Below are 49,556 nucleotides of genomic sequence, written 5' to 3'. Positions count from 1 at the left end.
GTCTACCGGAGACCTCGTCTATTTGATCCAAGACACGCCGCACCCACAACGCCAGCCAGAAGCTCCGCTGGTCAGCACATCGAAACAGGCTCTAGGGACGGCCGAGGAGGAGGCAGCGCGCTCGAGGCGGGAGCCGGCGGAGCCTCGGCGGGACGCGGATGAGCGATGCGGGCGCTGGAGCAGGTGGGTGCGCAGATGCCGGCCAGGGCGGAGCACGCGAAGAGAGATGCGGGCTGCGGCCCTGACCCCGATGCCGGGCATCGAGGTCGGGACCCGGCAAGAGGGCGCGCCTCAAGTATCCCCGCCACCTGCTTCCGCTGTAGGTTACGAGTACTGGCTGACCGTGCTTCCGCCCGACGAATCGGGGGTGCCCGCCTGGGGCCTGGGCGCACCGCGTCCCCGGATACATTGTGTCGACGGCGGCCCGAACGGAGAGCGGCTACGTCGTCAACGCTCGACGTTTTCTGCCGTGCATTGCCGGCGGTAATCGCTCGGCGAGAGACCGTAAGCGCCGCGGAAGATCTGGCTGAAATGCGTCGGGCTGCCGAACCCCCACCGACTGGCAACCGCACTGATCGGACGCGAGCTGAGCCGAGGCTCGGCGAGGTCCCGGCAGCACTGCTCGAGGCGACGGCGACGGATCCAGCCGACGACGGTGTGCCCGTCCTGGTGGAAGAGGTGGTGGAGGTAACGCACCGAGATGTGGTGTGCGGCGGCGATCGTGTCCGGAGTCAGGTACGCGTCGCCCAAGTTCGCCTGGATGAAGGCGTGGATGCCGGCCACCAGTGCTCGCCGCCGGGTTTGGGACGGCACGTTGCTCTCGGCATCCAGCGCGTGGGCCAGCGCTGCCATCAGTACATCGACTGTCAGGGTCGACAGCCGCGCGGCGTCAGCCGGGGTGAGCTCGTGCAAATGGTGTGCCAGGTGCAGCAGGAACTGGGAAGCCAGGGCGCCGACTCCTGCGGATCCCGGGATGCGGGCAGTGACCAGCTGCCGCAGATCTCTGGCCGGCAACGGAAGCAGCGAACGCGGGAAGCGCAGCAGCAGCAACTGGCTCTCCGGAACGTCCGGGGTGAACTCGCCGTCGAAGGGCCGTGAGGTGTCGTACAGCTTCAGATCCCCGACTCCGTACTTCGCACATCGGCCTTCCTGCCGGATCATGGCACCGCCGCGCACGAAGCAGCCCAGCTTGAACACGTCCGGATCCCCTTGACGGATGAGCTTGGACGTGCGGCGCACCGAGTGCGGCATCGTGGTCATCAGGGTCGCCTGCACCGAACCGAATTCGCTGACACTCACCTGTGCCTGGAACGCCCTTTCCCGTTGTGGATCACAGCGAAGGTCGTATGGTGCCCACAGCTTCGCATTCACCTCGTGCCAGTAGCTGAAGCGTTCACCCTCCGGCGCCTCCGCAGTACTGATCAGCTCCATTGTTTCCCCCGGGTTGGTCGTCGTCGTGCGGTCGCAGGAACGCATTATCGAACACCTGGGTGTTACGTGACAGCCAAAACCGCGAGGCAGCCGGAAACCGCACGCAGCGCGCGAAACTTCGGTGGTTTCCGCATCTCCGCGCTCGTACGGTGCACCCACGTCCGCGACAGTGCGTTCACGCGGAAGGACTCTGCACGGATACGTAAGGGCGGCTCCGGGCGCGGCTCGCACCATGGATGAGAACACCGCCACTGAACAGGGAGGGAACCTCGATGATGAAGACGAAAATCCTGGCACGCGGACTGGTGATGATGCTTCTGTCGGCCGTTGCCGCGATTTCGCCGGCGATTCCCGCGGGCGCCGCGTCGAGTTCGCCGACAGGGGGAGCCGACTTCCGCGCGCAGTCCCGTGCTGCCGGTCTGTCGGCCGCACAGGCTGCCTATCTCGACCGGGAAAGCGCCATCTACCTGGCTGCCTTGGGCGGGAAACGGGTGGGGCCGAACGTGATCGACTTGGACGGGGCAGGCACCGTGCGGATCGCGCTGCCTGGTGAGGCGGCCCCGCGCGACCTGCCCTTGGCAGGCGGTGCCCGCCTGGTCGCCGCCTGCACCACCGGCGGGGCGGCGTACCTGCACTTCTGCGCCTTCCACGACGAGTTCTTCCGCGGCACGACCATCGACATGTTCCACTGCCAGCGCTACAACGTTCCGTGGGCCTCAACGGGCTCGTGGGACAACAACCAGACGCAGGGCACAGTGCCGATCCAGTACTACACCGACGGCCGCAGCCGCTCGCTGCCGGCCGCGAAGTCAGCTTACACCAGCGGCGTGAACTGGCTGATCGTCAGCGCGATCAAGCCCTGCTGAACCCGCTCGGCCTGCCGGGCGCGCACCGAGCGCCCGGCAGGTTCCGCCTATCCGCCTTCGCTCTCACCACAGGGCAACCCTGGGTGTAGCTGATCCGCGCGACCGAGCACTACCCCGGAGGCAGCAGCGCCAGCGCCGCATCCGCATTGTGTTCGGCGATCGCGTGCATGGAAGCACGATCGGGGAAGTCCCCGTCGAGGAGACGCAGAGGACCGGCTACGAGCGACAGCCGCATCGCGAGCATGTAGAAGTCGAGCCGACGGTGATCGAGGCCGGGCCGGACCAGCGTGGTGTAGTGCGTGCCGAAGCGGAGCCGCAGGAAGACGTGCTCCCACTCGACGTCGAAGTACATCAGGCCCTCGATGTCGATCAGCACGGGGTGCCCGCCGGCTTCGATCAGGACGTGGTCGGGTCCGAGTTCTCCGTGGATCAGCCCGTACTCCGCGCGAGGACGGACCAGGCCGGCCAATTCCTGCAGCCGGTCGCGCAACGCGCGGCCGGCTGCCGCGATGCGCCCGTGGTGCTCCGCCGCCTCCTCGAGGTCCCGAAGCGCGCGCTCGAGAACCCGCCGCTGGCAGGGGACCTCGGGCACCGATCCGCTCCGGTTCAGCAGGTCGATCCTGCCGTAGTGCCGGCTCCGGTGCCGGTGCATCACTTCGAGCGTGCCGCCGGGGACGTCCTCGACCACCGCGACGTCCGCCGGACAGCGGCGCCGGCTGTCGTCCACCAGGTGGATCCGTGGAATTCGGACTCCGAGTTCGTCCAAGCTGCGCTGCGCGGCCAAGAACGGGACCAGGCCGGAGGCAGGCGCGAACGGGTCGGCCGGGTCGGTCGCTCGCTCTCCAGGCCAGAAATTTTCGGTTTCGGCCCAGTTGTAGACGATCACGCTGGTTGTGCGGGTTCCCTCGAGGTGGATCCGGTACGCCCCTTTCTTGCTCCCGCCGCGCGTCGACGTCAGCGAATTGAGGCATTCCCGAAATCTATCGAAGAGAACGCCAGCGCGGGCTGAGAATCTTCGCCGGCCTCCCGCCGCGAACGGAATGATCGTCCGCAACCCGGCTCGTCGGCATGAGAGCGCGATCAGCGGCGAAGAGCGCGTCACCAACGTTCCAGATCATCAACCAGCGCGCGGAAGCACCCGTTACGTTCGTAGAAATGTGTCCTTCAGAGTGAAGATCGGTCTGGTTTGCACGATCGACCGGCCGTGACAACCTTGTGCGTGGTATTCCAAGGCGACGACGGGTCCGGTTTCGTGGTCCTCGACGGTGAGAAGAGTCGCATGTTCGCGGAAGACATCGACGATGACATCCGACGCCCGCTTGTACCGGACGCGCACGCTCCGGTCGGTCAGGTCCCAGGTGATGTGGAGTTCCTCGGTCTCGGATACCGGGATTCGAACCTCCCGCACCTCGTCGTCGCCCGTCGCCTCCTCGACCTGCGGAAGAACGCCGAACGCGGACAGCCACACTTCGTCCTCGGCGACCGCGAACTCCATGCGGGCACCCTACCCACCTACCCGGCAACCACGCTGATCGCGGCATGAGAGCGCGTCCACGGTCGGACGCAGCCGCATACAGTCGGAGGTATGGCGCGGCCGTGCTGCTCGGCCGCGCACGGGGCGGTTGCCATATCCTCGCATCGTGGTCGCCAAGTCGAATTCGGTCGTGACGGTGCTGCGTGCGGAGATCATCGCCGGCACGATCCCTGCCGGGACGCGCCTGAAGGAAGAGGCCATCGCCACCCGCTTCGGGGTCTCCCGGGTGCCCATCCGGGAGGCCCTGCTGCAGCTGGAGAGCGAAGGCTTCGTCACCACAGAGAAGTACAAGGGCGCGACCGTCTCCGCCCGCTCGCAGCACGACGTCGTCGAGCTGATGCAGATCCGGCGCGGCCTGGAGGTCCTCGCCGCCTCGCTCGCGGCCGAGGCGCACGGGGGTGATCAGGGTGACGCTCTGCGGGCGGTCGTGGCCCGCGGTCGCCGGGCCGGCGAAGACGGCGCCGTGGCCGACCTGCCGCCGCTGATCATGGAGTTCCACGAGGTGGTCGCCCGCGCGTCGGGGAACACCGAGCTCGCCCGCATGCTCGACGAGCTGCTGCGCCGGATCTCGTGGGGTTTCGAGCTCGAGATCGAGGACCGCATCGACACCTCGTGGGCCGACCACGCCGCGATCGCCACCGCGATCCTCGGCGGCTCCCCGGTGCAGGCGGGCTACCTGATGGGCGAGCACATCCTGAAGGACGAGCTCATCTACCGGCGGCAGTCTGCCTCAGCACTCTGATTCGTATACAAAAGATCCACATCGGCCAGCGTGTTCACGCGTTTGGCATGCGCTGTAACGTCGAAGCAACACTTCTCGTATACAAAACAGGGGTTCGTTGCTTGGTCGTCTCTCCCGATGGGAGCCCAGCCCATGACCTCGGCCCACACCCCGGAGCGCACCGCCTCCGGCACCCTCGCCCGCCACCTCGACCGCATCGGCTTCACCCGCGCCCAGTTCTGGGTGCTCATGCTCATCCTCGCCGGGATGTTCTTCGACACCCTCGAGCAGAACTCCGTCGGCGCGATGGGCGCGAACCTCAAGGCCGCGCTGGCGATCACCGACACCCAGCTGACCGCGATCAACACCGCCACCGTGCTCGGCGGGCTCGTGGGCAGGCTCGCCGGCGGGTGGCTCGCCGACCGGTACGGCCGCCGCACATCGCTGTCGCTGAACCTGCTGCTCTACACGCTCGGTGGGCTGCTCAGTGCCCTCGCCGTGAACTACGACATGCTGCTGGCCAGCCGCTTCGTCGTCGGCATCGGGCTGGGCGGTGAGTTCACCATCGGCATCGCGATGCTCGCCGAGATGGTCGCCACCCGCCACCGCGGCGCACTGGTCGCGACGCTCAACATCGGCTCCGGCGGCGTCGGCAACTTCCTGTCCTACGGGCTGTTCTTCCTGCTCCTCGGCCCGCTCGCCCCGGCACTCGGCGGTGACCACCTCGTGTGGCGCTGGACGTTCCTGTTCCTCGCGCTCCCGGCGCTGCTGGTCATCCTCTACCGGCGCCGCCTCCCGGAAACCCCTCGCTTCCTGCTCTCCCAGGGCCGCGTCGAGGACGCCAACCGGTCGCTCGCCATTCTGGCGTCGGGCTCCCTCAAACCCTCGTCGACGACGGCGGCCGGCGGGCCGCTGACCGCGGCGGACATCCCCGCGCGTCAGCTCAAGTCCTCCCCGGCGGCCGTGTTCGCCCGCGCTGTCCTGCCCCGCACGCTCTCGATCGGCGCCGCGTCCTGGATGGCCTTCGGCGCGCAGGTCACGCTCAACTTCCTGATGCCGACCCTGCTCGTGGAGCGTGGTTACTCCATTTCGGACAGTCTGCTGTTCACCATGATCATGAACGTCGGCTCGCTGCTCGGCGCCTGCGCCGCGGCGTGGCTGGCCGGCCGGGTCGGCAGGCGCGGCGTGGTGGGTGGCGCGGGCGCGCTCGGGTGTGCCACCGCGGCCGCGTTCGCGGCCTTCGGGGACTCGACGGCCCCGATCCTCGTCCTCGGCGCTCTCTTCCAGTTCTTCACGATGATCACCAACACGACGCTCGCCGTCTGGTCGCCGGAGCTGTACCCGACGTCGATCCGCGCGACCGGCACCTCGATCGTCAACGGCATCGGCAACATCGCCGGCGCGGTCATGCCGTTCCTCGCCGTCGCCCTCTTCGGCGCGTTCGGCCTCGCCGGAGTGTTCGGCATGGCCGCGGCCATGTACGCCCTGCTCGTCCTGGCCTCACGGTTCGCTCCCGAGACCCGCGCCCGGACGCTGGAACAGATCAACGAAGACGCCTGACCACGAAACGGAGGACCCCTTGGACACCCTGCGCATCTCCGCGACCGCCAACGGTCTCAACTACCTGCCCGAGTACCTCGCCGACACGACCGGCCTCTTCCGCGACGCGGGCCTGTCGGTGACCTCCCGCGCCTGCGACCCGTGGACCGGAGTCCTGGACGACCTCGCCGCCGGCGACGCCGACCTCGCGCTCGGCGGACTCTGGGTGCCCGGCATGTACGCCGGCAGCACCCGCGCGTTGACCGTGGTCTGCCAGCTCAACCACCAGGCGCCGAAAGCGATCGTGCACCGCGGCGCCCTGGACACCTTCACCCTGGGCGACCTCGCGGGAAAGGTCGTCCTCGCGCCCGGCATCGGGGGCAGCGCCCCCTACGCGGTCACCGCCGGGCTGATCCGGGAGGCGGGCGCCGACCCCGGCGACGTCACCTTCGTCCGGGACCTCTCGACACCGATGCTGGTCGAGCTGTTCGGCGCCGGACTCGGCGACGCGATCATCCTGGACCTCGTCTCGGCGCTCGAGCTCGAAGCCACCGGTCAAGGGCGGATCGTGTTCCGCAACCTCGACGAGGGCGGGATCATGCCCAACAGCGTCTACTACTGCCGCACCGACCGCGTCGAGGAGCTGCGCGACCGGTTCACCCGCTTCGTCGGCTGCATCGACGCGGCGATGACGCGCCTTCCCGCGACCCCGGCGGCGACGATCGACGGGATCCTCGAGGCGCGCTGGCCGGGCAAGGACCTCGGGATCCTGCGCGAGGCCACCCGCCAGATGACCGCGAGCGCGGTCTGGGAGACCGTCGCGATCGACCCGGCGGGCAGCGACCGGTGGATGCGGATGCTCGCCGAAAGCGCCATGCTCACGAGGATCCCCGCCTACGACGAACTGGCCGACGACAGCTTCATGAAGGCCTACCGGTGAGCGTCGTGCTCCGCGACGACGCCCTGGCCGAACTCGTCGACCTCGGCGACCTGATCGACGCCGTCCGGACCGCGCACATCGACCTCGCCCTCGGACGGGCCGACCAGCCGGTCCCGGCGATCACCCCCACGGCGGGCGCCACCATCGTGCTGCCGATGGTGGCGACCTCCCACCGCCTCGGGCTGACCGTCGTCAAGGTCCTCACCGACGCGCCCGGCAACTCCGGCGGCCCGGCCCAGCAGTCCACCTTGCTCGTGCTGGACTCCCGGACCGGCACCCGGCTGGCCGTCCTGAACGGCGGGACGTGCACCCGGATGCGGACGGCCGCCGCCAGCGCCGTCGCCACGGACGCGTTGGCCCGCACCGACTCCCGGGTCCTCGGCCTCGTCGGCGCCGGACCGCTCGCCGTCGAGCACGTCGCCGCGATCCGCGCGGTCCGGGCGATCGGGGAAGTCGTCGTCTGGTCTCGTTCGGCCGCCCGCGTCGCCGAGTTCCGCCGCGCACTGCGGCGCCGGGAACACGCCGACGGCGTCCCGGCCCTCGACGTGACCACCGCCCCGCACCCACTCCGGGTGGTCGAAGCGGCCGACGTGCTCTGCACCCTGACACCGTCACGCGTCCCCATCGTCGAGGGCGCGTGGTTCCGGCCGGGGCTGCACGTCAACGCGGTCGGCGCGCCACCCCGGCCCGACCACCGCGAGATCGACTCCGCCGGAATGGCCCGCGCGACCGTCTTCGCCGACAGCGCCGCCGTCCAGCTGCAGAAGTCGGGTGAAGCCGTGTTGTCGGTGCAGGACGGCACGACCACCGAAGACGATTTCCGGCACGAGCTCGGCGCGGTGCTGGCCGGGCTGACGCCGGGCCGGACCGAAAGCGAGCAGATCACGTTGTTCAACTCGGTCGGCATCGCCCTGCAGGACCTCGCCTTCGCCGCGCTGGCCCTGCGGGCCGGCCCCGACGGAACCCGGCGTCAAGATTTGTCACAACCGCTGGACGCGCAGCACGCCCGTCAACATCGGGAGGGGGAACTTGCCGCTGGTGGTTTCCGGTCTGCTCGCTAGGAAAGCACGGATTCGGCCGAGGGTGGCTTCTCGTTCCTGGTCCGGCATGACCAGCACGCCCGCCCGCGTCGCGATTGTCGCGACCAAGTTGTCGGCGGTGCGAATCTGCCCGTGCGGGAACTCGGCCTGTTCGGCTGAGCCGAATCGAGCGGCCAGGCCGACGCCGGGAAGGTGCAAGCCGGCGGTCGCGGCGCGCCAGTTGCCGAAGGTGTCGCGCGGGCCGATGGCCGCGCTGCCGCTGATCCGCTCGAGTCCGGCGACCCAAGCCACCCGGTCGTCCAAGACGTTCCACAGGCCGGCCAGGACGCCGCCAGGGCTGAGAACTCGTGCCATCTCCGGCCCCGCCACGGCCATGTCGAACCAATGCAAAGCGTTTCCGGCCAGGACGGCATCGACCGACGCGTCCGGTAAGGGGATCGCCTCGGCACTGCCGGGCAAGGCGTCGACACCCGGCAGCGCGCGGCGCAGCTCGGCCAGCATCGCCGGGTCGGGTTCGACGGCGGTGACGTCGGCGCCCAGGGCGATCAGCGTGCTGGTCAGTTTGCCGGTACCGGCCCCGAGATCCAGGACACGCGGGCCGGTCGCGGCTTCCAGCGCCCAGCGGACCGCGTCCGAGGCGTAGTCCGGGCGGTGCTCGGCGTAGGCGGTCGCCGCCGCGCCGAAGGACGAGGCGTACCGGCGCCGCGTTTCCGAGTGCACCGAACCAGCCTATCGTCCGGTCATCGGCATGAGCGGACGTTCGTGCGGGGTCGGGAAGCTGTGTGCGGGCGGACGCTCGGCGAAACCGCCTACCATGCCCTGTGAGTTCGCCGCGGCAGGCGGAGCGGTTTCGTCTTCGAGGGGGTGGCTGTGGGCATCCGTGCGCCGAGCCGTCGCCGTGGCTGACGTCCTTGGGCCAGGTGGTGCCGCTGGTGGCCTTGCCCGTGAAGGGATTGCTTCCGGTGGCGGCCTGCGGGGTCCACGTGCCGCCCAGGCTGGTGGCGGTGAACGAGCGGAAGTCCTCGCCGGAGGTGCCGGCCGCGCTCGCGAACCGGTCTCGGTCACCCGAGTTCCTCGATGCGGTGGAGCCGAGGGTGTTTGGCTGTGCGCTGGTCCCCGGAGGACTGGCCGCGCAGGCGCCTGGCGAGCCACGGTCGGAGAAAGGTGGCTGCCCACCGCAGTTCCGCGGTGGCGCGCCCTTGCGTTGACGCTGGGATGGGCAACGGTGGCGGGGGTTCGTTCCAGGAATCGTTGCTGCCCGGCAGCTGCAGGGCGTGCGCGACGGCGTCGGCGATCAGCTGATGTCCCAGGGGGCTGCAGTGCAACCGGTCCTCGCTCCAGAAGCGGCGGTCGGCGACGGAGGGGTGGAGAGCGATTTCGGCGACGGCGACGCCGTGCCGGGCGGCCGCGGCGCGGATCCGGTCGTTGAGGTCGAGGATGCGGGAGCGGACCGGTCGGGCGAGGGGGATGATCCTGGTGATGTCGGGAAAGGTCAGCGTCGCCACGCGGGCTCCGGTGCCGGTGAGCGCGGCGAACATCGCTTCCAGGTGCTCGGCCACCGTGGCGGTCTCGACCCGGAGCCGGAGCAGGTCGTTGACTCCGGCGACGACGGTGGCCAGGTCGGGACGCAGTGCCAGCGCCGGTTTCAGTTGCTCTGACCGGACTTCGCCCGCGCGGCGGCCACGGACGGCGAGGTTGGCGTACTGGAGATCGGGGTTGTCGATGGAGAGGTGCTCGGCGAGCCGGTCGGCCCATCCCCGGAGGCCCACGATGTCGTCACCGTCACCGACGCCTTCGGTTTGGCTGTCACCCAAGGCGACGTAGCGCAGGTACTTGCCGCTGACTGTCACGCCGTCCTCCTAGTCATAATGTTGACTAATCATAACCATGGTTATGATGGGGCTTGCCCCGGTGTCGACGACGAGGAGATGCGCCGGTGAGTCTGCGGCATGCTGTGCTCGCGGCGCTGCTGTCCGGCGAGTACAGCGGCTACGAACTGGCCAAGGCGTTCGACGTGGGCGTCGCCAACTTCTGGTACGCCCGGCCGCAACAGCTCTACCTGGAGCTGTCCAAGCTCGAGAACGACGGATTGATCACTGGCCGGGAGGTGGTCCAGCAGACGCGTCCCACCAAGCGGCTGTTCACGGTCACCGACGCCGGCCTCGCCGAGCTGGCGGACTTCGCCGCCGCCGCGAGCAAGCCGTCGTTCATCCGCGACGACCTGCTGGTCAAGGTCCAAGCCGTCGACCACGTCGACGCGGCACCGGTGATCGCGCACCTGGAGCAACGAGCCGCGGCAGCCGCGGCCAAGGTGGAGATCCTCGACAAGATCCTGCGGCGGTTCCGCGGCGATCTCGACGAGGAGACCTACCTGCGCCACGGATCTCCGGTCGGGCCCTACCTGACGTGCTTGCGCGGCCGGCGGTTCGAGCAGGAACACCACGACTGGTCCGTGCGGGCCGCCGCGCTCCTGCGAGACCGGGCGACGCGGAACGATCACCCGGCGCCTTCTTCGGTTCAATCCCGGTAGCGGCATCCGTTCCGGGCTGCCCACCAGCAGTGCTTCCGCGGTCGCCAGGCTTGCCGACCTGGTCCGGCCGGCCCTCCCCGTGGAGGGCCGGCCGGCTGGATCGGTCGCACGCTCGCGCGAAATCCAGGCTGGTCAGCCGGGCAGTACTCGCCATCCGGTGTACACCGTGGGTGCGACGGTCGTGCCCTGCGCAGAACTTGTGCGGTAGCAGTTCTCGCCCGGGGTGGAGCTCCAGGATTCGTAGGTGTTCACGTTGTAGTTCACGTTGTACGCCTCGACGCCGTACTGGCCGATCACCCGGCCGTGCGCGGGCACGGCTGCGCTGGCCGAGACACCGGTCGTGGTCGTCGTGCTCGTCGTGATGTTCGCGCTGACTGTGGTGGTCAGCTTCTGCAACAAGGCGTAGCTGACGCCGACGGTCACGGAGAGGCTGTAGGTCTTGGACACCGAGGAGGTGAAGGTGGCCGTGGCCACGGTGTCCGTGCCATTGACGACCGAGCGCTCCTCGGCGACCAGGAACGTGGGCTGTGACGAGTTCACCACGTACTCATCCGCCGCCCAGTAGCTCAGATTCCATTCGGGCCAGCTGTACTGGACCCAGTTCAGTCCGGGCGGGCAGCCCGTGTCGGCGGCCTGGGCCGCCGACGTGCCCGCGGTGAGTGCCGAGACCAGGACGGCCAGTACCGCCCCGGCCGCGGCCCGGGATCTCCAGCGCATCAAGCGATGCGTGCCGGTCCTGGGCCCCGCATGGTGATCGGTCATCGTGTCTCCTCGTCGAAGAACAGAACTTTCTTGAGGGCGTAGGTGATGCGTCGGCGGTGTGCCCGTGCGGGACGGGGGAGAGGGAACGCGCCGATCATCGGAGAGGCAACGGCCGGGAAGCGCCGGGACCGGACAGCGGCGGGCGGGGCACGGGTCTCGGCCGGCCACGGGTCCGGTGGTGTCCGGCAGGCCGGACACCACCGGACAGCCGGACGTCCGCGGGGGTGGCAGGTCGCGGCTTTCCGCAGGGACGAATGAGGGATGTGGCGTTCTCGATTCCGTTATCCTCGGCACGTTCCGGCGCATGCTCTGTGTGATTGCTCTGTGCGATGCCCGGGCGCGGGCGGCGTCCGCGCCACAGGAGAGCAAGAGGGGGAAGGCGCGTGGCGGAGGCGGACATGTCCGGCGTACTCCTCAAGGAGTTGTGCCGTGATCTGCGCTTGCTGTGGACCCAGGCGGGCGGGCCGAGCCTGCGCGTCCTCGGCCCGCAGGTGGGGCTGGGCAAGACCCAGGTGGGCGCCATCCTCAGCGGCGACGTCCGGCGGCTGCCGGACTGGGACGTGGTGCGGGGACTGCTCGACGGCTTCCAGCGCTACGCGCACGCCCACGGACGGACGGCGGAGCTGTCTCTGCACACGGGTCTGGACCAGTACTGGCGGCCTCGCTACACCGTCGTGGAACACGCATTCCGGCAACGCGGGCGGCGTCCCGCCGAACTGCGGGCGGACGGGGCCCCGGCCGCTACGCGCCGAATCCCCGGTCCGGCCAGCGTCCCGTCCGTCCCCGCCGAGCTGCCGCACGCCGTCACCGCCTTCAGCGGCCGAACGGCCGAACTCGCCGCCCTGGACGCCCTCGTGCCGCCGGAGGGTCGTGGACAGCCCGCCCCGGCCGTGGTGATCTCCGCGATCGGCGGCAGCGCCGGCGTCGGCAAGACCGCCCTGGCCGTGCACTGGGCTCACCGGGTGCGCGAGCGCTTCCCGGACGGCCAGTTGTTCGTGGATCTGCGTGGCTTCGACCACCACCGGGCACCGATGCTCCCGCAGACCGCGCTGGGCCACCTGCTGCGCGGTCTCGGCGTTGCACCCACGGAGATCCCCGCGGACCTGGACGGGCTGACGCGCGCCTACCGTTCCCGCGTGGCCGATCAGCGGCTGCTGGTGGTGCTGGACAACGCGGTCTCCGCCGAGCAGGTCCGCCCCTTGCTGCCCGGCAGCCCGTCCTGTCACACCCTCGTCACCAGCCGGAACCGCCTGGGCGGCCTCGTCGCCCGCGACGGGGCGGTCCCCTTGACCGTGGACGTCCTCGATCCCGGTGAAGCCGATGCGCTGCTGACGGCGCTCCTCGGCCGGGAGCGGGTCGCCGCCGAACCCGACGCGGTCGCGGAACTGGTCCTCCTGTGCGGATGCCTGCCGTTGGCACTGAGGGTGGCCGCGGCCTGCGTCCTGCTCAGCCCCGGCCGCCGCATCGCCGACCTCGTGGCCGAGCTCGCGGCAGGGGACCGGCTGGCCGCCCTGGAGCTCGACGACGACCCCTCCTGCGCGCCGCGCTCCGCGTTCGCCCTGTCCTACCGGGCGCTGGACGATGGGGCGCGGCAGCTGTTCCGCCGGCTGAGCCTGATCCCCGGCCCGGACTTCACCTCCCCCGCCGCGGCCGCGCTGCTGGGGGTGGCGCCACCGCGGGCCAGGCTGCTGCTGGAAACCCTGGCCACCGCCCATCTGGTCGAGAACCATCTCCCCGGCCGCTACCGGTTCCACGACCTGCTGCACGAGTACGCCCGCGAACGGGCCAGGCACGAGGAGACGCCGGCCGAGCGCGCGGAAGCGTTCCACCGCCTGGCCGCGTGGTACCTGCGCACGGCCCGGGCCGCGGCAGGACCGTGGTTGTTCCCGGATCTGCCGCCGGAACTCGGCGACCCGGCCGAAGCGTCGTCCGAACCGGCCACGGACGGGCGAACGGCCGACGCCGCCGCGGTGGACGATCCCACGCCCCACGATCGGGAGGCGACCGGGCCGCACGGCCTGGAACGGCTGGAGGGCGAGCGCGCGAACCTGCTCGCCGCCATCGAATACGCCGCACGCCACGACTGCCGTGCGTTCTCCTGGCACCTCACCGACGCGATGTACCGGTACTTCTGGTTCTGCCTGCCCCGGTCCGTGTGGCAGGCCGCCGCGCGCACCGCCCTGGACGCCGCCGCCGCGGAAGGCGACCGACGCGGTCAGGCCGCCATGCACACGGCCCTCGGCATGGCGTCCTGGGACATGGCCCGGTACCAGGACGCGCGAGACCACTACGCCCGGTCGCTGGAGCTGAGCCGGGAGGCGGGCTGGCCCATCGGCGAGGGCTGGGCACACGGTGGCCTGGGCATGTGGAGCTGGAGCACCGGGCGGCTGGACGAGGCCCTGCGGCACTACACCGTCATGCTGCGCATCACCCGTACGCACCGTGACACTCCCGCCGAGTCGACCGTCCTGGCCGCCATCGGCAAGGTCTACCGGGACATGGGCAGGCTGGCCGAGGCAGCCGGCCTGCTGGAACTGGCGCTGCGGAAGAACCCGCGGTTCGAATGGCGCCGGGAACCCCCGACGCTGCCACGCCAGGCCCTCGGCGTGGTCCGTTGGGAGATGGGCCTGCTGCGGGAAGGCCTGGAAGTCCTCGAACGGGCACTGACGGCCGAGGCCCCGGCAGGATCACGGGTCGGCCACGCGATGACCCTGGCGACCATCGCGATGATCCAGCGCGACCTCGGGAACCACCACGTCGCACTGGAACTCGGGGAACGCGCCGACGAACTCATCGACGCCACCGGACGGCTCTCGGTCCGTGCCACCATCGTCAACGGACTCGCCGCAGCCCACCACGGGCTGGGGCAGGACGAGCGGGCGGCCGACCTCCAGCACCACGCGGTGCTGCTGGCCCGGCAGTCGGGCTACACCCGGGTCCAGGCCGACACTCTGCTCGGTCTCGCCGCCGTCCTGCGCGCACAGCACCGCCACACCGAGGCCCGCGCACCGGCCGCCCAAGCGCTCGACCTGGCCCGGCGCAGCGGATTCCGGGTCGTGGAAGGACAGGCCCTGACCGAACTCGCCGAGATCGCCGCCGCCGAGGGCGAACATTCGAGGGCGCTCACCCACGCCCGCGAGGCACTGACCAACCACGGCCACACCGGCCACCGCCTGGGCGAAGCCCGCGCCCTGGCCGTGTGCGGCCGAGCCCTGCACGCCCTCGGCGATCCCGCCGCCCGGCCGGTCCAGGACCGGGCCCTGGCCCTCTTCGCCGAAACCGGCGCCCCGGCACCCGATAACCTGCGCACCGCCATGGCCGAGCACACCGACCACCGGTAGAGCGACGCTGCGCTCGGCGTCGATGTCGGGTTGCCGAGCTGCGAGCTCGGTGTGAGAGGCGTGGCCGTTGGCGTCGTGCGGAGACGCCGTCCGGGGTGTGCGCGGTTCTCGGCGCCGAACGCGGCCGCACTGGCTTTCCGGTGGGCCGCCGGCGGCGTGCCGCGGCGGAAACCGGTCTACCCTGGCGTGGTGACCGGGGAGCACGCGTTCGGCAGGCCGGCTCGGCGTCGTCTGCCGCTTTCTCCGCCGCCCTCGCCGTGGGCCGGGCCCGCGGTCGAGGGGCGCGGCAGCGGGTTGCCCGCAGGCACTCCGGATCCGGATGCCGCCGCGCCGGGGCTGCGCCGGTTGCGGGCCGGTGGGCGGCGCTGGACGTTCGCGCTGCTGGCCGCCGCTGCCCTGATCGGAGGGTGCTTCGCGGTGCAGAACGAGCTGGACCGCGCCGCCGAACTGTTGCTGCGCACGGGCGTGCACGGTGACGGCACGGTTCTCGCGATCCGGCAGAAGCCGAAGGCGGGAACGTTCCTCGAGGTCGGTTACGTGTTCGGCGGCGCCCCGAAGCGGGTCTGGATCTACCAGACTTCCGATCGCCGGTACGCGGTCGGTGACCACGTCCTGGTCGCGACCGATCCCGTCCGGCCGGCCCGGGTCCGCACCTCCGAGGAACCCAACGAAGACCCGGCCACGGCCACCGCCGCCATCTGGATGCTCATCGCCGGTGCCGCGCTGTTCCCGGTCGCGGTGTTACGCCGGATCCGCTGGGCCCGGCGCGTGGCGGTGGCCCGCCGCACGGGCTGGTACCCGGCTGAGGTCACGATCGCTCCGCACCGGCGCCTGACGGCTGCCGACCACGGCCCGCCGGCCCTGCGGATCACCTACCGCGACGGAACCACCGTTGCTGCCCGTGGCGCGCACGCGTATGGCGTTGCCGAGCTGGCCGACCGGCCGCGCCGAGAGGTCCGGGTGGCGGGGACCGGGGAGAATCTGGCTGTGCTGTTTCCGGCTGGAGCCAAGGGGAAGCGGCCTTACCTGGTTCCCGCCGAGGCCGTGACCGACCGCTCCTGACCGGAACACGAACGCGCGCTCGGTGGCACGAGCAAATGCTCGGCCGGTTCAGAGCCGACCGTAGGTCAGCTGGACGACGCCGTTGCCGAAAGCCGTGGCGGTCTTCAAGGTGAGCGGGAAGTTCGGTCCCTCCGCGGGGAACAAGCGCTTGCCGGTGCCGACCACGACCGGGTACAGCAACAGCTTCAGCTCGTCGACCAGACCTTCGGACAGCAACCACCGGACGGTCGTCCCGCTGCCGCTGGTCATGATGTCGCCGCCGGACTCCGCCTTCAGCTCGCGGATGGCCGCCGCGGGATCATGGGGCAGCAGCGTCGAGTTGCTCCACGTGACCTCGGGAAGCGTCGTCGAGAGGACGTACTTGCGGACGCTGTTCATGAAGTCGGCGCCTTCGTCGTCCTCGACGGTGCGCTCGGGCCAGGCGGCCGCGAAACCCTCATAGGTAACGCGGCCGAGGAGCATGGTGTCGGCGGCGGCCATGCCGACGTCGACGGACGCGGCGATCTCGTCACTCCAGTAGAGGAGAGACCACTTGTCGGGCGCTTCGACGACGCCGTCGAGCGAGACGAACAAGTTCGACACCAGTTTGCGCATGTGATCGTCCTTTGCTTTCACGGTTTCGATTGCCGATGGGCGACGCCCGACCTCGGACACGGGTGGCCACCCGTGCTTTCGGGCATGGCCGGCGGCCTTCGCGGCGAGAGCGGCTCCGACGCCGTCCCCTCCGACGAGCAGCCGGGCCGGATCCGCGCCCAGCTCGGCGGCGTGGGCGGCCGACCACTCCAGGACTTCCCGCGCGGCCGGGAAGTCCCGCGGCCCGGCCGAGACCACGACGACCCCGGTCGCGGCCGGCGAACTGCCGCTGGTGAACCACACCAGCAGCGGCGGCGCGGGGGTGAGCCGAGCGGGCCAGTACACCCGGGCCACCCCACCGCGCAGGTGCAGCTCGGCGCACCGCCGACCAGTTCTTTCAGCCACGACCAACCCTGCCATGCCGGCCGCGGGCGAGGGAAAGGCCGATCTCGCATCACCGTCTTGCGTGGCCGGTATGACACGGACACCGCCGAAGGCAGATACTCGGCGGCATGCCTGCTTTGCGGCCGCTGCCCGCCACGGACGCGATCGAGCTCAAGCACCTGCGTGCGTTCGTCGCCGTCGCCACCGAGCTCAACTTCGGCCGGGCGGCGGCCCGCCTGTACGTGTCGCAACCGGCGCTCAGCCGGCAGATCCAGGCGCTGGAGCGGCTGATCGGTTGTCCGCTTCTGCTGCGTTCGACCCACCGCGTCGAGCTGACGCTGGCCGGCGAGGCGTTGCTGGGTACGGCCGTACCGCTGCTGGCCGATCTCGACGAGGCGGTCGCCCTGACCCGCTCGGCCGGCGGCGAGGTGGCAGCCCGGGTCGCGCAGCTGTGGGACGGGGTCGCCGAGGACGGCAAACCCGGGTTACCGCGGATGCGGGAGGCCTACGAGGCTCTCAACGCCCAGTTCCCGGTGCCGGAGGGTACGCGGGTCCGGCCGGTGCAGGCCGGCGGTGTGTCCGCGCTGGTCGTGTCGGCGGGCGTGGCCGGCCCGCCACGTCTGCTGCACCTGCACGGCGGTGGATTCATTTCCGGCTCCGCGTTCGGTTACCGGCCGCTGGCCGGCGCGCTGGCCGCGGCGACCGGCGCCACCGTGGTGCTGCCGGACTACCGGCTCGCGCCGGAGCACCCGTTCCCGGCCGCGCTGGACGACGCCCTCCTCGCCTACCGGTGGCTGCTCGATCAGGGCGCCGACCCGGGCGAACTGGTCATCAGCGGTGACTCGGCCGGCGGCGGGCTGGCCGTGTCGCTCATGGTGAAGCTCGCCCGCGAGGGACTGCCGCAGCCGGGGCGGGCGGTGCTGCTGTGCCCGTCGGTGAACGTCGTGGACCCGCCGGACGGGACACCGGTGGCGCGGTGGCTTTCGCTCTACGTCGGCGGACACCCGCACACCGATCCGTTGCTGAACGTCTTCGAGGCCGACCTGTCCGGCTTGCCGCCGCTGCTGGTGCAGTCCGGGACCGGTGACGTGGTGCTGCACGAGACCCGCCGTTTCGTCGACCACGCCGCCGAGCACGGCGTCGACGTCCGGTTCGACCTCTACCCGGTGGGCACGCACGTGTTCCACCTGTTCTGGTCGTTCCTGCCGGAGGCCGCCGCCGCGCTCGAGCAGGTCGGCGAGTTCGTGCGTTCACCGGCCACCGATATCGCGGCTGAAGCCGGCTGAGAGCTGTGCCGGCAGGAAAGCGTGCTCGGCCGTGTAGCCGGCGGCCAGGCCGCGGGGGAATGTTCGTTCAGGCGTATCGGGTCGGCCGGGGAAACGGGGCGGCCATCGAGGCGGCGAGCACCGCTTCGAAGCCGGGCGGCGGTGGACCCGCCGCCGGGATCGGCTCGCCGCGCACGGCTTGGCACAGGGAGTACTGCGCGAACGTGACGAAGGTGTGCGCTTCCGGGCCAGGATCGCGGAGGTGCCGCAACGCGGTGCGGTACCGCTCGGCGAGTTCCGTGTCCTTGACGAGGTGGAGCAGCGGGTCGTCGCCGGCGGGCAGCCTCGCCTCGCGCGTGAAGCTCGTCAGCCGGCGCAGCATGAACGCCGCGACGGTTTCGCCGGTGAGCTGGTCGGTGATCTCCTGAACGTCGTCCGGGTCGTAGACGTCGATCGCGTGGACGTTCCCGTTCATGGCGGCGGCCCGGGGCACGAAGACGTCACAGCGCACTCCGAGTTCGCCGGCGATCACGGGGACGGCGTCGGCGGGGGTTCCCCACACCGCGGCGACTTGCGTGCGCCGCCACCAGCGGTCGCGGGGCGGATCGACCCGGTCGACGATCTTCCGGCGGTCGACCGCGACGCCGGGCAGGGTGCTCAGCCACTCCGCCAGGGTCCGGGCGTCCACGTCGATCCGCTCGGCTCCCCGGACGATCTCGTCCGCCGTGCGGATCTCCAGCTCGACCCCGGCGGGCTCGGCGAGCTTCACGTGTTCGAGGACGGCGATCGACCGCAGCGCACCGGTTCGCGTCGCCCCGGACAGCCGTTTGACGAGCACCCGCGCCGGGTTCTCGCCCGGGTCCAGCTCGACCCACCGTGCGCTGGAACGCAGGCTCCAGGGCACGGCGACCGACAGCACCAGACCGAGGGCGGCGAGGATGCCGCCGAGCACCAGAGCGGTGTGCCCCATCGTGGTCCACCCGAAGAAGACGGCGACCACGGGCAGGACCACGAAGGCGAGCAGCGGGCCGGCCACCGCGAACGGGATGGCCAGGCTGCCGGCCCACGTCGTGGCCAGCAGGCGCGTGACGCGCGGTACGAACACCAGCCGCACGGTTCCGGACGACGTCGTCACCGCCGGGCGCAGCTCCTCGGGAACGGCTGAGGAAACGTCCACCGGCATCTCCCTCGATCGGGGCCCCGGCTTGTCAGGCTACCTCGCCACGGCGCTCGCGGGCGGTGGCCGGCTTTCTCTTGCCCAGGAAGGGCACAGCCGTAGGGGAGTGAGTGGCCGTGCGGTCGGGTGGCCAAGCCTCGCTCGCTTACGCTCGGCATCCCGCTTACGACCTTGAAAATCGACTTCGCAGGAGGCTCAAGCGCCGGGCACTGTGAGCGCTTTCGCGGTGATAGATTCCGGAAGTCCGCCGGTCGGATCGATCCGGGGAGTCAGAAGGCGTTGGCCCAGCCGCCCGCTCCGCTGCGTGCCCGGATCCGTCTGCGGATCCTGGGCCGGGTCCGCCTGTGGCGTGACGGCGCCGAGCTCGCCGTGGGGCCTCGCCAGCAGGCTGTTCTGCTGGCCGTGCTGCTCGCCCGGGTGGGACAGCCGGTCAGCCGGGCGGAGCTGATCGATCTGCTCTGGGGCCAGGAAGCCCCGGCCAGCGCGCTCAACGTGATCCACAAGTACGTCGGCTCGCTGCGCCGGCTCCTCGAACCGGGCCTCACCGTCCGGGACGCGGGGTCGTACCTCCAGCGGCGCGGCGACGGTTACCTGTTCGACCCCGGAACCGGTGAGCTGGACCTGGTCACGTTCCGCCGCCTCGTCGAGGCGGGACGCACCGCGGCTGCCGGCGGACAGCAGGAAGCGGCGCTCGACCGGTTCGCGGAAGCGCTTGCACTGTGGCGGGGACCGGCCGCCGACGGCTTCGACCGGGTGCCCGTCTTCGTCGCCCTCGACCGTGAGTTCTTCGACGCGTGCCTGGCGGCTTCGGACCTGGCGGTCCGCCGGGGCCGGCCGGAGCGCGTCCTGGCGGCGCTGCGCCTGGCCGCGTCGATGGCACCGCTGGACGAAGCGGTGCACGCGGCGCTCATCATGGGGCTGGCCGCGGGCGGGCACCGGGCGGAGGCTCTCGCCGTCTTCCGGACCATCCGGGCCCGGCTCGGCGAGGAGCTCGGCATCGATCCCGGAGCGGTGCTGCGCACGGCCCAACGGCGTGCGCTGACCCAGACCCTTCCCACGGCGGCCGCCGACGACGGCGGCCGAAGCGCCCGCGCCGGCCTGGTCGGGCGGACCGGAGAGCTGGCCGTGCTGAGGGAGTCCCTGACGGCGGCGCTCGCGGGCGGTACCGGAATCGTGGTGATCGAGGGCGAGCCCGGCGTGGGCAAGACGCGCCTGCTGCGAGAAGCGGCGGCCGAGTCGGAGCGCCGGGGCGCACTCGTGGTGTGGGGTTCGTGCCTGGAGGGTGCGGGAACGCCGTCGATGTGGCCGTGGCTGGAAGTGGTCCGGGTGCTCCTCGAGAGCCTCCCCGCTGCCACGCGCAAGCCCTGGCTCGACGGTGAGCTGGGCCGCCTGATCGAGTCGGGCGATGGCGGAACCGGTGGCCGGCCGCTGCCGGAGAGCGGCACCCAGTTCCGCCTTTTCGAGCAGGTGGTCGCCCTGGTCCGGGAGGTGGCGCTACGACATCCGGTGCAGATCGTCATCGATGACCTGCACTGGGCCGACGCCGCCTCGTTGCAGCTCCTCGGGCACGTGGTCGCCCGGCCGCCCGACCGTACGGTGATCGTCGTCGTTCTCCGCGATCGCGCCCCGGCACCCACCGCGGCGCTGTCGCGGACGCTGGGGGCGGTCAGCCGGCTGCCGGGGCACCGTCGCCTCCGGCTCCGGACGTTCACCGTCGACGAGGTGGCGGAACTGCTCCACCGCGAGTCCGGGCGGGATCCCGGTGGGGCGGCCGCCGAGATCCACGCCCGCACTTCGGGCAACGCCTACCTCGTGCTGGAGCTGTCGCGACGTCTCGACGGCGTCTCGTCCTCCGCCGGGACCGTCCCGGCCACGGTCCGCGACGTGGTCAGGACCCGGACGGCCGACCTGGGGGAGACGGCGCTCGATCTGCTGGAGATAGCGGCGCTCATCGGGCGGCAGTTCGGGCTGCGCCTGCTGGCCGCCGCGCTGGAGCTCGACGTCCAGGCCTGCCTCGACCTGCTCGAGCCCCTCGGCTCGCTGGGTCTGGTCGAGCCGGTCGCGAATGATCCGTACCCCTTCCGTTTCTCCCACGACCTCGTCCGGGAAGCCGTGGTGGCAGGCCTTCCGGTGGCGCGCACGGCCGCCCTGCACCTCCGGATCGCGGACGCGATCGAACGCGGTGGTGGCGCCGGCGAATGGGTGGCCGAGCAGCTCGCGTACCACCTCTGGGCAGCCGGCCCCCTCGCCGACCCGGTCCGCACGGCGACCGCGCTCGTGCGCGCCGGCCGGCACGCGGTGACCAAGTTCGCCTTCGAAGCCGCCGAGCGGCACCTGCAGGGGGCGGCCCGCCTCGCCCGCGAGGCCGGTCAGGCGGAACTCGAGCTGTCCGCGGTGTCGCTGCTGGCCACGGTGTTCTGGAGCCAGCACGACTTCGTCCGCTCGTACGTCGAGATCCTGGACCGCGCCGGGCACCTCGCCGAGGACCTCGGCCGGACGACCCAGGCCACCGAGTTCCTGCTGCTCCGCCTGGCTCTGGCCACCAGCGGCGTCCGGCCCGAGCGCGCTCGGCTCGCGCGCCGGCTGTTCGAGCAGGGCGAGGCGGCCACGGATCCGGCGCTGCGCTCGTTCGGAGCCGCGGCATGGGGGATCCACCAGTGGGAGCTCGGCGACATCACCCAGTCGTTGCGGTACCTGCGGGAAAGCAGCAGGGTGCCGCTCGACGCCGTTCCCGCTCCGGAGCGGGACCAGCTGCCCCGTGAGGTGGTGACGATCCGCCCGCTGGTGCAAGCCGTGGTGGAAACCATGCACGACGAGCCGGCCGCGGCCCGCGCGCTGCTCGACGAGCAGGAAGCCGGCGCGGGCGAGGATCCGCAGTCGATCGCTGTCTGGGCCCACTTCTCGGCCATGGCGGCGGCCATGGCCGGCGACCTCGACCGGGCGACGCGAGCCGCGCGGCGGTGGATCGCCGCGGACCCCGGGCACGTCTTCCTCTCCGTCGACTCGTACCTGAGAATCACGTGGTGCTGGGCGCGAGCCCTGACCGGCCACGCTCCGGCGGCAGCCGCGGCCGAGGCCGAGCAGGTCCTGGTCACGACGCTGCTCGACCCGCCGCGGTTCGGCATCGCGTTCCACTACGGGCTGATCGTCGAGATGTTCCTCGCCGCGGGAATGACCGAACAGGCGCGTGCGGCCCTCGAGCGGGCGGAGTGGTTCCTCGACGCGCACGGCCAGCGGTACGCGGAAGGGCTGCTTCTGTTGTTGCGGGCACGATTGCTCCGTGCCGCCGGCGAACCCGACGTGGTCGTCCGAGCGGCGGCCGAGAAGGCCATAGCCCTGTCGGCCGACCGCGGTGCCCACCTCTTCGCGCGCCGGACCGAAGAATTCCTGGCCGGGCCGGCGGCACGTTGTTGACGCGCAGTGGACGGCCAGTGGATCGCTCGCGGTGGTCGCTCACAAAGAATCGTGTCGGCTCTCGTTGGATGCGGGTGGACCGCAACAGAGAGGAACGACGGATGCCTTTCATCACCACCTCCGACGGCGTGGACATCTTCTACAAGGACTGGGGTACGGGCCGGCCGATCGTCTTCAGCCACGGGTGGCCGCTGTCGGCCGACGACTGGGACGCCCAGATGATCTACTTCCTGCACCGGGGCTACCGGGTGATCGCGCACGACCGGCGTGGCCACGCCCGGTCGTCACAGGTCGGCACCGGCAACGACATGGAGCACTGGGTCGCCGACCTGGCGGCGTTGACCGAGCACCTCGATCTGCGCGACGCCGTGCACATCGGGCACTCGACCGGCGGCGGCGAAGTCGCGCGATACGTCGCCCGGTACGAGGACCGCGTGGCAAAGGCGGTGCTGGTCGCCTCGCTGACGCCGAACCTCGTGCAGACCGAGGACAACCCGGCCGGGCAGCCGCCGGAGTGGTTCGACGCGGTGCAGGCGGGAATCGTGGGCAACCGGGCGGAATTCTACCGAGAGGTACCGGAAGGCCCGTTCTACGGCTACAACCGGCCGGGCGCGGTGCCCTCGGAGGCCGTCATCGCGAACTGGTGGCGGCAGGGCATGGCCGGCAGCATCCAAGCCTCCTACGAGACGGTGTTCTCGTGGAAGGAGGACTACACCGCGGACCTCGAGCGGATCACGGTACCGGTCCTGGTCATGCACGGTGAGGACGACCAGATCGTGCCGTTCGGCAGTTCCGTGCCGCGGGCGGTCGAGCACCTGAAGAACGGAACGCTCAAGACGTACGCGGGGTACCCGCACGGCATGCTGACCACGCACGCCGACGTCCTCAACCCGGACCTGCTCGCGTTCATCGAATCCTGACCCGAAGACAACGGAAACGGCCCGTGACCGCTTTTGGTCACGGGCCGCTCCACGCATCCGACGGGTCCGCTCGTCGATTCGGCGGTGGCGTGCCGTGTGGGTGTGTGGATCCAAGCGCATGCATCGACTTCTTTTAGTGCCACGGGAGACCGCCAGCGCGCTTTCCCTTTGAAAAACAACTTGAAACGCCACGACGGCTCCCCGTGCGTCCGGTCGGCAGGATTTCGCCGAGTCTACGTCGACATTCCGGCTCGGGGGAGTTTTGGACGGAAACCGTCCTGTCGGGGCGGACCTTCGCGCGGGTCACTTCGCGGGGCAAGTTGCCATTGTCGGGATTCGATGAACGGTACCGGCTGTCAATTCGAAGGTCGACCGCCTCGGTTGCGGCGACGTCGAATTCGACGGCTTCGCTGTAGCCGGTCAGCCGGTCACCGCAAGCCCGGAATGCCTCGTATGGTCACCGGAGTCGGAAATCGGGGAAGTGTCGCGTCGACCGGATTCGTGTTTTCGGGCCATCCTCGGTGCGTTCCGCCGCGCCAGGCCCGGTACGATTTCGCGGCTGGGCAGAAGCGCCGACTGGGGACGAAGAATCATGGACATCGCTTCCGGCGCGGACAGAGTCCGCGTTTACGAACCCGCGTCACACGTGCCGTCGGGGGCTGAGGCGCTCTTCGCCGGGTACATCCGCCGGCTGACCAGGACCACCGTCCTTCGCACGGGACTCAGCTGCGCGCTCGTCTGCTTCGGCCTGCTGCTCGCGGTGACCGAAAAGCGGGGGAGCGGGCTGCCGTACTTCTACTTGACGGTCTTCGGCGCCACCCTCGCGATGTGGTGCTATGTCCTGAACCTGTACCAGCGGGTCCGCCGGCTCTTCGGGGAGCCGTACCACCGGCTGGACGTCGCCCCGGACGGCTTGCTCGTGAAAGGGTCCCGGGTATCCGTGCGGCTGCCGGACGGCCGGTGGCTGCGGACCCGGCTCCACGACGGGCAGCGGGCGCAGCTGGCCGGCGAGCGCCGGTTGTGGGTGCTCGGCACCGGCCGGCGGGTGTTCGTCCGGCTGCCGGGCGCGATGTGGCTGCGGGCCGGACGGATCGGGGACAAGACGGTGGCCGGCGCGACGCCCGCGGAGCCGGTCTCGCGCCACCCGACGCCGCCGCGTCGTGACCCGGTGCTCGCCGCGCACCGGGCGTTCCAGATCCGGCGGACACTCGGGGCCGCGGTGACCTTCCTGGTGCTGGGTGCGGCCGGTTTCGTCTTCATGTCGACGGTGTCGTTCGATCCCGGCAGCCTCGCCGGCGCGCCCGCGATGGGCGGCGTCGCCGGTGGCAGCGCGGTGTTCGTGTTGCTGGGGCTTCTGTTGCTCGTCGGCGTGCTGCGGATCCGCCGCCCGAGCACCGAGGACACCTGGGTTGAGCTGCGGGTAGCGCTCGACACGCAGTTCGTGCCGGGCACCCGCGGGGCGACCCGGCTGACTGGCTGGGCGCTGCACCCCGATGGCCGGCAGACGCGGTTCCGGCTCGTGGCCGACGTTTCGCTGGCCACGAACGTCGCGACGACCGGGCAGCTGTGGCTGCAGGGCTACCCGCGGCCGGGCAAGCCGGCGAAAGCGGGCCTCCCGGGTTATCCCTGCGTAGGCGGGTTCCGTCTGATCTGAGCGCGGCTCGGTTCCACCGTGGGGTTCGCCAGGGCCTCACCGAACTCTGGACGGGACACAACGCCGAGGTGGCCGAATGAATCAGACGCTGAAGTTGGCGGTCGCGCAGAGCACGGTGCCCGGGGATCCGGCGGATCGGGACGCTCTTCGGGCCAGCGGAGCCGAGATCCGTGCTCTCATGCGGGAGGCGAGTGCCGCGGGCGCCCGGCTGGTGCAGTTCCCGGAGGGCGCGATCACCTATCCCAGTAAGCACGCGGTGTCCAGTGGCGGCGTGGGGGAGCCTGCCGAGGCGGATTGGTCGCGTCCCGCATGGGATGTCATGCGGGAAGAGGCCGAGGCCGTCGCGAATCTCGCGGGTGAGCTCGGCGTCTGGACGGTGTTCGGCTCGATCCACCGGTTGTCCGGGGCGAACCGTCCGCACAACAGCCTGTACGTGGTTTCCGATCGAGGTGAGCTGGTCGGCCGCTATGACAAGCGGTACCCGTCGCACACCGAGATCAGCTACCTGTACACGCCGGGGGTGGCGCCGCTGGTGTTCGAGGTCGACGGCTTCCGGTTCGGCTGCGTGCTCTGCATCGAGGTCAACTTCCCGGAACTGTTCGCCGAGTACGAACGTCTGGACGTCGACTGCGTGCTGGCGTCGGTGATGGTCGACGACGCGCCGAGTTCGGTCCCGGCCCAGTTCAGCGCGACGGCTCCGGCCGGCATCGTCGGGCCCGGCGGTCGGTGGATCGGACGTTGTCACGGGGACGGGCGGCCTGGCCTCGCCGTCGCGGAACTCGATCGCGGCGCGCCGGAGGCCGACATCGACGTGGCCATCCGGCTCGCGCGGCCCTGGCGCCGGACGGTGGGAGCAAGTCTCTACGAACACCGCGTGGTGCGCGGTGACCCACGAAGCGACACCCGCACCGCGTTCTGAGGTGTTGCTTCGACCGACGACGCCTGAGGGGCCACCCGGAAAGGCGGGTTTTCTGTAGGGATTTCCCGGACGTTCCGCGTCGCCCGCGGTCCTAGCGTCGACGAGGTCGTCAACCTCGGGACAGGGAGTGGGAAATGACCGCGAGCACGATCCGGACCCGGCCGGAAAACGGACGCCGGCAGCACCACGACTACGTGGTCGCCCGCATGGACACCTTCGGCAACTCGCAGCGGCCGATCCCGGCGCGGGTCACCATGGTCGAGGGCGCGGGCGAAGCCCAGCTCTTCGTGGACCAGCTGCCCATCCCGCGCGACGCCTGGAGCTACGACGAGCACGACCGCGTCCTGCTCTGGCAGGGCGCTTACGGGGGCGGCCACCTGCGGCTGAGCCACGACGGCTCGGGCGCGCACGGCACCATCGGTCCCGAAGCCGACCTCTGCTCGGTGACCGCCGGTGCGCACGCCCGCTTCACCTGCGACGTCGCGCTCGACTGCGGGGCCACCTACGAGACGTCCGGCGGTGCGGCCATCGGCCTGCTCTGGGACCCGAAGTCGCCGGCCTGGACCTCCGCCCGCTGGGTCGGCAACCGGCTCTCGCTGACCTACACCGTCACCCCCGGCGGCCCGCTCGCTCCGCCGTCGTTCACCTTCCGGTTCGAGGACACCGAAACCGGTGCGCTCCCGTGGGAGCCGGACGCCTTCGCCGCCGGCATCCAGCTGGGGCAGCGCGACGGCGCCGCTGTGTGGCAGCTGAGCTTCAAGTCCTCGGTCGCCCCGATCCAGGACAAGGGCTCCCGCCGGCCCACGGGGCCGGACAGCGTGTACCCCTGGTGGCTGCAAGCGGTGGAGGACTCGGCGGCGCTGGGCATCACCGGTGTCCTGGAAATCGACGGCGCGGCCCCCAAGGGCACGCTCGTGGGCTTCCGCGGTGTGCGCGCCGCGCCGGTGCTCACCGGGTACTACCGGACGAGCGCCGAGGCGGCCCCGTTCGGCGTCTTCGACGGCCGGCTGGTCATCGGCGGGGAGGCCGTTCCCGGTTCCGCCGTGGTCGGCGACCGGGTGGTGTGGCAGGACCTCGACCCGGCGCACCAGCGCCGAACCGGCCTGCCCGCCGCCGGAAGCCTCGGCGTCGACGACGCGGTCCGGTTGAACACCGAGGACGCGCTGGCCGCGATCTCCCGGCACCGGGACACGCACCCCGAACTGCACCGCAAGTCCGTCGAGCTGGCCGGCGCGCTCGCCGCCGGTTCCGTCGACATCTACGGCCTGCTCGCCATGACGCCGTTCGGCAAGGACGAGAACGGTGGCTGGGGCGACGTGGTGCAGGCCGCGGTGACCGAGGACCTGGGCACCATCATGAACAGCACCATCCCCGGCGACCTCTGGGGCCGGCTGTTCCCCGGCGTCCCCCAGCCGGCCCTCACCGGGTCGCTCGCCGAGGTCGCCGGAAGCGCGGTCAGCGGCGTTCCCGAACCGGCGAAGTGGTACGAGTCGCTCGCGACGGCCGTGCTGACCCACGGCCTGGCGCAAGGCTCGGAAGACCACTGCCGGTACCTGAACGGCCCGCGGGCCGAGACCTGGCTGAAGACCCAGGTGGCCACGTCGCCGGTCTACCACGCCCACGGGCAGCGGCTGTTCGGCCTCGCGTGGCAGAAGCACTGCCCGACGACCGCCGACTACCTGGCCGACCAGATCTCGAACGCCAAGTCCCACGAGGCCACGATCGATGCCGCCGTGCAGGCCGACATCGCCGACATCGAGGCCAACGTCGTGACCGACCCCGCCGCCACCGAAGACCTCAAGGCCAAGCTCGTCGCCGACGTCCGCGACGCCGCGCAGTACGCGAAGACCAACAACCTGTACTGGGCGTTCGCCTTCTACACCTACAACGTGGCGCCCGGGATCCTCGCCAACATCTCCCTGCAGATGTCGGTGAACACCGGGTCGGCCGACGGCACCGGCCTGTCCCGGCTGTTCCAGCAGAACGTGGCCGTGCTGACCGCGCTGGACCCGTCGGGGTTCTTCGCCCAGCGCTACGTCGGGACGATCAACACCTTCCTGGCCACGAACATCCTGCCGGGTATGTTCGGCTTCCTCGCCGAGGCCACGAGCTTCGACCTCGTCAAGGAGTACCTGCAGGCGTTCGTGGACGGCAACCTGGCCAACGAGGACGCCGACATCGCCGAAGCCGCCAAGTCGATCGGCGCCATCCTGCAGCAGGAGAACGCCGACCGGATGCTGCACGACTCGATCGACGCGCTGCTGGCGATCTCCGGCACGGTGCAGGACACCCTGGCGCTGCCCTTCATCGCCAACGAGTGGCTCACGTGGTTCACCGGAAAGTTCCCGAAGCTGGCCAAGGTGGGGAGCGTGTTCGGGTCGCTCCTGATCGGCGGGATCAGCATGCTGGCCGTGTTCAACCTCTTGAGCGCGTTCAAGAGCTGGGACGAGCTGAGCAAGCTCCAGCGCGCGACCCTCGTCATCAACACCGTTCAGGTCGGACTGCAGATCGTCTCGGCGGTGCTCAAGCGCGGTGTCCGCATCTACGCGATCTTCAACGTGAACGGGATGACGGCAGCCCAGCGGATCGCGGCCGTGCAGAACATCGTCGTGGAGGGCCGGACCGCGCAGCTGGACCAAGGGCTGCTCAAGATCGGGAACTCGACCGCGCGCTGGATCGGGGACCTCGAGGGCACCGTCGGCAAGCTGGCCACCAGCGGAGACGCCAGCGTCGCCGCGGTCATCGTCACCGAGGCGACGGCGACGGCCGAAGAAGCTTCCTTGGTGTCGAAAGTGTTCGGCGCGAACCTCGACGAGTTCGTCGCGACCCGGATCGGGCCGGTCTTCATCCTGGCCGGGATCGCCGTGAGCATCGCGCACCTGGCGGAAGGGGAGACGGGACTCGCCCTCGTCTCGGACGTTCTGAACATCGTCAGCGGCTCGTTGATGCTGTTCGCCATGGTGGGCGAGTGGCTGGTCGCCGGGGGAGTGATCGCGGCCGGCGGAGTCCTGGCGACGATCTTCGCGATCGCCGGCCCGCTGGCGATCCTCGCCGCGGCCGCCGGTGTCGGCCTGATGCTCTACGAGCTGTTCAAGAAGGTGCCCGACGAGATCGAGAACTTCGTCAACGACTACGCCGCGCGCGCCGGATTCCGGGTCGAGGACGAGAAGCTGAGCCTGGATTACGCCGTCCCGTACCGGAACCCGGACCGGAAATCGCTGCTGATGGTCGGGAGCACCCTCACCGTGGACGGCTACGTGATGCAGGCGAACCCCGACGGCTCGGTCGGCTTCGGCAGCGGCACCGCCCTGCCGGACTGCGTGTGGCAGGTGACCACCGACGCCTTCGGGCTGAGCACGGTCTTCACCGTGCTGCGGCCGGATCCGGCGAAGCCGCCGGTCCTGCGCTACCTGAGCCTCATGACCGACCGGACGGTCTCGTTCCGGCCGAAGCAGCCCGGCAAGCCCGGCGGCTCGTCCGTGGTCACCCAGACCTGGCTCGGCCTGCCCCGGGGGCGTGCCCAGCTGACCGGCGACCGGAAGTTCCTCGTCTCGTTCGACCTGAAGTTCGCCGCGGTGGTGTCCGACGGCGACGGGCACTACCACCCCGTCTACGACCAGGGGCCCCTGTACCTCGCGCGCACCGAGAAGGGGCTCGTGGCGTCCGACCAGCCCATGCCGCCGATCATCATCGTCCCGGAACCGGGTTCGATCTTCACGCTCACCATGTCGGGCATGGCGCCCGACTTCATGACCATGCCCGACCTGAGCTTCCCCCTCGGCAGCACGCCTTCGACGGCGCAGAGGTTCGGGCCGGGGTTCGCGGTCCTGCCGAGCACGCCGCTGAAGTTCCGGCACGGCGGCGACCCGCTGCCGGCCTTCCTCGGCTTCGACGAGCGGACCGGGACCATCAGCCCCAACGGCAAGGAGGCGGCCGAGCAGTCCCGGAGCCGCAGCAGCATCACGGCTTCGAACGCCTGCGGGGGCACGTCGGCTTCCTTCGCCGTCGTCGTCGCGAAGCCTGGCTCCGCGCTCACCCCGGCCGGCTGACCACCATGCCTTCCTACCGGGAGTTCCACACACGGTTCGTCGGGTTCGTCACCGCGCCGCGGCCGGAGCCGGCACCCGCGGTGCTGCCGAACCTCCGGCTGCTGCTGGATTCGCTGCCGTGCTACGGCTGCCCCGACGCCGAGTCGGCCCACCGCGGCGCGGTGAGCGCGGTGCTGCAGTCCGCCATGAGCAACGAAAAGATCGCGCCCCGGCCGGCCGGCAACGGCTCGGGCTACCACATCACGTACTCCTACGAAGGCCCGTTCGCCGGCTACGCGGACGCGTTCTTCCCGAACCGGACGGTGACCGCCGCGTCGGCGGCGGTCACCACCGCGGTGCGGCAAGCCAGGCCCGCGCTCGACCAGCAGTGGTGGCAGGCGTACGCGCTGGCCGTGCTCACCGACGCCGCCCGGCAGGCCGCGGCGATCCCGCTCGACACGGGAAAGCTCGCCGCGGACCTGGCGGCCCTGCACACCCAGTTCGTCCCGGCGCTGACGGCGAGCTACCTGGCGGCCCTGCGAACCGCGTACGAGCCGACCGCGTCCGCGTTGCGCGCCCTGACCGCCGCCGGGCAGCTCGGCGACGCCCGCGCCCAGCTCGGCCGCCTGCTGGCCGACGACACGTTCGTCGCGAACCTCAACGGCGCCATCGGAGTGGGCGGCGACAGCACGAACGCCTCGGTGTGGTTCCTGTACCACCTGTGGCTCGTCCTCAAGGCCCTGGCTTGCCCGGACGTCGACGCCGAGATCGGGGTGTTGCGGGCCCGCGGGCTCATCGTGCCCGGCCAGGTCGCCGAGCGGAGCTGGTGGAACGGCGGCTACGCCACCTGGTACCGGCCGCTGTCCGGGGCGGACGTCCGGCAGGCGGCGGCCGGCACGCTGACCGCCGGCCTGCCCGAGTCCGTGCTGAGCTCCTTCGCGGCCAAGCCGCCGATGCCCCCGGAGCGCAGCCACGAGGGGGTGACGAACGGCTACTCCCTCAGCCTGTGCCTGTGGGGCCCGCTCAACCGGTACCGGCCGGAGCCGAGCAGCTGCCTCGGCGCCGGCACCGGCGTGCTGATGGCCGACGGCTCGGTGCGGCCGATCGAAGACGTCCGGATCGGGGACGAGGTGCGGTCCGGCGCCGGGATCGGGACGGTCGTGCTGGCCGAGCGCCCGGCCCGGGGCGGCCGGGCGCTGTACTCGGTGAACGGGCTGAACGTGTTCGCGACCGCGGGGCACCCCTTCCGCTCGGCGGAGGGGCCGTTGCGGCGCGCGGTCGATCCGTGGAACCTCGTGGACGCCGTGCCGACGATGATCGCCGACGGCGTCGGCTCGCTGGCCGCCGGAAGCCGGCTCACCGCCTTCGGAGGAGAGCCGCTGACCATCCGGGAGCTGACCGCACACGAGCCGGACCCGGCCGTGCCGGACGAGGTGGTGTACGACCTGGTCGTCGCCACCGGGGACCGCGGGCACGCCGCCTACTGCGTCGGTGGTCCCGACGCGTTCGTCGTCGTCGACGCCGAGTCGGCCGATCCCTTCCACGACACCGCGGCCACCCTCGCCGTGGTCGCCGCGATGGACGTCGCGCTGGAGGCCGTCCGGGAGCGGGTCGCCGATCCGCACGCCGACCTGCTCGACGTCCTGGGGACCCTCGACCTTTCGGGAATCGGTGAAGCGGCCGGCGACGGTGCCGAGCGCCCGGAGATCCCCGGCCCGCAGTACTACCTGCGCGAGGGCGAATGGGACCCGTGTGCCTCCGCGCTCGAAACGGACCTCGTCCGCCGGTGCGGCCGCGTGTTCCGCCGCCACTGCGCGACCGGCCGGCGCGCGGACGCGGATCCGGACGGTCCGCTCGTCGTGTGCCTGCACGACGTCGAACTGCTGGGCGACCTCCCGGCGGTGACCGCGCTGGACATCGAGTTGTGCGTTCGCGGGGACACCACCGAGGACGTGGTCCGGCGGGTGACGGTGCCCGCCGCGCGGAAGCGGCCGGGCTGGTACTTCGCGCCGGACACCGACGTCGACTTCGGGCCCCTGCCGCCCTCGGCCCTCCTGCTCGGCACGCTCTACGCCGGGGAGGAGCCGCTCGGCCGGTTCGGGATGCCGCTGTCCGGACCGGGCCCCGGCGAGCAGTTCGTGTTCGGCGGCGACGGAACGGTGATCGGCCGGGTCGCGGCCGGGCGGCACGCGCCCGGCCCGGCGGCGGGTGCCGGCAGGGCCACGGCGTGGGCCACGGCGGTGGCCGCGGGGCGGCACGTCGGCGAACTGCTGGCGGCTCGGGTCCGTCTCCCGTCGATGATTTCGACGGTCCGGTCCGGACATCCCGGCTGCTAGGCTGGAAAACCAAGCCCTGGCCACGAAACGCGTGGGCCGAGTGGCGCGGAGCGGAGCGGTTCCCCGGTGCCGGAGCTCGTCGAACGGGACGCCGAAACGAGCGCCCTGGAGAAGTCGCTGGATCGCCTCGGCGCCGGTCAGGGTGGGGTGGTGGTCCTCGACGGCGGCGCGGGCGCCGGGAAAACCGCGCTGCTGAAGCACGTTCGCCGGCTGGCCGCGGACCGCGGGTGCACCGTGCTGTCCGCGCGTGCCGCGGAACTCGAGCGGGAGTTCGCGTTCGGGGTGGTGCGTCAGCTCTTCGAACCCGTGCTGCCCGCGGCGGACCCCGACCGGGCCCGGTTGTTCAGCGGCGCGGCCGGCAGCACCGAAGGCTTGTTCGGCGCCGCGGACCGCCCGGTGGCACCGGGTTCACTGTTCGCGGTGCTGAACGGGTTGTACTGGCTGCTGGTGAACCTGGCCGAGGATGCCGCGCCGGTCGTGCTGGTCGACGACGTGCACTGGGCCGACCTGCCTTCCCTGCGGTTCCTGGGCTTCCTGGCCCGCCGGCTCGATGCGTTCGCCGCGCTGGTCGTGGTCACGACGCGCACCGCCGAGCAGGACGAAGAAGGGCCGGCCGACGACCTGCTCACCGCGGACGACCTGACCCTGTTGCGCCCCGGGAACCTGAGCGGCGCGGCGGTCGCGGAACTGGTCCGCCGCGAGCTGGGCCCGGACGCGCACGACGAGTTCTGCGCCGCGTGCCACACACTCACCGGGGGGAACCCGCTGTTCGTGCGGGAGCTGCTGCGCGTCCTGGCGACCGACGGCGTCCGGCCCACCGCCGACCGGGCCGCCGCGGTCGCCGCGGCCGGGCCCGACGCGATCCGGTGGCACGTGACGGCCCGGTTGCGCCGGCAGCCGCCGCCGGTGCGGGCGGTGGCCAGGGCCGTCGCGGTGCTGGGCGACGACGCGGCGCTCGCCGAAGTGGCCGAACAGGCGGCGGTGCCGGCGCCCGAGGTGCTCGCCGCCGCGCGCCGGCTGACCCACGAAGGGATCTTCGACCGGGCCGACCCGCCGGCCTTCGTCCACGCGGTCGTGCGCGATGTCGCACTCGCGCTCGTCCCGGCGCCGGAACTGGGCCCGGACCACGAACGGGCGGCGCGAGTGCTGCTCCGAGCGGGCAAGCCGATCACCCGCGTCGCCGCCCACCTGCTGCGGACCACGCCGGCCGGCGTGCCCGACCGCGTCGGGCTGCTGGCTTCGGCGGCCGAGCAGGCCTTCCGGCACGGCTCGCCCGAGAACGCGGCGATCTTCCTCGACCGTGCGCGCGCCGAACCACCGCCCCGGGCGCTGCGCGCGGAGGTGAGCCGGCAGCTGGGCAACTGCCGAGCCCACCACCTGGCCCTCGCCGACGCCGACGGCCACCTCCGGGAAGCGCTGGCCCTGGCGGAAAGCGGCCGGCAACGGGCCTTGTGCGCGTACAGCCTGGCCCGGTTCCGCAACGCCTGCGGAGAACCCCGCGAGGCGGTCCAGTTGCTCGTGCGGGCCCTGGATGAGCTGGCCGGCGTCGACGACCCGGGATTGGTGGTGGAAATCGAGGCGGAGCTGATCGGGATGGCCCGCGCCGACCTGGCCGGGCGCCCGGAACTGGTGCGCCGGCTGGAGTCCTTCGGCGGCCGCCCCGGCCGGCCGCAGGCGGTCCTGGACTCGCAGCACGCTCTGGAGGCGGTGCTCGCCGGGCGCCCGGTGGGCGAGGCTGTCGCCCTGGCGCGCTCCGCGCTGGCGGGCGACGTGCTCACCCCCGAGCGGTGCGGGCTCTGGGCGGCCGTGCACACCCTGGTGGTGACCGATCACCTCGACGAGGCCGACCAGCGGATGCAGCGGGCGCTGGACACCGCGGTGGAGCGTGGGCTGCTGCTGCCGATGGGGATCGTCCGCGGCTACCTCGCCCGGATCGCGTTCCTGCGGGGTGATCTGGCGCAGGCGGGGGAGCACCTCGAGCTCGGCACGGCGGCCGCGCCGTCGCCGAACGTCGGGTTGCCGCTGCTGGAAGCGACCACGATCGACGTGCACCTCGAGCACGAACGCACGCCGGAGGCCGCGTCGGTGCTCGGCAAGGGCGTGCTCGGCGACGACCGGCGGCCGCATTCGTCGGCGCACCTGTGGTTGCTGGGGGCCCGGAGCCGGCTCCGCCTCGCTCAGGGAGACCACGTCCGCGCGCTGGAGGACGCCGAGTCGTGCCGGCGGTCGTACGAGCAGTGGGGGCCCGGGGAGCTGTGGGACGTACCGTGGCGGCTGCTGGCGGCGCGAGCCCAGCTCGCGTCCGCCCGACCCGCCGAAGCGTCGAAGCTGATCGGTGAGCAACTCCGGTTGGCTCGTGCCTTCGCGGTGCCTCGTCACATCGCGGTCGCCTTGCGCGCGGCGGCGCGGCTTCCCGATGCGGTGGACGCACGCCGGCACCTGGAGGAAGCGGTCGATCTGCTCAGCGCCGGCCCGGGCCGGTTGGAGCTGGCTCACACCTTGGCGGATCTCGGCGAGCTGTCCATGCGCGCCGGTGACCGGAGCGCGGCCCGCGTCACGACCCGGCGCGCGGCCGAACTGGCGTTGGAGTGCCGCGCACAGGCGCTGGCCGACCGGCTGACTGCCGGCCTGACCGCGAACGGCGGTCGTCCACCTCGCCTGCGGGTCACCGGCGTGGGCGCGCTGACGCCGTCGGAGCGGCGAGTCGCCCGGCTGGCCGCCGAGGCGTTGACCAACCGGCAGATCGCGGAGCGGCTGTACGTCACCGAGAAGACGGTCGAGGCGCATTTGAGCCGGGTGTTCCGGAAGCTCGGAGTGCGCTCCCGTACCCAGCTGGTCGGCCGCCTGAGCTCGGCACCTCTTCCCTGAGCACACCCGGTACCGCACCGGTCACGGCACATACGGTTCGTAGGCGGCTTCGAACATCACCTCGTGAGCGTGATTGCTGTGCCGGTATTCCAGCTGGTAGATCTCCGGGTCGTTCTGCTCTTCGATGATGCGGGTGCGGCTGTACCCGCGCAGGTACGCGGTGAACTGGTAAGTGCGCCACTCGTGGAGCGGCTTGTGCCCGAAGACGTATTCGGCTTGCTTACCCCTGGTGCCCGGCTGCGGGTGGGGGATCCAGTCCGTCGTGTAGCCGGGATCCCCCTTCTTGAGCCGCTTGCCCGTGTCGCGGTGGTATCGGACTATCCGGCCGTACCGGTCACGTTCCGGGGGAATCGTCTTGGTGGGATCGAGGGCGCAGACGAACTCGTTCTTCGCGTTGCGACTCGCGTTCGCGAAGATCTGGTGCTGGACGAAGGACCGGAGCGGCACTCTGCGGTAGGTCGGGGGAAAGACTTCCTCGATCCAGGACACCCAGGTCTTCGTCTCCGAGTCGTACCGCTTCCAGGTATTCTCGAGCTTCTTCACGGTGGCTCGAGAGCGGATTGCCTTGAAGCTGCCCAAAAAGAACTCGCCAGGAGCGTTGTAGCCGGCGGGCCGGGTGGGCGTTGCCGGACCCGTGGCGAGACCGGCGGGACCTCCCAGGGGACTGCGCAGCCCTGCGAGCCGGATCAGGGCCGCGGCCAGCTCGTCCCGCAGTCTCGTGCTGGTTTCCGGTGCGCGGGCGATCCGGTCGGCGAGATCGGTCATCCGGGTGGCCAGGACGGCGACCTCCGCGGCGGCGGGCGCGCCGACGGCGGTCTCGGCCGCGCCGACGGCCGCGGCCGCGAAGTCCGCGATGACTCCCGCCGCGTACCGGATACCGGCTTCGTCCTCGGCGAGCAGTTCGGTCAAGCGTCGGGCGATGGCGAACTCGGGGTACGGCCCAGAAGTGGCCGGCGTGGCCGCCGGCTCCCTGGTCCTCGTGTCTCCCGGCGGGCCGTCCCCGCTGCCCCGGTCCGAGCCTTCGCCGGACGCGCCGCCTTCCCCAGCAGCCTCACCGAGGCTGTCCTGGTGGGTCCGCAGATCCGCGGCGGGCTGGGCACCCTTCAGGCTCCCGGCGACCTGCGCGCCGACCGCTGCCGCCGTCCCGAGCGCTGCGCCTCCGAGGACCACGGCGGCGCCGACCACAGTGGACTGACCGCCGCACGGATCGGCCGAAGCCTCAGCACCGGCCTGCAACGACTCGGTGCAGTCCGCGGACGCTTCCCCTTCCGACAGCAGCAGGAGCACGGCCATCCAGGCGACCACGGCCAGCACACGCAACAGTGCCGCCACACGAGTCATGCCGGCGTCCTCTCCGGAGTTCCGATCAGGGCCTGCGGCGGATGGGCCTTCAGGTTCAGCACGAGCGAACGCAGCTGGGCCTCGTCCGGCGCGTCTTCGTCGACCTCGTCGCGGGACCGGTGCCACAACTGCATTCCCAGTGCGAGCTGCGCCGCGTGCAGCCTGCCGAGGTAGCGGTACGACGCGAGCCCGCCGTGGCGCGCGGCGGCGAGGACCTTCACCTTGAACCGGCGCTTAGGCGTCATCAGGATCGGTACCTCGCCCACGCCGACCGAGCCCGTTCCTCGTCCCGCCTCCGCCTCGAGTTCCCGGGTCAACGCGGCCGCCTGGTCGCGCAGGCCGCGCCGGAGCAACACGACGTAGATCGCCACGAACGGCCCTTGCAGCAGAAACAGGGTCACCGGCTGCAGCACCAGCGACTGCAGCTGCGGGCTCGGGGCGAACCACGCGGTCTCCAGCCCGTTGAGGTAAGGCAGTGTCGCGTCGGTGAGGAAGTGCCCCGCCACGGCGACCAGGTATCCGATCGCGACGACCCGGCGCCGTCGCCGGCTGTTCGCGAGCTGCCGCGCCAGACCGATCGTGGCGCCGAGGATGGCCGAGAAGGCGACGTGTGACGTCATCATCGACACCGTCTGCCTCGTCCAGAACTCGAACTCGGGCGCGCCCTGGCCCATGTACTCGACGGTCTCGGCCATGTTGAAACCGAGCCCCACCACCGCGCCGAGGACGAGACCGGACACCAGCCCGTCGATCCAGCGGCGGCACAGCAGCACGAGGATCACGATGCCCGCGCCCTTGGCCAGCTCTTCGAAGATCGCGGCGTCCAGCGAAAGCCCGGTCCTGGTCAGCTGCTGCGCGTCCTGCAGCTGCCGCAGCGGCGACCGGTCACCGCCGAGTCCGGGGTGCTGCGTCAGCTCCACCAGCTTGCTGTCGTAGACGAACGCCTGCGCGGCGTCCTTGAACAGGGCGTTCATCAGGCCGCTCATCCCGGTCGCGAAGATCGCGCCCCAGGTGAACCCCAGCAGCACCAACCACGCCGGCATCCGGTTGTGCCGTTGCAGCCGATACGTCGACCACACCGCGAACGCGGTGCTCGGGACGCACACCAGCCAGTACGCCGGGTGTTCCCCCACGAGGGCCACCGGGGTGATCACGAACGGAGCGAGCAGCACACCGGCCGCCGCAAGCTTCCCGCGCCGCAGAACACGCTGCCGCACAACGAAGTCCACGCCCTGCCGGAGGCGCACGAGCACCGCCACCAGCAGCGCGGCCGCGACCGGCCAGCTGATCACCACCGCCGACAGCTGCGTCCGCGCCGAGGCCTTGAACGACTCGGTCCAGCCACGGGCCTCGGCCACGCCGACCCAATCCGGCTTCAGCGCGTCGAGCAGCACCCACAGGCCCACCGCCCCCGACAGCACCGCCGCGACGACCAAGACGGCCGTCGCCCGCGGTGTTCTCGGCACGACCTCCACGCCGGCCATCGGACTCGCCATCCCCTCACCCCCCGTTCGGTGCCGGTCCGACTGCCGGCACGTGAACACCCGGCGGCAGGTCCGGGGTCGTGGCACACGCCGCGAAGACGGCCAAACCGATCGCCAGGACCGCGAGGAGGGCGCAGACGGACAGGAACCGGATGTGCGGCTCCAGCACCGGGTCCGGCTCGAGCTGCCGACGCGGTACCGGTGGTGCTTCGGCGCGGCCCGGTCCGGCCGTGACCTGCCGCGGGCTGCGACGGCGCGTCCGCAGCAGGACCACGGCTCCCACCGCCAGGACCGCCGTCGTCCCCAGCAGGGCGCCGAGCCATCCCCCGAGCCCGCCGGCCGGGGACGGCGCCGGGTGCAGCGAGGCGCCGCCGGTGACGTCGTACATGTCGACCTCACAGGACGCGGATCCCTGCTCGGTCTTCTTCGCGCGCTGCTCGCCGTCGACGGTGATGCTGCAGGTCACCAGCGGCTGCCCCGAGCTCGCGGACGGATCGGGATCGGCCTGCGCGATGAGCGCCAGGAGCACGGCGGGCGGGCTCGCGACGTCGACGGTCTTGCGCCAGACGGCGCCGTCCTGTTTGCCGCCTTCGTGCGTGTTCGTTCCCGGCGCGCTGAAGCCGACGTCCAGCGAACCCGGCCGGTACGGCCCCTCGACCGACACCACGAGCTCCACCTCGTACGTGCCGTCCGCGGAGCACCCACCGCACAAGGCGGCCAAACCCAGCACCGCGAGCAACCACAACGCGATCGGACGTCGATGCACAGCCGCTCTCCCCAAGGGCCCTCGGGCCGGGGTCGCAGCCGGCCGGCCTGAGCTTGACACCGAGCGCGCGAATATCGCGACCTTCGTTCGCTTGAACTTAAAAACGCAGCTCAGCGGCACTCACAGCGTCGTGTCGCACAGCGCCGTGCCCAGGGGCGTCCGGTGGTGCAGGGACCGGTTGCCCTCGCGGCGGGTGACGACCAGGCCCGCGTCCCTCAGCACGCCGATGTGCTGGCTCACCGCCGGGGAGGACAGGGCGAACCGGCGCGCCAGCTCCCCGGTGCTGCGCATGTCCGTCAACCCGGCCAGCAGCCGGCCGCGAGTCCGGCCCACCAGCGCTTCCAGTCGTGAACCCGCCGCGCCGGGCGGATCACCGTGGGCCGCGGTGAGGGTGAGGTCGTGGTCGACCGGGTGGACCAGCACGGGAACCGGACAGGACCGGTCCATGAGCGTCACCGGGTTGCGCCAGCAGAAGAAACTCGGCACCAGCACGAGACCCCGCCCCCGCAGGTACACGTCGGAGTCCACCGGGTAGTCCGCCTCCAGAACGGGTTTGGACCACCTCACCACCGGTCGCAGGCTGTTCAGCACACCCTCGCAGCCGCCGTCGAGGAACGCGCGCGCCCGCAGCGCGCGATCGGCGTCGACGTGCGCCCGCACCACCGGCCAGTACGGCGCGACACAGATGTCGTAGAACGCCCGTACCGCGCCGACGAGCTCGCGCATCGCCTCCGCCGACCCGCTGGCGAGGCCGCGCGCCGACGATGGCAGGTGCTGGTTTCGGGCGATCACCGCGAACTCCGTCCGCATCCTCACCGCCGGGGTCCCCGCGATCGCCGCCACGCCCGCTTCCAGCCCCTGCATGCCTTCTGCGGGCGTGAGGAAGTCCGGAAAGGACCCGTGCCGCGGCACGAGCGCCCGCATCACGCCCGCGGCCGGCCGCAGACGTCCGGGAGCGGGTCCTTCGCCTACGGTGCGGCGCCAGTGGTCGAAGGCGAGTCCGCCCGTGGGCGCCCCCAGCTTCTGCGATGCCAGCACGATCTCCCACAACGGATCCGGCCGCTCGGCCAGCCGAAGCCGGGCCAGATCGGCGTCCGTGAAATGGATACGCAGAGTTCCCCTCATCGCGCGCTCCCCTCGCACCTCCGGCGTTGTGCCACCCCGGAACGAACACAGGATCGGGAACCGTTCCGTCGAGGCCCCGCGACGTTACCGCCGGCGAGACGGCCACCACCAGCACACGTCGGGGCTGCCGCGGTCGGCGGTCAGGCCGGTGACGGTGAACCGCCGGCTCCACTCACTGGAGGGGTAGTTTCAAGTTCGGCAACCTTGATCGGAGGGTGTTCTTGTCTTTCCGGTCGGCCAGGGTTAGCGTGTGGCTTCGCTACCTACCGAGTACTCGGTAGGTAAGAGTCCGGAGGCACCCGCGTGAGCGCACGTCCCAACATCCTGTGGCTGTACTGCGACGAGCTTCGCGCGGACGCGCTCGGCTGCTACGCGGAAGGCGGCGGACTTTCCCCGCGCACGCCCCACGTCGACGCGCTGGCGGAGGACGCCGTCGTGTTCGATCGCTGCTACACCAACTCGCCGGTGTGCGTGCCGAGCCGCACCTCGACGCTGACCGGGCTGCCGCCGGAGCGGACCGGTGTCTTCCACAACGAGGCCGCCGCCGGTGGGCGCCCGCTTCCCGCCGGGGTGGTCACCTTCCCGGAGCTGTTCGCCGACGCCGGGTACGCGACCGCGAGCTTCGGCAAGGAGCACCTCCCGCCCGAACTCAAGCCGTGGCAGGTGGACGACCACACCGGGGCCGGGATGCGGGATCCGCTCTCAGGCGCCGACGAAGGCTCTCTCGTGCGGACGCCGGGTATGCGATTCGTCGTCGGTGGCCGGCATTCCGGGGAGGCGTTCGTCCCCGAGGAGGTGACGCGGCGGGCGATCGCCTGGCTGCGCGCGGTGGACGGGCCGTTCCTGCTGCGCGCGTCGTTCCTGCAGCCGCACACGCCGGTGGTGGCGCCCGAACGCTGGGCCCGGCTGTTCCCGCCGGAGGCCCAGGCCGGACACGCGCTCGACGGCGACCCGGACGGCAGCCGCTTCGACCATCGCTTCGCCGAGCTCAACGGCGGGCGCGAGATGCCCGAAGCCGAATTGCGGCAGGCCCAGGCCGACTACCTGGCGCTGGTCGCCTGGGTGGACGAGCAGATCGGGCTCGTCCTCCGGGAACTGGAGAACCGCGGCCTGGCCGAGAACACGATGGTCGTGCTCACCTCCGACCACGGCGTGCACCTCGGCGAAGGCGGCGCCTTCGGCAAGCACACCTTCGCCCCGCAGAGCCACCGGGTCCCGCTGATCGTCCGCCGGCCGGGCCGGTCGGGCGGGGAGCGCCGCGACGAGCTGGTCCAGTCGCTCGACCTCGCGCGGACGCTGCTCGCGACGGCGGGCATCCCGGCTGCCGTGCCGATGGCGGGGCGTGATCTGTTCGGCGAGCCCGAGCCGGATCACGTCCTGGCGACCATCGGCTACGGCGACCCGGCGAGCCGCGCGTTCCCCAACCGCGACGAAGGCACCTGGGACGACGGGCGGGGCTGGCCGCGGCGCAGCTGCATCCGGACCCGGCGCTATCGGCTGGACGCCACCGTCCGCATCGACGGGCACCCCGCGGCACCCGGCGAGGAAGACGTGTTCCTGGCGGACTCGCTCGCCGATCCCCGCGAACTGCGGAACCTCGCGGAAAGCCCAGCGCACGAAGGCATCCGGGACGCCCTGCTGCGCGAACTGCGCGCCCACACCTAGGGCTACGCCCTCGGTGTGGGCAGGTCGACCGCGGGCCGCCGGGGGTCGCGGCCGGCGGGGAGGACGTCGGCCGTGGTGGCCAGCCAGGTGAGAAGCGCCTCGAGCATCCGCTCCTCGACGGACGCGAACTCCGCTCGTCCGGCGAGGTTGCGCGTCTCGGCCGGGTCGGTCCGGCGGTCGTACAGCTCGGGCGGTTCGTAGAGCCGCCAGACGTAGGTCCAGTCGCGATCGCGGGCCGCGAACGCCTTGCCGACGAGCCGGGGGTCTTCGTGCTGGAGTTCGCCCTTGAGGTCGTAGGGGAACGCGCCGCGCTCGAGCCGGGGCTCTTCTTCGGCCAGAAAGCCGCCTTCGCTGAACGCGTACGTCCGGTGCTCGCCGTCCGGAGCGTCGAACAGGTGCCGCAGGCTCCGTCCATAGTGGACGTGGTCGGGCTCGATCCCCGCGAGGTCGAGCAGCGTGGGGAAGACGTCGACGAGTTCGACGAGCGCGTCGGTCGTCCCGGCGGGGACCGGGCCGCCGCTGAGGATCAGCGGGTCGCGGGTGATGCAGGCGTGCATCGCCGACGGCCACTTCTCGATCACGCCGAAGTCGCCGAGGTATTCGCCGTGGTCGGCGAAGAAGGCGACGACGGTGTCCGGGGCGAGCGCGGTGACGATCCGGCCGACGTGGGCGTCCAACCGGGACACCATGCCGTGGTAGACGGCGGCGACCTCCTGCCACACGGGAAGCGTCGCGCGGTCGAGCCCGTACTTCTCGCGGATCGCGGCGAGGTAGGCGGGCCCGGTCCCCGGGGGAACGGGAGCGGGCTGGGTGTCGCGGTCGTGCAGGGAAAACCACGGCTCGGCAGCCTCGAACGGGCAGTGCGGTGCGATCAGGGGCACGAAGAGCGCCCACGGCTGCTCCGGCGGGTCGGCGAGCCACGCTTCGGCCGTGCGGACCGCGGCCTCGTCGAAGTCGAGGGCGTCGTCCAGGACTTCACCGCCGTAGAAAAGCCGGTCCCACAAGGAGTCTTCCGCGCCGGACACAGCGGGACGGCGTCGTCGTCGCTCGACGGGCTCGCCGCCCCAGCGTGGCCCGGCCGGGACCTCGGTGAACCCGTGCTCGTGCACACTCAGCTCGGTCGCTCCGGGGGCGAACGTGTCGCCGCGGTCGCCCGCCCACACGACGTGGTAGCCGTGGTCGCGGAAGGTCCTCAGGAAGTTCGGCTCGTCCGGCCGCACCAGTCCGTCCAGGGTGCGGTGCCCGGCGGTATGCGGGTACCAGCCGGTGAGGAACGACGCCCGGCTCGGCGAACACACCGGGTGCTGGACGAAGGCGTTGGTGAACGTCGTCCCCGCGGCGGCGAGCGCGTCCAGGTTCGGGGTGCGGGCGTGCCCGGCGCCGAACGCGCCCAGCGCGTCGGCGCGCAGCTGGTCGGCGACGATCACGACGAAGTCGGGTGGGGCCACGATGCCTCCGGGGTTGCCTGCGTGCCGGGTCCGGGGTTGAATGCGGTCACGCTACCTACCGAGTACTCGGTAAGTAAAGGAGTGTCCCGTGAAGGCGATCGTCGTGATGTTCGACAGCCTCAACCGCCGCCACCTGCCCGCCTACGGCGGCCAGGACGTGCACGCGCCGAACTTCGCGCGGCTCGCCGAGCGGACCACCGTGTTCGACAACTGCTACGCGGGCAGCATGCCGTGCATGCCGGCGCGCCGGGAGATGCACACCGGCCGCTACAACTTCCTCCACCGCGGCTGGGGCCCCCTGGAACCGTTCGACGACTCGGCCCCGCAACTGCTCACCGACGCCGGCGTGCACACCCACCTGGCCACCGACCACGCGCACTACTGGGAGGACGGCGGCGCCACCTACCACAACCGGTTCCGCACCTACGAGTTCTTCCGCGGCCAGGAAGGCGACTTCTGGCACGGGCAGGTCGCCGATCCCGAGCCGGCCGCGAACCTCAAGCGCCTCCGGCGGCCCGCCTACCGCCAGGACCGGGTGAACCGGCAGCACCTCGCCGACGAGGCCGACCACCCGCAGACTCAGACGTTCGACGCGGGCCTGCGCTTCCTGGACGTCAACCACGCCGAGGACGGCTGGTTCCTGCAGATCGAGACGTTCGACCCGCACGAGCCGTTCTTCAGCTACCCGCGCTGGCACGACCTGTACCCCGAGGACTACGAGGGCCCGGAACTCGACTGGCCGGACTACGCCCAGGTGCTGGAGACCCCGGAGCAGACCGCCCACGTGCGCAACCGGTACGCGGCGCTGCTGTCGATGTGCGACCACTCGCTGGGCCGGGTGCTCGACCGCATGGACGAGTTCGACCTCTGGCGGGACACGCTGCTGATGGTCGTGACCGACCACGGCTTCCTGCTGGGGGAGCACGGCTGGTGGGGCAAGAACGTGCCGCCGTGGTACGACGAAACGATCCACACGCCCTTATTCGTCTGGGATCCCCGGGCGGGCGCCGCCGGCGAGCGGAGATCGGCGCTGGTGCAGACGATCGACTTCGGCCCGACGCTGCTCGAGTGGTTCGGCGTGCCCCGGCCGACGGACATGCAGGGCCGGCCGCTGCGGGACGTCGTCGCCGCCGACGAACCGGTCCGGGAAGCGGCGCTGTTCGGCGGGTTCGGCGGGCACGTGAGCGTGACCGACGGCCGGTACGTCTACCTGCGAGCCCCCGCGACCGAGGCGAACGCGCCGCTGGCGGAGTACACGCTGATGCCGACGCACATGATGGCCCGCTTCGCGCCCGAGGAGCTGCGCGCCGCCGAACTCGTACCCCCGTTCGCTTTCACCAAAGGGGTCCCGGTCCTGCGGACCCCGGGGCAGGCGATGTCCAACCCGTACGCGTTCGGCACGCTCCTGTACGACCTCCACGAGGACCCCGCCCAGGAATGGCCGCTCGTCGACGACGAACTCGAGCTGCGGATGATCGGGCTGCTGACCCGGCTCATGCGCGACACCGACGCGCCGCCGGAACAGTACGAGCGGCTCGGCCTGCCGGAGCACGGGGATCCCGGCGAAAACCACCTGCAGGTGCGGCGCCAATGGGCCCAGGTCGAAGCGGCCCGGGAACCGATCCGCCGCGAGGACTACCCGCAGGGACCGCTGAGCGCGCACACCCCGTTGCGCGAGCTGCTCGCCGACTCGAAAGCCCGTGCGGTGCTCCAGGAGCGGGTGCCCGGGTTGCTCGCCGGTCCGCTCGCCGCGATGGCGGGGGGACTGAGCCTGGTCGAGATCGCCGCGATGGCCATCGGCCTGCTGCCCCGAGCGAAGCTTGCGGCCATCAGCGACGCCCTGATCAGCGGCAATCAGAAGTTACTCGGCAGTACGTCTTCCTAACTTACCGAGTACTCGGTAAGTTAGCGGCATCGCTGGAAGGAGCCGCATGACACGAGCAGAGTCCGGCCGGGTCCGCTTCCCGGCCGCCGAGCGGCGGGAGCAGATCCTCGCCGTCGCCGCGGACGCGTTCGCCGTCGCCGGCTTCCACGGCACCAGCATCGCCGAGGTGGCGGCGAAGGTCGGGGTTTCGCAACCCGGGCTGCTGCACCACTTCCCGAGCAAAGAGGCGCTCATCCTCGCCCTGCTGCAACAGCGCGACCTCCAGGACGAGCAGGCCCTCGCGGCCGAGTTCGCCGGTGTCGACGCCTCCACGCGGGAGTGGCTGGTGGCGCACTGCCGCCGCAACGAGACGCAACCCGGTCTCGTGCGGCTGTTCACCGTCCAAGCGGCCGAAAGCCTCGACCCGGCACACCCGGCCCACGAGTTCTTCCGCGAACGCAACCGCCGCGTCCGCGGCCACCTCGTCCGGCTGCTCGAACGCGACCAGGAGACGGGCAGACTGCCCGCCTCGCTCGACCCGGCGGACACCGCCGCCGAACTGGTCTCGCTGATGAACGGCCTGCAGCTGCAATGGCTTCGCGACCCGTCGGTCGACATGTGCGGCATTTTCGAGACGAGCATGCGCCGCCTCGAAAAGCACTGACCACGCCCCCGCGAAGCGCTGCCGCCCCGGTGGCAGCCTGACCTTCCTTCACCCCGGCCGGCCGCGGCCGGGTGTCTCGGCGCCGTGGGGAAACACGCGCCGGTCCCGGCTCAACGAGGAGTCTTTCCATGCGCTCAGGCGTATCCAGAATCCGTGGTGCCCTCCTGCTGGCCTTGTCGGCCGTCCTGGTGGCCGGCTGCCAGTCCGCTGTGGACCTGCAGCAGCAGGCGGCGTCCGGTGCGTCGACGGCGGCCTGCCGCCCCGGCGGCACCCTCGTCGTGGCGAGCGCGCAACCCCCGATCCCCGGCCGCATCCTCGCCCAGGGCGCGGCGAACCTGTTCTGGGTCCGGGGTGTCTTCGAAACGCTGCTCGCGGTGAAGAACGGCGACGTCAAGAACCCGGAGCCCTTGCTGGCCTCCGCGTGGAAGCTCGGCCCCGACGACCGGAGCGCCGTGCTGACCCTGCGCCAGGGCGTCACCTTCCACAGTGGACGGCCCTTCACCGCGGCGGACGTGCTGTACACGTTCAAGCAGGCCCTCACCCCGGCCAGCCCCTCGATCGACAAGCAGATCATCGGCGGCTGGCAGGTCGAGGCGACCGGCGACCACGAGGTGACGATCCGCTCGAAGACGGCGTTGTCGCCGGTGCTCGCGAGCGTCCTCGACGACACCCCGATCGTCGATTCGGAGACCTACGCCGGCCTCGCCGACGGCAGCAAGATCATCGGCACCGGACCGTTCAAGGTCGAGAAGTACCAGCCGGGCTCCCAGATCGTGCTGGTGCGCAACGAGAAGTACTGGCAGCAAGGCTTGCCGCACCTGGACCGGATCGAGAACGTCGTCATCCCGGATTCGACCGCGCAGCTGGCCGCCCTGCGCTCCTCACGGGCCCAGCTCGCCGGGGGACTCACCACGCAGGACGCGCAGACGATGACCCGCCAAGGTGACCAGTTCCAGCTCCAGGACACGCTGCAGGCGGCGTACTCGCTCGTCCTCGACACGACCGGCGGCGTCTTCGCCGACAAGACCGCCCGGCAGGCCGTGGGCTACGCGATCGACCGCGACCGGATCAAGCAGCAGGTCTTCGGCGGGCTCGGCACCACCGCGGGCCTCATCTGGCCGCCGGGCGACACCTACCCGAAGGACCTCGAGAACACCTACCGGTACGACCCGGCCAAGGCCCGGCAGCTGGTCCAGCAGGCCGGCGCGACCGGGGCCGCGGTGCCGATCACCATCATCAACAACCCGCAGCTGCAGGCCGAGTACCAGATCATCGCGAACAACCTGACCGACATCGGCCTCAAACCGAGCCTGGTCGCACTGGCGGCGCCGGACTACCAGGCGCGGCTGGCGGCGCAGAAGGGCGGGAACTACCTCTCCTTCCGCGGGGTCGCCGACACCCCGTCGCTCATCGCGCAGACCAACCCGGACGTGCGGCTGCAAGGTGCCCACCGGCAGTTCTCCAGCCCCGAGTACACCGCGCTGGTGCAGGGCCTCGTCACGGCCGGCAGCGGCCCGGGCGCGGTCAAGGCCGTGCACGACCTGACCGCCTACATGCTCGACCAGGCCGTCCAGCACGTGGTCGTCACGACGCCGGGCATCATGGTCCGCTCCACCGCGGTCGGCGGCACCGCCTTCACCTCCGGCGGGCTGCTGTCCCGGGAAACGTGCCTGGTCCGATGAGCCGCTTCCTGATCCGCCGCCTCCCGTCGATCGTGCTGGTGCTGCTGGCCACGAGCGTGATCGCCTTCCTGCTGCCGCGCCTGGCCCCGGGCGACCCCGCCGCGGTGATCGCCGGCCCGGACGCGTCGGCGCAGACGATCGCCGCCATCCGCGCCCAGCTGGGGCTCGACCAGCCGTGGGTGACGCAGTACCTGCACTGGCTCGGCGGCCTCTTCACCGGCGACCTCGGGCAGTCCTTCCAGTACGGCAGGCCGGTGGCCGAGCTGATCGGCGACCGCCTGGACAGCACGGTCGAGCTGGCCGTGCTGGCGGGAATCTTCCTGATCGTGTTCGGCATCGGCCTCGGCGTCCTCGCCGGGTCGGCTCGCAGCCGCTGGGCGCGCACCCTCATCGGCGGCGCCAACACCGGTCTGCTGGCCGCGCCGCCATTCCTGGTCGGCCTGCTGCTGATCCTCGTCTTCGGGGTGGCCGTGCGGCTGCTGCCGATCAGCGGCGAGACGTCGGTGCTGGACAACCCGTCCATCGGGCTGCAGTACCTGCTGCTGCCCGCGCTGGCGCTCGCGCTGCCGATGTCGGCGGGCGTGGCCCGGCTCGTCCAGACGTCGATGGTCGGCGTGCGCCAGGAGGACTTCGTCGATCTGGCGGTCGCGAAGGGCGTGCCGTCGCGGCGGATCAGCGTCCGGCACGTGCTGCGCAACAGCCTCGGCCCGGCCGTGGTGGCGATCGGCATCCGGTTCGGCGACCTGCTCGCCGGCGCCGTCGTCATCGAGGCGATCTTCGCCCGCAACGGGCTGGGCCAGCTGGCCGTGTCCGGCGCGCAGAACGCCGACTACGCGGTCGTCCAGGTGCTCATCGTCGGCACGGTGTTCATCGCGGTCCTGGCCCAGCTTTTGACCGAAATCGCCCTCGCCGCCCTCGACCCCCGCATCCGATTGGGGCAGTGACCATGGTCATTCCGAAAAGGACGATCGCCATCTCCGTCCCGGCGGCGGCCCCGGACAAGGCGCGCAAACCCGAGCGGGGCGGCACGTTCGCCCGGTACGCGAAGGCATTCCGGACTCCGAAAGGGATCGCGGCCGCGGTGCTGCTCGCGCTGCTCGTCGCCGTCGCCGTGCTCGCCCCGGTCCTCGCGCCCGGCGGCTACGACCAGCAGGCCCGCGACGCCCTCACCGGCCCGTCCGCGGCCCACCTGCTGGGCACCGACGAGTTCGGCCGGGACCTGCTGGTCCGGACGATCTACGGGCTGCGCACCGACCTGAGCCTGATCCTCACCGCGGTGCCGGTGAGCATGGTGCTCGGCACCCTGCTCGGTCTCACCGGCTACCTGTCGAAACTGCTCGGCTCGGCCACGCAGCGGCTGCTCGACATCATCCTCGGTTTCCCCGGGCTGATCCTCGGCATCATGATCGTGCTGATGATCGGCGCCGGCTGGACGTCGCTGTTCGTGGCGATCGTGATCGCCGGGCTGCCCGGCTTCGGCCGGCTTGCCCGGGCGGGCCTGCTCGCCCAGCAGCAGCGGGAGTACGTGCTCGCGGCCCGGGTGCTCGGTGTGTCCCGGCCGAAGGTGCTGGTGCGCCACATCCTGCCCAACGTGGCCGACCCGATCCTCGTGCAGGCCACGGTGTTCATGGTGGTGGCCATCTTCATCGAGGCCGGGCTGAGCATCGTCGGGCTCGGGATCAACCCGCCGAACCCGTCGCTCGGCGCGATGCTCAACGTCGGCGCGCGGTACGTCAGCACGCTGCCGACCTACGTGCTCGGGCCGGGGCTGGTGCTCCTGCTGCTCGCACTCGCCTTCACCCTCCTGTCCGACGCGCTCAACGAGGCGGCGACCCGGCGATGACCACTGAGACCCTCCTGGACGTGCGCGGCCTGCGCACCCACTTCGACACCCCGGCCGGGGTCGTGCACGCCGTCAACGACGTGACGTTCTCGGTGCGGCCCGGCCAGGTCGTCGGCATCGTCGGCGAGTCCGGGTCGGGCAAGTCCGTCACGGCCCGCTCGATCCTGCGCATGGTCCGCCCACCCGGGCGGATCGCCGGCGGCGAAGTCCGGTACCGGGGCACCGACCTGCTGGCCCTGCCGGAAAAGCGGATGCGCGAGCTGCGCGGCCGCGAGATCGCGATGGTCTTCCAGGACCCGCAGTCGGCGCTCAACCCGGCGATGACCGTCGGCGACCAGATCGCCGAAGCGCTGATCGTGCACGGCACCGC

General features: G+C 71.3%; 36 protein-coding genes and 1 pseudogene (1 of these 37 cut by a window edge). 23 read left to right on the top strand and 14 right to left on the bottom strand.

What is annotated here, in order from left to right:
• Positions 1-447 precede the first annotated feature (447 nt).
• Positions 448-1,431, bottom strand: a complete 984-nt coding sequence (locus ACWEVP_RS21610; RefSeq protein WP_452064354.1) for an AraC-like ligand-binding domain-containing protein — start codon at positions 1,429-1,431, stop codon at positions 448-450.
• Between the two features lie 272 nt (positions 1,432-1,703).
• Here ACWEVP_RS21610 and ACWEVP_RS21605 point away from each other — a divergent pair, with 272 nt between their 5' ends.
• Entirely contained in the window at positions 1,704-2,297 is a 594-nt protein-coding gene (locus ACWEVP_RS21605; RefSeq protein WP_452064353.1) for a hypothetical protein, read from the top strand.
• Between the two features lie 109 nt (positions 2,298-2,406).
• On the opposite strand, the gene ACWEVP_RS21600 is transcribed toward ACWEVP_RS21605, so the two are convergent.
• Entirely contained in the window at positions 2,407-3,351 is a 945-nt protein-coding gene (locus ACWEVP_RS21600; protein WP_452064352.1) for a phosphotransferase, read from the bottom strand.
• Between the two features lie 87 nt (positions 3,352-3,438).
• Complete coding sequence (locus tag ACWEVP_RS21595; protein WP_452064351.1) at positions 3,439-3,792, bottom strand: hypothetical protein; 354 nt, start codon at positions 3,790-3,792, stop codon at positions 3,439-3,441.
• Between the two features lie 145 nt (positions 3,793-3,937).
• On the opposite strand from ACWEVP_RS21595, the gene ACWEVP_RS21590 reads away from it, so the two are divergent.
• From ACWEVP_RS21590 to ACWEVP_RS21575, 4 genes are all read left to right on the top strand, one after another.
• Entirely contained in the window at positions 3,938-4,573 is a 636-nt protein-coding gene (locus ACWEVP_RS21590) for a GntR family transcriptional regulator (protein ID WP_452064350.1), read from the top strand.
• Between the two features lie 132 nt (positions 4,574-4,705).
• Positions 4,706-6,112, top strand: a complete 1,407-nt coding sequence (locus ACWEVP_RS21585) for an MFS transporter (protein ID WP_452064349.1) — start codon at positions 4,706-4,708, stop codon at positions 6,110-6,112.
• Between the two features lie 19 nt (positions 6,113-6,131).
• Positions 6,132-7,031, top strand: coding sequence for an ABC transporter substrate-binding protein (locus tag ACWEVP_RS21580; protein ID WP_452064348.1), 900 nt, complete (start codon positions 6,132-6,134; stop codon positions 7,029-7,031).
• Positions 7,028-8,092: an ornithine cyclodeaminase family protein gene (locus tag ACWEVP_RS21575; RefSeq protein ID WP_452064347.1), complete on the top strand. Its 1,065-nt coding sequence runs from the start codon at positions 7,028-7,030 to the stop codon at positions 8,090-8,092. The genes ACWEVP_RS21580 and ACWEVP_RS21575 overlap by 4 nt, the downstream gene beginning before the upstream one ends.
• Here the strand turns inward: ACWEVP_RS21575 and ACWEVP_RS21570 are convergent.
• The 3 genes and pseudogenes from ACWEVP_RS21570 to ACWEVP_RS21560 all read right to left on the bottom strand — a co-directional run bounded on the left by ACWEVP_RS21570 (position 8,012) and on the right by ACWEVP_RS21560 (position 9,921).
• On the bottom strand, positions 8,012-8,791 hold the full coding sequence (locus tag ACWEVP_RS21570) for a methyltransferase domain-containing protein (RefSeq protein ID WP_452064346.1): 780 nt from the start codon (positions 8,789-8,791) through the stop codon (positions 8,012-8,014). The genes ACWEVP_RS21575 and ACWEVP_RS21570 overlap by 81 nt on opposite strands.
• Before the next feature lie 172 nt (positions 8,792-8,963).
• Positions 8,964-9,113 (bottom strand): annotated as a pseudogene (locus tag ACWEVP_RS21565) (non-reducing end alpha-L-arabinofuranosidase family hydrolase); the annotation flags it as partial.
• 19 nt (positions 9,114-9,132) lie between these two features.
• On the bottom strand, positions 9,133-9,921 hold the full coding sequence (locus ACWEVP_RS21560) for an SGNH/GDSL hydrolase family protein (protein WP_452064345.1): 789 nt from the start codon (positions 9,919-9,921) through the stop codon (positions 9,133-9,135).
• Between the two features lie 86 nt (positions 9,922-10,007).
• Between ACWEVP_RS21560 and ACWEVP_RS21555 the strand changes: the two genes are divergently transcribed.
• Positions 10,008-10,601: a PadR family transcriptional regulator gene (locus tag ACWEVP_RS21555; protein WP_452064344.1), complete on the top strand. Its 594-nt coding sequence runs from the start codon at positions 10,008-10,010 to the stop codon at positions 10,599-10,601.
• Between the two features lie 132 nt (positions 10,602-10,733).
• Here ACWEVP_RS21555 and ACWEVP_RS21550 read toward each other — a convergent pair whose 3' ends face one another.
• On the bottom strand, positions 10,734-11,318 hold the full coding sequence (locus ACWEVP_RS21550; RefSeq protein ID WP_452064343.1) for a hypothetical protein: 585 nt from the start codon (positions 11,316-11,318) through the stop codon (positions 10,734-10,736).
• Positions 11,319-11,761: 443 nt separating this feature from the next.
• Between ACWEVP_RS21550 and ACWEVP_RS21545 the strand changes: the two genes are divergently transcribed.
• Together ACWEVP_RS21545 and ACWEVP_RS21540 are read left to right on the top strand one after the other, a co-directional pair.
• Positions 11,762-14,704, top strand: a complete 2,943-nt coding sequence (locus ACWEVP_RS21545; protein WP_452064342.1) for an ATP-binding protein — start codon at positions 11,762-11,764, stop codon at positions 14,702-14,704.
• A 189-nt stretch (positions 14,705-14,893) separates the two neighbouring features.
• A complete protein-coding gene (locus ACWEVP_RS21540; protein WP_452064341.1) occupies positions 14,894-15,766 on the top strand; it encodes a hypothetical protein in 873 nt (290 codons plus the stop codon).
• 48 nt (positions 15,767-15,814) lie between these two features.
• Here the strand turns inward: ACWEVP_RS21540 and ACWEVP_RS21535 are convergent, their stop codons facing one another.
• Entirely contained in the window at positions 15,815-16,744 is a 930-nt protein-coding gene (locus ACWEVP_RS21535) for a dihydrofolate reductase family protein (protein WP_452064340.1), read from the bottom strand.
• Positions 16,745-16,851: 107 nt separating this feature from the next.
• Here ACWEVP_RS21535 and ACWEVP_RS21530 point away from each other — a divergent pair, with 107 nt between their 5' ends.
• On the top strand, positions 16,852-18,009 hold the full coding sequence (locus ACWEVP_RS21530; RefSeq protein ID WP_452064339.1) for an alpha/beta hydrolase fold domain-containing protein: 1,158 nt from the start codon (positions 16,852-16,854) through the stop codon (positions 18,007-18,009).
• A gap of 67 nt (positions 18,010-18,076) precedes the next feature.
• On the opposite strand, the gene ACWEVP_RS21525 is transcribed toward ACWEVP_RS21530, so the two are convergent.
• Positions 18,077-19,165, bottom strand: coding sequence for a hypothetical protein (locus tag ACWEVP_RS21525; RefSeq protein WP_452064338.1), 1,089 nt, complete (start codon positions 19,163-19,165; stop codon positions 18,077-18,079).
• A gap of 279 nt (positions 19,166-19,444) precedes the next feature.
• Here ACWEVP_RS21525 and ACWEVP_RS21520 point away from each other — a divergent pair, with 279 nt between their 5' ends.
• The 7 genes from ACWEVP_RS21520 (at position 19,445) to ACWEVP_RS21490 (ending at position 35,304) form a co-directional block, all read left to right on the top strand.
• A complete protein-coding gene (locus tag ACWEVP_RS21520) occupies positions 19,445-22,579 on the top strand; it encodes a BTAD domain-containing putative transcriptional regulator (protein ID WP_452064337.1) in 3,135 nt (1,044 codons plus the stop codon).
• 101 nt (positions 22,580-22,680) lie between these two features.
• The gene (locus tag ACWEVP_RS21515) at positions 22,681-23,499 is read left to right on the top strand and encodes an alpha/beta fold hydrolase (protein ID WP_452064336.1); all 819 of its coding nucleotides are present in this window, start codon (positions 22,681-22,683) and stop codon (positions 23,497-23,499) included.
• Positions 23,500-24,091: 592 nt separating this feature from the next.
• Positions 24,092-25,153 carry a hypothetical protein gene (locus ACWEVP_RS21510; RefSeq protein ID WP_452064335.1) on the top strand — a complete coding sequence of 354 codons (1,062 nt, stop codon included), beginning with the start codon at positions 24,092-24,094 and terminating at the stop codon, positions 25,151-25,153.
• A gap of 76 nt (positions 25,154-25,229) precedes the next feature.
• Positions 25,230-26,072, top strand: coding sequence for a carbon-nitrogen hydrolase family protein (locus tag ACWEVP_RS21505; protein ID WP_452064334.1), 843 nt, complete (start codon positions 25,230-25,232; stop codon positions 26,070-26,072).
• A gap of 134 nt (positions 26,073-26,206) precedes the next feature.
• Positions 26,207-30,121 carry a hypothetical protein gene (locus tag ACWEVP_RS21500; RefSeq protein ID WP_452064333.1) on the top strand — a complete coding sequence of 1,305 codons (3,915 nt, stop codon included), beginning with the start codon at positions 26,207-26,209 and terminating at the stop codon, positions 30,119-30,121.
• Positions 30,122-30,126: 5 nt separating this feature from the next.
• Complete coding sequence (locus ACWEVP_RS21495; RefSeq protein WP_452064332.1) at positions 30,127-32,436, top strand: hypothetical protein; 2,310 nt, start codon at positions 30,127-30,129, stop codon at positions 32,434-32,436.
• A gap of 66 nt (positions 32,437-32,502) precedes the next feature.
• Positions 32,503-35,304, top strand: coding sequence for a helix-turn-helix transcriptional regulator (locus ACWEVP_RS21490; protein ID WP_452064331.1), 2,802 nt, complete (start codon positions 32,503-32,505; stop codon positions 35,302-35,304).
• 21 nt (positions 35,305-35,325) lie between these two features.
• Here ACWEVP_RS21490 and ACWEVP_RS21485 read toward each other — a convergent pair whose 3' ends face one another.
• The 4 genes from ACWEVP_RS21485 to ACWEVP_RS21470 all read right to left on the bottom strand — a co-directional run bounded on the left by ACWEVP_RS21485 (position 35,326) and on the right by ACWEVP_RS21470 (position 40,020).
• Complete coding sequence (locus ACWEVP_RS21485; protein ID WP_452064330.1) at positions 35,326-36,645, bottom strand: hypothetical protein; 1,320 nt, start codon at positions 36,643-36,645, stop codon at positions 35,326-35,328.
• Positions 36,642-38,141, bottom strand: a complete 1,500-nt coding sequence (locus ACWEVP_RS21480) for a PrsW family intramembrane metalloprotease (protein WP_452064329.1) — start codon at positions 38,139-38,141, stop codon at positions 36,642-36,644. Before ACWEVP_RS21480 ends, ACWEVP_RS21485 begins: the two co-directional genes overlap by 4 nt.
• Positions 38,142-38,145: 4 nt before the next feature.
• Positions 38,146-38,895, bottom strand: coding sequence for a hypothetical protein (locus ACWEVP_RS21475; RefSeq protein ID WP_452064328.1), 750 nt, complete (start codon positions 38,893-38,895; stop codon positions 38,146-38,148).
• A 120-nt stretch (positions 38,896-39,015) separates the two neighbouring features.
• Positions 39,016-40,020, bottom strand: coding sequence for an ArsR/SmtB family transcription factor (locus tag ACWEVP_RS21470; RefSeq protein ID WP_452064327.1), 1,005 nt, complete (start codon positions 40,018-40,020; stop codon positions 39,016-39,018).
• Between the two features lie 303 nt (positions 40,021-40,323).
• On the opposite strand from ACWEVP_RS21470, the gene ACWEVP_RS21465 reads away from it, so the two are divergent.
• Positions 40,324-41,685 (top strand): sulfatase family protein, encoded by a 1,362-nt coding sequence (locus tag ACWEVP_RS21465; protein ID WP_452064326.1) that lies wholly within the window; start codon positions 40,324-40,326, stop codon positions 41,683-41,685.
• Positions 41,686-41,687: 2 nt separating this feature from the next.
• On the opposite strand, the gene ACWEVP_RS21460 is transcribed toward ACWEVP_RS21465, so the two are convergent.
• Positions 41,688-43,133 (bottom strand): sulfatase-like hydrolase/transferase, encoded by a 1,446-nt coding sequence (locus ACWEVP_RS21460; RefSeq protein WP_452064325.1) that lies wholly within the window; start codon positions 43,131-43,133, stop codon positions 41,688-41,690.
• Positions 43,134-43,221: 88 nt separating this feature from the next.
• Here ACWEVP_RS21460 and ACWEVP_RS21455 point away from each other — a divergent pair, with 88 nt between their 5' ends.
• From ACWEVP_RS21455 to ACWEVP_RS21430, 6 genes are all read left to right on the top strand, one after another.
• The gene (locus ACWEVP_RS21455) at positions 43,222-45,018 is read left to right on the top strand and encodes a sulfatase-like hydrolase/transferase (protein ID WP_452064324.1); all 1,797 of its coding nucleotides are present in this window, start codon (positions 43,222-43,224) and stop codon (positions 45,016-45,018) included.
• A 46-nt stretch (positions 45,019-45,064) separates the two neighbouring features.
• Positions 45,065-45,661 carry a TetR/AcrR family transcriptional regulator gene (locus tag ACWEVP_RS21450; RefSeq protein ID WP_452064323.1) on the top strand — a complete coding sequence of 199 codons (597 nt, stop codon included), beginning with the start codon at positions 45,065-45,067 and terminating at the stop codon, positions 45,659-45,661.
• A 128-nt stretch (positions 45,662-45,789) separates the two neighbouring features.
• Positions 45,790-47,343, top strand: a complete 1,554-nt coding sequence (locus ACWEVP_RS21445; RefSeq protein WP_452064322.1) for an ABC transporter substrate-binding protein — start codon at positions 45,790-45,792, stop codon at positions 47,341-47,343.
• Positions 47,340-48,287, top strand: a complete 948-nt coding sequence (locus tag ACWEVP_RS21440; protein ID WP_452064321.1) for an ABC transporter permease — start codon at positions 47,340-47,342, stop codon at positions 48,285-48,287. The genes ACWEVP_RS21445 and ACWEVP_RS21440 overlap by 4 nt, the downstream gene beginning before the upstream one ends.
• A gap of 2 nt (positions 48,288-48,289) precedes the next feature.
• The gene (locus ACWEVP_RS21435; RefSeq protein WP_452064320.1) at positions 48,290-49,186 is read left to right on the top strand and encodes an ABC transporter permease; all 897 of its coding nucleotides are present in this window, start codon (positions 48,290-48,292) and stop codon (positions 49,184-49,186) included.
• Positions 49,183-49,556 carry the start of an ABC transporter ATP-binding protein gene (locus ACWEVP_RS21430; RefSeq protein ID WP_452064319.1) on the top strand. The gene runs 1,669 nt beyond the window's last position, so 374 of the gene's 2,043 nt are visible here — the first part of the coding sequence; it begins with the start codon at positions 49,183-49,185; the stop codon falls past the right edge of the window. Before ACWEVP_RS21435 ends, ACWEVP_RS21430 begins: the two co-directional genes overlap by 4 nt.

Source organism: Amycolatopsis sp. NPDC003865, assembly GCF_053605345.1.
This window is presented reverse-complemented; position numbering and strand designations above follow the sequence as displayed.

Coding starts and splice junctions, on each gene's coding strand:
- ACWEVP_RS21610 (WP_452064354.1), bottom strand. CDS start 1,431: ATGGAGCTGATCAGTACTGCGGAGGCGCCGGAGGGTGAACGCTTCAGC.
- ACWEVP_RS21605 (WP_452064353.1), top strand. CDS start 1,704: ATGATGAAGACGAAAATCCTGGCACGCGGACTGGTGATGATGCTTCTG.
- ACWEVP_RS21595 (WP_452064351.1), bottom strand. CDS start 3,792: ATGGAGTTCGCGGTCGCCGAGGACGAAGTGTGGCTGTCCGCGTTCGGC.
- ACWEVP_RS21585 (WP_452064349.1), top strand. CDS start 4,706: ATGACCTCGGCCCACACCCCGGAGCGCACCGCCTCCGGCACCCTCGCC.
- ACWEVP_RS21550 (WP_452064343.1), bottom strand. CDS start 11,318: ATGCGCTGGAGATCCCGGGCCGCGGCCGGGGCGGTACTGGCCGTCCTG.
- ACWEVP_RS21545 (WP_452064342.1), top strand. CDS start 11,762: ATGTCCGGCGTACTCCTCAAGGAGTTGTGCCGTGATCTGCGCTTGCTG.
- ACWEVP_RS21530 (WP_452064339.1), top strand. CDS start 16,852: ATGCCTGCTTTGCGGCCGCTGCCCGCCACGGACGCGATCGAGCTCAAG.
- ACWEVP_RS21515 (WP_452064336.1), top strand. CDS start 22,681: ATGCCTTTCATCACCACCTCCGACGGCGTGGACATCTTCTACAAGGAC.
- ACWEVP_RS21510 (WP_452064335.1), top strand. CDS start 24,092: ATGGACATCGCTTCCGGCGCGGACAGAGTCCGCGTTTACGAACCCGCG.
- ACWEVP_RS21505 (WP_452064334.1), top strand. CDS start 25,230: ATGAATCAGACGCTGAAGTTGGCGGTCGCGCAGAGCACGGTGCCCGGG.
- ACWEVP_RS21500 (WP_452064333.1), top strand. CDS start 26,207: ATGACCGCGAGCACGATCCGGACCCGGCCGGAAAACGGACGCCGGCAG.
- ACWEVP_RS21495 (WP_452064332.1), top strand. CDS start 30,127: ATGCCTTCCTACCGGGAGTTCCACACACGGTTCGTCGGGTTCGTCACC.
- ACWEVP_RS21485 (WP_452064330.1), bottom strand. CDS start 36,645: ATGACTCGTGTGGCGGCACTGTTGCGTGTGCTGGCCGTGGTCGCCTGG.
- ACWEVP_RS21480 (WP_452064329.1), bottom strand. CDS start 38,141: ATGGCGAGTCCGATGGCCGGCGTGGAGGTCGTGCCGAGAACACCGCGG.
- ACWEVP_RS21470 (WP_452064327.1), bottom strand. CDS start 40,020: ATGAGGGGAACTCTGCGTATCCATTTCACGGACGCCGATCTGGCCCGG.
- ACWEVP_RS21450 (WP_452064323.1), top strand. CDS start 45,065: ATGACACGAGCAGAGTCCGGCCGGGTCCGCTTCCCGGCCGCCGAGCGG.
- ACWEVP_RS21445 (WP_452064322.1), top strand. CDS start 45,790: ATGCGCTCAGGCGTATCCAGAATCCGTGGTGCCCTCCTGCTGGCCTTG.
- ACWEVP_RS21440 (WP_452064321.1), top strand. CDS start 47,340: ATGAGCCGCTTCCTGATCCGCCGCCTCCCGTCGATCGTGCTGGTGCTG.
- ACWEVP_RS21435 (WP_452064320.1), top strand. CDS start 48,290: ATGGTCATTCCGAAAAGGACGATCGCCATCTCCGTCCCGGCGGCGGCC.